At 36.9% G+C, this 44676-nt stretch carries 46 protein-coding genes, 1 other RNA gene, 1 pseudogene and 1 other annotated feature (1 of these 49 cut by a window edge); of the genes and pseudogenes, 21 read left to right on the top strand and 27 right to left on the bottom strand.

Translation table 11 applies throughout. The features are described 5' to 3' along the window. Positions 1 to 158 precede the first annotated feature (158 nt). A complete protein-coding gene (locus C9J35_RS14050) occupies positions 159 to 497 on the bottom strand; it encodes a zinc ribbon domain-containing protein YjdM (RefSeq protein ID WP_107925016.1) in 339 nt (112 codons plus the stop codon). 246 nt (positions 498 to 743) lie between these two features. Here C9J35_RS14050 and ssrS point away from each other — a divergent pair. Next, positions 744 to 936, top strand: a non-coding RNA gene (gene ssrS, locus C9J35_RS14045) — 6S RNA. Positions 937 to 1103: 167 nt separating this feature from the next. On the opposite strand, the gene C9J35_RS14040 is transcribed toward ssrS, so the two are convergent. Further along, positions 1104 to 1535: a DUF1259 domain-containing protein gene (locus tag C9J35_RS14040; protein WP_238602062.1), complete on the bottom strand. Its 432-nt coding sequence runs from the start codon at positions 1533 to 1535 to the stop codon at positions 1104 to 1106. 324 nt (positions 1536 to 1859) lie between these two features. Here C9J35_RS14040 and C9J35_RS14035 point away from each other — a divergent pair, with 324 nt between their 5' ends. The 3 genes from C9J35_RS14035 (at position 1860) to C9J35_RS14025 (ending at position 4782) form a co-directional block, all read left to right on the top strand. Further along, positions 1860 to 2492 carry an exosporium glycoprotein BclB-related protein gene (locus C9J35_RS14035; RefSeq protein ID WP_235616318.1) on the top strand — a complete coding sequence of 211 codons (633 nt, stop codon included), beginning with the start codon at positions 1860 to 1862 and terminating at the stop codon, positions 2490 to 2492. 320 nt (positions 2493 to 2812) lie between these two features. Further along, a complete protein-coding gene (locus tag C9J35_RS14030; RefSeq protein ID WP_235616317.1) occupies positions 2813 to 4009 on the top strand; it encodes a Ger(x)C family spore germination protein in 1197 nt (398 codons plus the stop codon). 317 nt (positions 4010 to 4326) lie between these two features. Beyond that, entirely contained in the window at positions 4327 to 4782 is a 456-nt protein-coding gene (locus C9J35_RS14025) for a hypothetical protein (protein ID WP_107925012.1), read from the top strand. A 133-nt stretch (positions 4783 to 4915) separates the two neighbouring features. On the opposite strand, the gene ytxJ is transcribed toward C9J35_RS14025, so the two are convergent. The 7 genes from ytxJ to C9J35_RS13990 all read right to left on the bottom strand — a co-directional run bounded on the left by ytxJ (position 4916) and on the right by C9J35_RS13990 (position 10724). Further along, positions 4916 to 5245 (bottom strand): bacillithiol system redox-active protein YtxJ, encoded by a 330-nt coding sequence (gene ytxJ / locus C9J35_RS14020; protein WP_054767946.1) that lies wholly within the window; start codon positions 5243 to 5245, stop codon positions 4916 to 4918. Between the two features lie 111 nt (positions 5246 to 5356). Further along, complete coding sequence (locus tag C9J35_RS14015) at positions 5357 to 5770, bottom strand: VOC family protein (RefSeq protein WP_054767945.1); 414 nt, start codon at positions 5768 to 5770, stop codon at positions 5357 to 5359. A gap of 151 nt (positions 5771 to 5921) precedes the next feature. Beyond that, positions 5922 to 6431, bottom strand: coding sequence for a nucleoside/nucleotide kinase family protein (locus C9J35_RS14010; protein ID WP_235616316.1), 510 nt, complete (start codon positions 6429 to 6431; stop codon positions 5922 to 5924). A 180-nt stretch (positions 6432 to 6611) separates the two neighbouring features. Further along, positions 6612 to 7862 carry an MFS transporter gene (locus C9J35_RS14005; RefSeq protein ID WP_107925010.1) on the bottom strand — a complete coding sequence of 417 codons (1251 nt, stop codon included), beginning with the start codon at positions 7860 to 7862 and terminating at the stop codon, positions 6612 to 6614. Between the two features lie 72 nt (positions 7863 to 7934). After that, positions 7935 to 8184 (bottom strand) — a binding site (T-box leader). Positions 8185 to 8375: 191 nt separating this feature from the next. Beyond that, the gene (locus tag C9J35_RS14000; RefSeq protein ID WP_201262072.1) at positions 8376 to 9017 is read right to left on the bottom strand and encodes a 3-oxoacid CoA-transferase subunit B; all 642 of its coding nucleotides are present in this window, start codon (positions 9015 to 9017) and stop codon (positions 8376 to 8378) included. Further along, positions 9017 to 9724 (bottom strand): CoA transferase subunit A, encoded by a 708-nt coding sequence (locus C9J35_RS13995; protein WP_054767943.1) that lies wholly within the window; start codon positions 9722 to 9724, stop codon positions 9017 to 9019. The genes C9J35_RS14000 and C9J35_RS13995 overlap by 1 nt, the downstream gene beginning before the upstream one ends. A gap of 118 nt (positions 9725 to 9842) precedes the next feature. Further along, on the bottom strand, positions 9843 to 10724 hold the full coding sequence (locus tag C9J35_RS13990) for a LysR family transcriptional regulator (RefSeq protein ID WP_107925009.1): 882 nt from the start codon (positions 10722 to 10724) through the stop codon (positions 9843 to 9845). Between the two features lie 305 nt (positions 10725 to 11029). Here C9J35_RS13990 and C9J35_RS13985 point away from each other — a divergent pair, with 305 nt between their 5' ends. Continuing rightward, positions 11030 to 12343, top strand: coding sequence for a short-chain fatty acid transporter (locus C9J35_RS13985; RefSeq protein ID WP_107925007.1), 1314 nt, complete (start codon positions 11030 to 11032; stop codon positions 12341 to 12343). Between the two features lie 173 nt (positions 12344 to 12516). After that, positions 12517 to 13199, top strand: a pseudogene (locus tag C9J35_RS13980) (SDR family NAD(P)-dependent oxidoreductase); the annotation flags it as partial. 515 nt (positions 13200 to 13714) lie between these two features. Here the strand turns inward: C9J35_RS13980 and C9J35_RS13975 are convergent. Further along, positions 13715 to 14353: a LysE family translocator gene (locus C9J35_RS13975; RefSeq protein ID WP_107925006.1), complete on the bottom strand. Its 639-nt coding sequence runs from the start codon at positions 14351 to 14353 to the stop codon at positions 13715 to 13717. Positions 14354 to 14532: 179 nt separating this feature from the next. Here C9J35_RS13975 and C9J35_RS13970 point away from each other — a divergent pair, with 179 nt between their 5' ends. Then, positions 14533 to 14958, top strand: a complete 426-nt coding sequence (locus C9J35_RS13970; RefSeq protein WP_107925003.1) for an SRPBCC family protein — start codon at positions 14533 to 14535, stop codon at positions 14956 to 14958. Then, positions 14955 to 15275 (top strand): ArsR/SmtB family transcription factor, encoded by a 321-nt coding sequence (locus C9J35_RS13965; RefSeq protein WP_107925002.1) that lies wholly within the window; start codon positions 14955 to 14957, stop codon positions 15273 to 15275. The genes C9J35_RS13970 and C9J35_RS13965 overlap by 4 nt, the downstream gene beginning before the upstream one ends. A 45-nt stretch (positions 15276 to 15320) precedes the next feature. On the opposite strand, the gene C9J35_RS13960 is transcribed toward C9J35_RS13965, so the two are convergent. From C9J35_RS13960 to C9J35_RS13930, 7 genes are all read right to left on the bottom strand, one after another. Beyond that, entirely contained in the window at positions 15321 to 16100 is a 780-nt protein-coding gene (locus C9J35_RS13960; RefSeq protein ID WP_107925000.1) for a YqhG family protein, read from the bottom strand. Positions 16101 to 16119: 19 nt separating this feature from the next. Beyond that, a complete protein-coding gene (locus C9J35_RS13955) occupies positions 16120 to 17631 on the bottom strand; it encodes a DEAD/DEAH box helicase (protein ID WP_107924998.1) in 1512 nt (503 codons plus the stop codon). 466 nt (positions 17632 to 18097) lie between these two features. Beyond that, entirely contained in the window at positions 18098 to 18778 is a 681-nt protein-coding gene (locus C9J35_RS13950; protein WP_054767941.1) for a cyclase family protein, read from the bottom strand. Then, positions 18779 to 19888 carry a zinc-dependent alcohol dehydrogenase gene (locus C9J35_RS13945; RefSeq protein ID WP_107924997.1) on the bottom strand — a complete coding sequence of 370 codons (1110 nt, stop codon included), beginning with the start codon at positions 19886 to 19888 and terminating at the stop codon, positions 18779 to 18781. It abuts the gene before it with no gap. Between the two features lie 10 nt (positions 19889 to 19898). Then, positions 19899 to 20762, bottom strand: coding sequence for a 3-hydroxyacyl-CoA dehydrogenase NAD-binding domain-containing protein (locus C9J35_RS13940; RefSeq protein WP_167395972.1), 864 nt, complete (start codon positions 20760 to 20762; stop codon positions 19899 to 19901). A 16-nt stretch (positions 20763 to 20778) separates the two neighbouring features. After that, positions 20779 to 21408, bottom strand: coding sequence for a carboxymuconolactone decarboxylase family protein (locus C9J35_RS13935; RefSeq protein ID WP_107924994.1), 630 nt, complete (start codon positions 21406 to 21408; stop codon positions 20779 to 20781). Between the two features lie 231 nt (positions 21409 to 21639). Continuing rightward, entirely contained in the window at positions 21640 to 22971 is a 1332-nt protein-coding gene (locus tag C9J35_RS13930; protein ID WP_107924992.1) for a short-chain fatty acid transporter, read from the bottom strand. A gap of 109 nt (positions 22972 to 23080) precedes the next feature. On the opposite strand from C9J35_RS13930, the gene C9J35_RS13925 reads away from it, so the two are divergent. After that, positions 23081 to 23407, top strand: a complete 327-nt coding sequence (locus tag C9J35_RS13925) for a DUF3870 domain-containing protein (protein WP_107924990.1) — start codon at positions 23081 to 23083, stop codon at positions 23405 to 23407. Between the two features lie 35 nt (positions 23408 to 23442). On the opposite strand, the gene C9J35_RS13920 is transcribed toward C9J35_RS13925, so the two are convergent. The 5 genes from C9J35_RS13920 to C9J35_RS13900 form a co-directional block, all read right to left on the bottom strand. Next, on the bottom strand, positions 23443 to 24636 hold the full coding sequence (locus C9J35_RS13920) for a thiolase family protein (protein WP_107924989.1): 1194 nt from the start codon (positions 24634 to 24636) through the stop codon (positions 23443 to 23445). Positions 24637 to 24648: 12 nt separating this feature from the next. Next, positions 24649 to 25284, bottom strand: coding sequence for a 3-oxoacid CoA-transferase subunit B (locus C9J35_RS13915; RefSeq protein WP_107924988.1), 636 nt, complete (start codon positions 25282 to 25284; stop codon positions 24649 to 24651). Beyond that, positions 25277 to 25963, bottom strand: a complete 687-nt coding sequence (locus C9J35_RS13910) for a CoA transferase subunit A (protein WP_107924987.1) — start codon at positions 25961 to 25963, stop codon at positions 25277 to 25279. The genes C9J35_RS13915 and C9J35_RS13910 overlap by 8 nt, the downstream gene beginning before the upstream one ends. 13 nt (positions 25964 to 25976) lie before the next feature. Further along, on the bottom strand, positions 25977 to 26693 hold the full coding sequence (locus C9J35_RS13905) for a carboxymuconolactone decarboxylase family protein (protein WP_107924985.1): 717 nt from the start codon (positions 26691 to 26693) through the stop codon (positions 25977 to 25979). A 204-nt stretch (positions 26694 to 26897) separates the two neighbouring features. After that, complete coding sequence (locus tag C9J35_RS13900) at positions 26898 to 27731, bottom strand: alpha/beta fold hydrolase (RefSeq protein ID WP_107924983.1); 834 nt, start codon at positions 27729 to 27731, stop codon at positions 26898 to 26900. A 482-nt stretch (positions 27732 to 28213) separates the two neighbouring features. On the opposite strand from C9J35_RS13900, the gene C9J35_RS13895 reads away from it, so the two are divergent. The 4 genes from C9J35_RS13895 to C9J35_RS13880 all read left to right on the top strand — a co-directional run bounded on the left by C9J35_RS13895 (position 28214) and on the right by C9J35_RS13880 (position 31468). Beyond that, positions 28214 to 28786, top strand: a complete 573-nt coding sequence (locus tag C9J35_RS13895; protein ID WP_107924982.1) for a dienelactone hydrolase family protein — start codon at positions 28214 to 28216, stop codon at positions 28784 to 28786. A 27-nt stretch (positions 28787 to 28813) separates the two neighbouring features. Next, positions 28814 to 29770, top strand: coding sequence for a LytTR family transcriptional regulator DNA-binding domain-containing protein (locus C9J35_RS13890; protein ID WP_107924981.1), 957 nt, complete (start codon positions 28814 to 28816; stop codon positions 29768 to 29770). A 145-nt stretch (positions 29771 to 29915) separates the two neighbouring features. After that, a complete protein-coding gene (locus C9J35_RS13885) occupies positions 29916 to 30764 on the top strand; it encodes an ABC transporter ATP-binding protein (RefSeq protein WP_107924979.1) in 849 nt (282 codons plus the stop codon). Continuing rightward, positions 30761 to 31468, top strand: coding sequence for an ABC transporter permease (locus C9J35_RS13880; RefSeq protein ID WP_107924978.1), 708 nt, complete (start codon positions 30761 to 30763; stop codon positions 31466 to 31468). The genes C9J35_RS13885 and C9J35_RS13880 overlap by 4 nt, the downstream gene beginning before the upstream one ends. 14 nt (positions 31469 to 31482) lie before the next feature. Here the strand turns inward: C9J35_RS13880 and ldmS are convergent, their stop codons facing one another. After that, positions 31483 to 32640, bottom strand: coding sequence for an L-aspartate--L-methionine ligase LdmS (gene ldmS / locus C9J35_RS13875; protein ID WP_107924977.1), 1158 nt, complete (start codon positions 32638 to 32640; stop codon positions 31483 to 31485). 130 nt (positions 32641 to 32770) lie between these two features. Beyond that, on the bottom strand, positions 32771 to 33352 hold the full coding sequence (locus tag C9J35_RS13870; protein ID WP_054767933.1) for a GNAT family N-acetyltransferase: 582 nt from the start codon (positions 33350 to 33352) through the stop codon (positions 32771 to 32773). 95 nt (positions 33353 to 33447) lie between these two features. On the opposite strand from C9J35_RS13870, the gene pdxR reads away from it, so the two are divergent. From pdxR to C9J35_RS13855, 3 genes are all read left to right on the top strand, one after another. Beyond that, a complete protein-coding gene (pdxR, locus tag C9J35_RS13865) occupies positions 33448 to 34809 on the top strand; it encodes a MocR-like pyridoxine biosynthesis transcription factor PdxR (protein WP_107924975.1) in 1362 nt (453 codons plus the stop codon). Positions 34810 to 34961: 152 nt separating this feature from the next. Continuing rightward, entirely contained in the window at positions 34962 to 35771 is an 810-nt protein-coding gene (locus tag C9J35_RS13860; RefSeq protein WP_107924973.1) for an EcsC family protein, read from the top strand. Between the two features lie 120 nt (positions 35772 to 35891). Further along, positions 35892 to 37166: a hypothetical protein gene (locus tag C9J35_RS13855; RefSeq protein ID WP_107924972.1), complete on the top strand. Its 1275-nt coding sequence runs from the start codon at positions 35892 to 35894 to the stop codon at positions 37164 to 37166. A 322-nt stretch (positions 37167 to 37488) separates the two neighbouring features. Here the strand turns inward: C9J35_RS13855 and C9J35_RS24240 are convergent, their stop codons facing one another. Together C9J35_RS24240 and C9J35_RS24235 are read right to left on the bottom strand one after the other, a co-directional pair. After that, on the bottom strand, positions 37489 to 37644 hold the full coding sequence (locus tag C9J35_RS24240) for a zinc-binding dehydrogenase (protein WP_235616315.1): 156 nt from the start codon (positions 37642 to 37644) through the stop codon (positions 37489 to 37491). A gap of 76 nt (positions 37645 to 37720) precedes the next feature. Next, positions 37721 to 38044, bottom strand: a complete 324-nt coding sequence (locus C9J35_RS24235; RefSeq protein ID WP_054767930.1) for an alcohol dehydrogenase catalytic domain-containing protein — start codon at positions 38042 to 38044, stop codon at positions 37721 to 37723. A 209-nt stretch (positions 38045 to 38253) separates the two neighbouring features. Here C9J35_RS24235 and C9J35_RS13845 point away from each other — a divergent pair, with 209 nt between their 5' ends. The 5 genes from C9J35_RS13845 (at position 38254) to C9J35_RS13825 (ending at position 44177) form a co-directional block, all read left to right on the top strand. Beyond that, positions 38254 to 38754 carry a hypothetical protein gene (locus C9J35_RS13845; protein ID WP_235616314.1) on the top strand — a complete coding sequence of 167 codons (501 nt, stop codon included), beginning with the start codon at positions 38254 to 38256 and terminating at the stop codon, positions 38752 to 38754. Positions 38755 to 38934: 180 nt separating this feature from the next. Beyond that, the gene (locus C9J35_RS13840) at positions 38935 to 39927 is read left to right on the top strand and encodes a LacI family DNA-binding transcriptional regulator (RefSeq protein ID WP_107924971.1); all 993 of its coding nucleotides are present in this window, start codon (positions 38935 to 38937) and stop codon (positions 39925 to 39927) included. 233 nt (positions 39928 to 40160) lie between these two features. Next, positions 40161 to 41543, top strand: coding sequence for a hypothetical protein (locus C9J35_RS13835; protein ID WP_107924969.1), 1383 nt, complete (start codon positions 40161 to 40163; stop codon positions 41541 to 41543). Positions 41544 to 41561: 18 nt separating this feature from the next. Beyond that, entirely contained in the window at positions 41562 to 42983 is a 1422-nt protein-coding gene (locus tag C9J35_RS13830; RefSeq protein ID WP_107924968.1) for an aldehyde dehydrogenase family protein, read from the top strand. Positions 42984 to 42995: 12 nt separating this feature from the next. Continuing rightward, entirely contained in the window at positions 42996 to 44177 is a 1182-nt protein-coding gene (locus tag C9J35_RS13825) for an iron-containing alcohol dehydrogenase (protein ID WP_107924967.1), read from the top strand. Between the two features lie 395 nt (positions 44178 to 44572). Here the strand turns inward: C9J35_RS13825 and C9J35_RS13820 are convergent, their stop codons facing one another. Then, positions 44573 to 44676, bottom strand: the 3' portion of a protein-coding gene (locus C9J35_RS13820) for an NAD(P)/FAD-dependent oxidoreductase (protein ID WP_054767928.1). Its footprint extends 1081 nt past the window's final position; only the last 104 of its 1185 coding nucleotides appear in the window; its start codon lies off the right edge, out of view; its stop codon occupies positions 44573 to 44575.

Here is a 44676-nt window from a genome sequence, read left to right as displayed (position 1 = left end):
GCATCTATGCTCGAAGAGTATGTTGGATACGGCAGTAATTTACCAAATATTAAAAATGAAAGAGAAAGAAAAATGACAAAAGCCATCGAGAGTGAACTTCTCGATGGCTTTTGTCTACAGTCTGAAGAGTCGGTTTCCCGACTCTGTTCTAACGGTTGTTATAATTTTTTCACGAATTCTGATTTTAATTTCATTGCGCCGAAGCCATCAATTTTGCAATCGATATTATGATCTCCTTCAACAAGACGAATACTTTTTACTTTTGTACCAATTTTTAATGTCGACGAACTGCCCTTCACTTTTAAGTCCTTAATGACTGTTACTGAATCGCCATCTGCTAATAGATTGCCATTGGCATCCTTCACAATGAATGCATCTGACTCCTGCTCTGTTGAATTAGTATTCCACTCATGCGCACACTCCGGGCACACAAAGTTTGATCCATCCTCATATGTATATTGTGAATTGCATTTCGGACAATTTGGATAAGCTGTCATTTCCGCTTCCTCCCTTTTCTTTTTTGCTAGGTAAATCCTATATATGCTCCTATCTTTACATACTTAGTACTTTTACGCAAAGGTCGTTCGTATTTTTTGTTCGTATTTGTGAAATATATATGAAGCAAATCAAGTAATCACTACGTTTTACATTCAAATTTCCTATCATTTCTAGTGCTCACCCATTGACTTTTTTGTAAAAACCATCTTACTTGCAAGATCGTTTATCATGACGTATTATATCCTTAAAGGCTGCATTGTTCGTATAATATTAAGTTTTAACCTTTAAGCTGTAAAAGGGAGTTTTATTATTGGAGTTGGAATGACGGGCCTCACACCAAGGTGCATGAGGATAAGCAGGAAAACTTCTGCGAACACCCACTTTGAGGAGTGGTGGTTTAAAACTTTCTATAAGACATACGGCATACGCGGCTTTTTATACTAACTATTTACATCAAGGTTTATATAGCACCTTAACCAAATTGGTTAAGGTGCTTTTTTCATCCCTAAACAGGCTATAGGATTAAATTGGAGGTAAACTTGTTTGCAATGAATGCTAAATACTAAAAGACCACTAGCACGAGTGGTCTTGTTTATCTCTATTTCCTATCTTTGCTTGCCTTTTTTAAATAAACCTGCTGCGACTGCAGCCTCAAAACTGTTTCTAGCAAATTGAACTGGATTTCCGACATTCTCCCAGTGCATGTACATTAATCGAGGATTATCAAAAAGCCAATGGTTATGCACTGCTGTAACAATAAGTCCTCTCTTGCGAAGTTCCGTCATAAATGGATTAATTTCTTCCTGAAGTACTACAGATTCACCGAGGTTTAGTGTATTAGCCCCAATCCCTTCAAAAGAAAGGGCAAACGGAAGTGCGAGCGGAGATCGAGTAGTCCGTCCAAGAATGGTAGCTTTAATATCACGAAGACGCTGTACAACACAAACCGGTGTTGAAGTAATAACTTCCCCACCGATGATATTAGCAAGTTCTTGACATTTTTTCGAATCTACACAACCACAGAAGTTTTCTGGCAGAATGCGATCAAGGGAATGATTATCACGTTCCAATCTATTCACCTCCTTTAATTTTCCTACTAACCAATATATTCTCAAGTGTTTGATAATACTGGGAACTTGTAACATTGGAACCTTTTAATCAAAATTATTTTCTATCCATACCTATTGCCTTCCAACCATTCCAATTAATTTTCTATATTAGATTTTATTTATGTACGACTATCACACTCTTTGGCTTTAAACCGGCTTTGAACTACATCACATGAATGATAAATTATCGAGTTAATTGCCCTTCTCACTAACTTTTTTCTACATATCCTAAAAATGAAAGGAGGGAAAATTGTGTGCGTAAATAAAGATAGTTGTAATTGTTTATCAACACAAAGAGAATGCAATCATTTAGGACCTTTTGTGGCTATAGATATAAACTGTATAAACACACCTATTGACGACGGTGATGGTACTAATGACAATGGTTCAATAATCCCGTTTTCCTCTGGCATTACTACATCAGTAGTTGGTATTGCTGAAGGCGCTACATTGGTAGCAAGCCTTATAGGATTCGGTAGTGCTATTAACGGTATCACTTTATTAGGCGATAATACGATAGACTTAACTGGGATTCTAAGCGAAGCCTTTTCAGTTCCACGCAATGGTAATATTACTGGGATTTCCGCGACATTTAATTCATTTATAGACCTTAATCTAACTGGTACTCATACGATTACGGCTCAAATTTATCGTGCTCCTGCCGGAACTAACATCTACTCCCCGACAAATGCACGTGTTGATTTAGCACCACCGATTACAGGACCGTTTCCAGCGATAACTTTTGGAACAGGAGATATCGAGCCTGTACCTGTATCAGTAGGCGATCGTTTATTGATGGTATTTTATATTTCAACAACAATAAATCCTCCAGCTCTCAACTTCTCAATTTCAGGTAGTGCGAGTGCAGGTATTACTATTGTATAAATTTTTTTCTCAATCTTGTCGTTATAATCTAACGATAAATAAGCGTTTGATTTAAATAGATATGATTGAGCCATACGCTAATTTATTGTTTTCCATTATCACGTGCATTAAGCCAGTTATAGAACGGTACTGGTCGCTCAATTCGTAAAATGAAGTCACTCACCTTGTAGTAAACCCCAAAAGCTGGTTAAAGTTCGAACTCTTGGGGTTCACTCACACTACACCTGAGTGGCTTTTTTATATGTTACTTGATTAGTGCCTCTTTAATTTGCTTATCCTTGTAAGTGAAATGGTATAACGTACCCGAAGTTAAGTTGGAGGTGGCGGAGATAAAAAAGTCTTCAACATTTTTATTACTACTTTTCATCAGCCTAATATTAAGTGGTTGCTGGAGCAAAAAAGAATTAAATGAACTTGCTATTGTAGTAGCTGCTGGTGTGGATAAAATAGATGATGAATACGAAGTTTCTGTGCAAGTAGTTGCTCCTGGTGAAATATCTTCAAATAAACCCTCTAGTGGACGATCACCGGTTGTAACATACCATGCTAAAGGGAAATCTGTATTTGAAGCAATACGGAGACTGACAACAGTTACACCTAGAAAAGCTTATTTTGCACATCTTCAAGTTGTTGTCATCGGAGAGAAATTAGCTACAGAGGGTATCGATCAGACAGTAGATTTATTAGCAAGAGATCCTGAAACTAGAAATGATTTTGATGTCATCGTATCTTACCAGTCCTCTGCAAAAGAGGTATTAAATGTTTTAACACCCATAGAAAAAATACCTGCCAATAAAATGATAAATTCATTAGGTGGAACAGAAAAAGCTTGGGGATCCACAGTGTCAGTCAATATAGAAGACTTAGTAACTATCCTTGGCAATAAAGAAAAAAGCGCCGTGCTCTCTGTCATTGAAATACAGGGAGATACACAATTAGGTATGGATAAAGTCAATGTAGAAAGAATTAAAACGCCTACGTTATTGAAGTATGCGGGTTTAGCCATATTCAAACAAGATAAATTAATAGGATTATTAACAGAAGAAGAAAGTAGAAGCTTTAATTTTTTGAATGATAATATAAAAAGTACTGTTGAAGTTATTTCTTGTCCTAAAGAAGGTAAGTTAACCACAGAAATCACAAAATCAACCACTAAAATTAAAGGAAAATTTAAAAATAATACACCTAAAATTAATGTTCAAATTGATATAGATCAAAATGTGGGCGAAGTTGAATGTGCTATAGATTTAACCGAAAACAAATCTATTGCGTACATTAATAAAAAAACTGCAGAATTAATAAAGGTTCAAATTGAAGAAGCGCTTATGACCATTCAAAAAAATTATCAAGCCGATATTGTAGGGTTTGGGGAAGTGCTTCACCGTGAAGATTACAAAGCATGGAAAAACATTAAAGATGATTGGTCATCGATATTTCCCGAGTTAGAGATAAAAGTTGAAGTCAATGTAAATACTAGTGGATTGGGTACTATGACAAACTTGAAATTAAAGGAGTAATTACAGTCATGAAAGAAAAACACCAGTATTCATTTAAATTGTAATACCTACTCTTTCCCATGTATTCATTTGCTTCAAGAGTCCTGAATAGTTACTGTTGTTGTTTTATCGAGCGCAAATATGCACATTCCTAACAGCACAATCTTTTAAGTGGTCTATCATTAAAACTTTCTTTCCAGCGATGAAGATGTTTCTTTATTTATAACAACGCTACATTTTCCGTTTTTTATAATACTTTGTAATGAGGAATTATAGCTCCTCTTGTATAATTCATACGCAATTTGAACATATATGGAGTAACAAGGGAGGTAATTAACATGAAAAAACTATTGTACATCTTGCTGCTATTCACACTTTTATTATCAGCTTGTGGAAAAGATGCCGAACCAAAGAAAGTAGCAGTCGACAAAGACACATCAGTTAAGGATATAGTTGGCGCAATCGTAAAAAATAAATACACTGTCGAAGAAGACAAAGGTATCGTCACAATTTCGATACAAGATACCGATGTACGTGAAGGTTTAAAAAGTCAAATGTTAAAGGATTCCACAAGAATATTTGCAGAAATTTCAAAATTAAAAAGTGTAAAAACCCCGACAATTATCTGGTCTGCCCCGTTAGCTGAGCCTAATGGTCAGGAAGAAATGGCGGAGGTATTAAGTATTTATTTTAATGAACAAGATTTTAAAGAAGTAAATTGGACGACTTACGAACAATTGAATATTGAGTCAATTGCCACTCAGTATACAGAAAATGATGCCCTAGAAGATTAATAACATGCTTTTACACCCATTCTTCATGTGTGGTTAGCTCTTGCAAGTTCAACTTCATTTTTCTGCATTAAAATACCCATCTTCGCATTTTACAAAGATGGGTATTTTATATTGGACATACGTAAACACCGTGTTATTTAACATATGTATGTATGGCCTCAGTTAGCAGCGTACGCTTTATTTTATAATGGGTTGCTTGCCAAATACCTTTCTCATTCAGCAAGATTAAAAACTGTGGTGATTCATGTTTAACGCCAAGATCGTTTTCAATGAAGTTCGAGACGTCTCTTTCCAGTTGTACAATAACTAAGTATTTAGGCAAATCTGTGTTCAGTGCTTTAAATTCTTTTAATGCCGAAATACTACTTATACAAGTCATACTGAACTTTAGTAGAAGGATGGGCTGTTCTTTCGACTGCTTTAAAATTTTCCCCCAGTCTTCGTTTGTTTTAATGCGTTGCACAATGTATTACCTCCAATACAATAGCTTAAAAGATACCATTATTATATACCACCCTAGGTATTTTAGAAGCTATTAGTATTCGAGAACATAAATTTGTTCCAACTAAATTATTTATATACCTGCTGTGTTCATCAACACAAGACGCCAACCATCAGGGTCTTCAATTGTAATGCCCTTTTCCGCCCAATAGGGATTTTCTGGTTCAACTTCCGGGTATCCCATGTGCGCCAAGCGTTTGGCGATACGCTGAATAATTTCGTGCTGCGGCATATAGAGCACGAGGAGATTGTCTTTTGATGGCGCTGGGCATGGGCTACCCTCAATATGCTCCGTAAACTCCAAATGATAGCTGGCGTTTGGAAGTCCAATCATCACACCTTTATAACCTTGATGTCCAGTGAAAGAGCCTACCTTTTCTAACCCTAGCCCTTCACAATAAAACTTTTCAATCTCGTTTAATTTATCAGTCGGTCTTGCAACACGTACCTGTGCTACCTGTAATTCTGTTGACCATTGTTCACTCATATTTTTCCCCTTTTCGATCATTATAGTATTGAAATGCAAGAAGGGAGAACAGTCAAAGGTCTGAATATTATTTTGTTTCCGCCTCGCTGTCATCCTGAAATGTGGAAATCATCGAAATACTAGCGAAACATTCCGCAATCGTAGAGAGCCATTACTCACTGACATGATAAATTTTATCTGCCTGTTGTAGTGGATTTTCTTTTTTCATATAATACGCCTCTGCTTGCCAGTATCTACTTTTGTACTTATCCATTCGTGCATGTAAATCACCAATATAGGAATCACGACTTAATACTCTTTCTTCCCTTATTGTTCTCGAACATTGTAAAAACAAAGTATAATCATAAAATTTTCTCCACTCGTGTCTTTGTAGAAATATCCCTTCAATTAAAAGAATGCTGTCTGTTGCTACTACCATTTTTCTATTTGTCATTAAATTAGTTGTACGATCGTAAAAGAGTAGTAAAATCTCTGTCTTGTTACAATGAAGTTTCTTTAAGATATCCTTCTTTATTAACTCAATATTCCATTGTAAGTAGTAATATTCATACCATTCGGCAAATCCGGTATTGTAACGTTTGTTACTTTCCACTATATGGTCATCAATATGAATGACATTGACCAAACTATTACGCTTTAGCCGATCCTCAAGTTCCTGCACCACCTAATCCGTCTAATGCCACAATTAAAGCCCGATTTTTATTACAGCGTCGTTCAAATTTATTGATTATTGCATTTATCACTTCTTGCGTGCACATGAATGGCCCCACACTCCTATCAATCAATTTTACGAAGGGATTAACCGGTGTTTCTTAACGCAGCCTTATATAAACTCTCTATCCTATTGAAATGTATCTTTAAGCTCAGAAGTGTTAGCATAAAATTTATGTTTAGAACGTTGAATATTACAAATAAACAATACAGTGGCTACTAGTAACATTATCAAAGAGCCTGAAACGACAACAACTCTGATAGATAGTACTTCGGAAGCAAATCCAAAGATAGCAGTGACGATAATAATAAGAAAAGCTTCCACAAGACCATAAATACTCCCTATTCTCCCCATAACATGCACAGGAATATTATTTTGATAAAAAGTATAAAAACCTGTATTGGCAAAGGCCGTAGCAAATGACAAAATAAAGCACCCGATGGATGCTAGTAGAAATGTATATGAAAATGCGAACATTATATAACCACTTGCAGTTATCAACGAACCCAATCCAATAAGCCAAGAAGTAAATATTTTCTCAACAATTAGCATATTCGTTAATGAACCGATTAATACCCCTGCACCAGCAATGCTCACTAAAACTCCATATTGCCCTTCAGATAACGAAAGCACCTGAGTAGCAAATGCCGCCTCTAAAGAATCCGTAGCTGTCATCATGACGATCATGGCACTATATAAAAGGTAGATGGTCATGATATATGCATATTTTCTACTAAATCTTAGAACAAGCTTCCAATCTTCTTTTAATATCTTTATTGATAATTTATTTTCTGCTTTCTCAACAAATAGTCTAGATGCTTCAACATTGGGCATTGCTAACGTCATTAATGCAGATAGAAATAATGCAATAGCATTGATATAAATAGCCATGTTAGGCGTACCTATTGTAAACATTAATCCTGCTATCGCTGGACCTGTCAAAAAGGCACCTGAATCTAATAAACTGCGCAAAGCGTTAAATCGCTTTCTTTGTTCAATCGGTATTAACTTCGTAATAAAGGTCATTGATGTTGGATGATATATTGAACTGAAGATAGTAATTAAAAAAACCATACAATATATAAAACCCAAAGAAGATACAAAAGGTAATACTGTAATGAATAAAGCTTGCAACATATTCAGTACAATCATGAGATATTTCTTATTCAAACGATCAATTACACTACCTGACCAAATATTCGTACAAACTGTCGATAAAGCTCTAATAATATATAAGCCAGAAACAGCAAGAGCTGATTCCGTTATGTTCAAGACAATGAGGTTTAAAGCTATAAAATATATCCAACTACCCACACTTGACACACCAATACTACATAATAAAATAATCGGGTACCGCCAATTTTTAATATTCAATTCCATTCCTCCTTAATATTTTCATCACAATCTATTTTTCAGCAAAATAAAAAAATCTCATCCCCAAGACTTTAACGTCTTGGGGACGAGATTTTTTATCGCGGTACCACCCCTGTTTATTAATATGTCACCATATTAACCTTATCAGGTACAACAAACTATACCCTAGCTCTATAACAGGAGCTCCTGTCACACTATCCCCCCTATATTCGGGTTCCAATGCGCTACTCAGAGGCTTGCTTCAATAAAATTTCCCTTGCTCCCTTTCAGCTACCGGAGTTCTCTGTAAAGAAATAATTTTATTTACTCTTCTCTTCATTGCATATGTAACATATTAAATTTTTCATAAATCTAGTTTCAATATAATTCTTAATAATATATACGACAATATTATTAATTGTCAATAGTTGGAACTATAGAAGTTTTACGCTCCTATTCACATGTAGTAATGAACTTTTCTTTGTGGTCTTACTTACATATAAAAACCAGTTCACTTTAATAGTGACTGGTTTCAATAAATTACTCTGCTAGCTCGACTGTAAATGACGCAGAGGTTTTCGCCTTCACTTCCTCTAGTGTTACACCTTCCGTTAGTTCAATCAGCTTCATGCCCTCATCCATAAAATCAAAGACCGCTAAATCTGTTATTAATCTATGCACAACACTTTTTCCTGTCAAAGGTAACTGACATTCCTTTTTAATCTTCGATTCGCCATTTTTATTGACATGCTCCATAACGACAATCACTCTTTTTGCACCAACAACAAGATCCATGGCACCACCCATGCCTTTCACCATTTTCCCTGGAATCATCCAGTTAGCAAGATCTCCTGTTTCTGAGACTTCCATGCCGCCTAAAATAGCAAGATCAATATGACCACCACGTATCATGGCAAAGGAATCAGCACTGTCAAAAAAAGATGCACCAGGCACAACTGTAACAGTTTCCTTACCTGCATTAATCAAATCAGCATCCACCGCACCCTCTTCTGGGTATGGACCAATGCCAAGTAGACCATTTTCGGATTGTAAAAGAACATCATAATCAGCAGGGATTGCATTCGCCACAAGCGTTGGGATACCGATACCTAAATTGACGTTCATGCCATTTTCTATTTCTTGTACAGCTCTGTCTACAATTCTTTGTCTTGTATCAATCATCACGCTTCCCCCTTTTTCACAGTAAGACGCTCTATACGTTTTTCATAATTTTCGCCCAATAACACACGTTGTACAAAAACGCCCGGCGTATGAATATGGTCCGGATCTAGTTCACCAACTTCAACAATTTCTTCCACTTCCGCAATAGTAATTTTTCCTGCCATTGCAGCTAATGGATTAAAATTACGTGATGTTTTACGATAAACTAGATTTCCAAGCTTGTCTGCTTTCCAAGCTTTCACAAGGGCAAAGTCTCCGACAATGCCCTTCTCTAATATATATTCCTTGCCATCAAAAACTTTTACTTCTTTGCCTTCAGCAATCGGCGTTCCAACACCTGTAGCCGTGTAAAAACCAGGAATACCTGCTCCCCCAGCACGTATACGCTCCGCCAGTGTGCCTTGTGGCGTTAATTCAACTTCAAGTTCTCCACTTAAAAATTGCTGCTCAAAAATTTTATTTTCACCTACATAGGATGCAATCATTTTTTTTATTTGTTTATTGGCTAATAATAACCCTAATCCCCAATTATCTACACCACAGTTATTACTAACAACTGTTAAATCTTTTGTGCCCTGTTGTTCTAATGCTGAAATTGCTTTTTCAGGAATACCACATAAGCCAAATCCGCCTACAACTAATGTGTCTCCATCTTTAATATCTGCAATGGCTTCCTCGAACGAATTCCACACTTTCCCGATCCCCATCATCGAAACCCCCTAATATAGCTCGTTTATTAAGGAAAATTCTACATCAATACCATTTTATAAGTAAAGGAATTAATTTGAATACTACTTATTCCAAAAGGGCATAAATCTATTTTTCCTACTCTTCTTCCGAACGGATGGTCTTTAACAACTGCTTTAACGCATAGGATTGATATGTATTTTTCTTGGTAATAACCCCTAAACGCCAAGGCATATCAAAATTCAGCAAGGGGATAATTTTTACATTTTGGTTGGTTTGCTTAGCGGCAATCGAGTAAGGTAAAAGTGTTACGCCTAAGTTTGATGAGACAAGCTCCACTATCAAATCCCATTGAGAGCTCTTATAGCCAATAATTGGGTTAAAACCAGCTCTTTTACAGGATTTAATGACATAATCATGTAATGTAAATTCTTCTGTTAAAGTAATGAATGATTCATTTTTTAAATCTTGCAGAAGTATATAATCTTGCATTGCTAAGGGATGTTGCTCATTAATAAAAACAAAAAATTGATCCTCTACAAATGATTGAACCAAGAATTTACGCTCATCTGTTGGTAAAACGACAATACCCATATCAACTTCACCGTTGTCCACTAAAGTGCCAATCATTTTAGCTCCTCGTTCCACCAACTCTAAGTGAACTTCTGGATATTGTTTATGAAATTTCCGAGCAATCTCTGGGAAAAATAATGTGCCAATTAATGGCGGTATTCCTAATTTAATAGACCCTGTTTTAATGTTAAGCAAATCATCCAGTAATATATGTAAATCATGAACAGATCGCATTATTTTCAGTCCTTGTTTATAGACGATGTTCCCTGCATCGGTTAAATCAACATTTCGAGTTGATCGGTTTAATAATTCTACATGAAGTGTGTCTTCTAACTTTTTAATACTTTTGCTTAAAGATGGCTGTGACACGAAAGATTCACTTGCCGCTTTGGTAAAACTTCCATGTTCAACAACACCCATAAATGCTTTTAAATCTCTTAACTCCATCTAAAAACCCCTTATTTATTCTAATTTGTTATAAAAATATTTTTAAAAGTCTTATTTAGTAATAAATTCTCTGCTATTTTTTTAATCCTTCTTCTAAAACTGATATAAGGTAAATACAATAGCGATAAGGTTTTCTATATCTAAAATAATATTTAATTATGTAATTTCTGTGAACGCAACTTAAAACGGCAATTCTATTTAAAGTTTCATTTACTGTCCTTCGCTCCATTTTTCTCTTTATTTACATATTTCTCTATGTAATATTATGAATAAGGGATGGTAGAGAAAGAAAGGGGATTTTTTAAATGAAAACATTAACTAAAATTTCGAATACTATAATGGAAAAATATTTGCCTGACCCATACATATTTGTCACTATACTCACGGTGCTAGTCTTATTATTAGGAGTCACATTAACAGACTCTTCCCCACTTGATATGGTCACATACTGGGGAGATGGTTTTTGGGGACTGTTATCCTTTACGATGCAAATGGTGATTGTTCTAGCCGCTGGACACATTTTAGCAAATAGTCCGGTATTTAAAAAAGTGTTATCCACACTTGCAAGCAACATAAAAACGCCAAGTATGGCGATTATTGTTGTTACATTTGTTTCACTAATCGCTTGCTGGATTAACTGGGGATTTGGTCTGGTTATTGGAGCGCTTTTCGCAAAAGAAATTGCACGTCATGTACAAAAAGTAGATTACCGCTTACTCATCGCTAGTGCCTATTCGGGATTTGTTATTTGGCATGGTGGTTTAGCGGGCTCAGTGCCACTTTCCATTGCGACAGAAGGCCACACTTTTGCAGATATTATGGGTGTTATTCCAACAAAAGTTACATTATTTTCAACATATAACTTGTTTATTGTTATCGTTATTATTTTAACATTGCCCTTCTTTAACAGATGGATGATGCCTAAGGAAAAAGATGTAGTAGAAGTCGACCCTTCTTTATTAGCGGAAGAGAAAATTGCACTTCCCCCAGTAGAAAATAACTTTGCAAGTCGTTCTGAGCGCAGTTACATTTTAACAATTTTAATTGGAGCTATTGGGCTCGGGTATTTAATGCATCATTTTATAACGAAAGGTTTTGTATTAGATTTAAATGTCGTAAATACCATTTTCATTGTGCTAGGTATTATCTTCCATGGTACACCACAACGTTTTCTTGCTGCTGCACAAGATGCAATTAAAACAACAACAGGAATTGTTTTCCAATTTCCGTTTTATGCAGGTATCATGGGGATGATGACCGCTTCTGGTTTAGCAGCTGTATTTTCTGGATGGTTTGTTAACATTTCAAATGAGCATACTTTCTATTTATTCACATTTTTCTCCGCGGGACTTGTAAATTTCTTTGTGCCATCAGGCGGTGGTCAATGGGCTGTGCAAGCTCCGATTATGTTAGATGCAGCGACTAAATTAGGTGCAGATTATGCCAAAACTGCTATGGCTATCGCTTGGGGTGATGCTTGGACAAATATGATTCAACCATTTTGGGCTTTGCCAGCACTAGCGATTGCTGGTTTAAAAGCAAAAGACATCATGGGCTTCTGCTTATTCATCCTTTTCTATACAGGCATTATCATTAGCATTGGCTTCCTGTTTTTCTAACAAACATAGTCCTTTTTAACTTCACGGGAACTCTCCGTGAAGTTTTTTTGCGAGATTTAAGCAATTAGTGTATATTAATTCAATTGCAAATAGTTTAATGTTAAACTATTTACCGTGAAGAAATAAGAGAGCCATCAATACACTCGGTTTATCGTTTATTTTAGGGGGATTTAAACTTTAATATCGATGGCGCAAAAACACAAGCTCAAGCTTTAGTAAGCGAAGTATCAGCAGTATTCCTAGATGCTGGGGATGCAAAATCGATTGAAGCAGCTGTCGAATTTACTGTGGAACAATACGGTTCACTAACTGTTGGTTTAACCAATCTACGTAAAGATTTAGATGTTGTAAATATAGACCTAGATGAATTTGACCGTCTAGTAAATGTAAACTTAAAATCAGTATTGTTAGGGAGTCGATTCGCTATTCCTCATATGCAAAATGCCGGTGGTGGTTCAATTGTAAATACGGTTTCTATGGCAGCATTTGCAAGTGATCAAACGCGTACAGCTTATGGTGCTACAAAAGCTGGTGTTGCAAATATGACGAAAAACATTGCCACGCAATATGGTAAAGATAAATTCGTTGTAATGCGGTAGCACCGGGACTGATTTTAACATCCACTGCAAAAAATAATATGCCGCAAGATATGTTAGCTATTTATTCGAAATTTAACGCATTGCCGTACCACGGAGAAGCTGATGATATCGGGCATGCTGCCGTTTACTTAGCCTCTCATGAATCCAAGTTCATGACTGGTCAAATACTGCAAATTGAAGGTGGTCATTACATTACAAATCCAACCATTGCAGATACAAATATTTGGATTGCGAGTCAACAACATAAAGGTAGCTAAAACTCTGAAAAGACACTGCCTATAAAATAACCATATGGAAGCTCGTGTTTAATGGGCCTTTAGACTGACGACAAAAGGTGTTCGGAATGATCACATACAAAGAATACCTTTTGAAATTTTATTAGAAATATTGGTTACAAATAGCCCCTATTAACGATCGTAGTACTCTAAGGGGTTAGGTGGCTCCTTCAAATAATCGATAGATAAAATTAAAATCAAGACCCGTTTCCAATGTGCATAAAAAATTCTTTAGGCACCATTTGGTCAATTGTCAGTATGTTAATTGATGTCGTTTAATCTATCTAATTTTTGACACCCTGGCCATCATCTTAATCATTTTAGACGTACACTAGTTGATTGGAGCGCAGGCGGCGACTTCTGCGGGAATAGCATGAGTTGAAGGACCCGCAGGAGTGTAACGACGAGGAGATTGAAGCCATGCCCGCGAAAAGTGTCCGCCGTAGTGGAAATTAACGGGTTCTTTTAGAGTTTGACTACAATTTGAAAGCCCATGTTTAATGGGCCTTTTCTAAGGCAAGCTTAATGCCAAATCCAATTAAAATTGTACCTGTTAGTCCCTCAATAACTGTTTTAGTTGTGGGCTTCTTCATAAATGCACTAATTCTATCTAGCAAGTATACATAGAACACAAACCAGAGGGCTGTTATAGCAGTATAAATAAGCCCCATGAATAGAAATGGCACAAACGTGGCGCTTGAGACATCTACGAACTGCGGTAAAAACGTTAAGAAAAAAACTGCAACTTTAGGATTCATAATATTTGTCAAAAACCCTTGCTTAAAGCAAGATTGATGTGCGTATTTATGATCTACTTGCGTCTCATCTTGTAACACAGGAGGCAGCGAGCGTATTGTTTTTAATGTCCATAATGTCTTCACACCCAAATAACATAAATATACCGCACCTACGTATTTTAAAACTGCAAATACATATGCTGACTTTACAATAATTGCTGAAAGGCCAATCACTGCAGCAAACGTATGAATTAGTAAACCACAGCATGAGCCAAGTATCGTCTGTATACCTCCCTTTTTACTAACTGTAAGCGTATTTTTTGTCGCAATGGCTGTATCTGGACCAGGTAAAATAATCAGCAACACACACATTAGTAGAAAAACGGATACGTTTACCACTTTTAACCCCTCCTAAATATCTGAAAATTATAAAAATATTCTACCATATGTACAGACATACCAAAAGACACTTAGAGATAAAAAAATATCTTAAACTGTTCTGATTGACATGCAACCATAAGGTATTATAAAATCATAACACCTTATGGTTATATTTTTAAAAATAAAGGAGACTTAGTATGTCAGAAAAAATACAAAATATCATTAAAACAGTTACACTAAATGCATCTATTGATAAGGTCTGGGACTCTGTCACAGATGCCGAAAAACTTGGTACTTGGTTTATGCCAAATGATTTTCAACCTATTGTTGGACATGAATTTACGTTACAATCCCCCTTCGGACCTTCTCCATGTAAGGTTGAACAAGTGGACGCACCATATTTCGTGCGGTTCACTTGGGATACGGATGGATGGTTTGTAACATTTGAACTTGAACAAGTTGGTGAACAAACGACATTTACCTTAACACATGGTGGCTGGAAAGAGGCGTCTCATATTATTCCGAAAGCTCAAATGTCAGCACAAGCTGTGCGTGAAAAAATGGACGGTGGCTGGACAATGATTATCGATAAAAGATTAAAAGAGGTTGTTGAAACAAAATGACACAGCTTGCTGAAAAGTATGATGTTTTTCAAGCAATTGCTGATCCTACGAGACGTCATGTTCTACAGCTTCTTGCAGCGAGTGACAAACCAATCACTCATATTTCTGAGCATTTTGCCATTAGCCGAACTGCTGTCGTTAAACATTTAAAAATATTAGAGCAAGCCGAGCTAGTATCTGCCAAAAAAAAGGGTAGAGAAAAGATTTATACATTACATGTAGAGCGTTTGAAAGAGATTGAAGATTGGTTACAGTATTTTGATCTATTTTGGGATAATAAACTGGCTCAATTACAAAACTTTGTTGAAAAAGAGTAAATAAAAATAAGAGCTGTTCAAAAAGTCATTCGAACAGCTCTTTATTCAACGCATATAAAATAATCCACCATTAATAATTTCAATTTTAATTTTTGCATCGTATTGTTCTTGTAAAGCTTTCTTTTCAATCTCATAGCATTCTGGCTTTTGTTCTACATCTTCATAAAAAAAATCTAATACGCGCTGATCTCGTTGCCACCTTTTTTTCGCTTGCACCGCCCAATCATGGTTATCCTGTTCGATAATCGCTTCGATTGTTGCATCTAATCTTTTAAGTGCACGGATGGGTTTAATAATATATTGCACATGGAAAACGTTCTCAGATTGAATAGCATCAAACTCAACTTTACTCAATACCTCATGAAAATCCTCTAAGATCATACCTGTCATTAAATTTAAGCCAAAGGAATACAGCATCTCTTTTGTTCGGTCGCAACAATATGAAACCTTATAATTCACACCAAGCCAGGGTGTAAGCATGATCTGTTCTCTCGATGCTTCAACTTTCTCAAACATTTGAACAAATGTCCCAAGCTCTCTCGTTGCTTGAAATAGCTGATTGAGCCTTGGTGAACCGAAATTTACTATCTCTCCGCGAACATTACTAGCTAGTGCCGTATGATCTGTAATAAATGTTACTTGTGCTGGATTTGGATCGCCATTCGTAGCTTCTACATATTGCCAATAGAAGGGACGATTCATAATTCTTTTATCAATATCAATGGTTAATTGTACTGTGAGATAACAGGCGTCCTCCCCTAAAATATTGCAATCATTTTCCATGAAAAATTGTTTTAAATAACTGTGAACCTGCTGTGGAAACATGGCACTCCCCCCTCACATGTCAAACGGATTTTTTGAAATTTGTTAAGATAGCATCTAAGTCTCCGACTACCTTCTCAAATACATCAATTTTCGTATGGAGCAATGCCAAAATATCTTTTTCAATTGTGTTTTCTATAGCCAAATTATAAATATGAACATCGTGTTCTTGTCCTAACCGATGCACACGACCAATACGTTGCTCAAGCTTCATTGGATTCCAAGGCAAATCGTAGTTAATGACATGGTGGCAGAATTGCAGGTTAATACCTTCTCCTCCTGCTTCAGTTGCTATAAGCACCTGCGCTTTTTCCTTAAAAAGATGCTTCATATAATCACGCTTGTTTTTATTGTACTTACCATTAAAAAGAACGCTCGTAATGCCTTTTGAATGTAAGTACCACTGCAAGTAGATTTGAGTTGCCCGATACTCCGTAAAAATAATGACTTTATCATCCGCTTGCTTAATAATTTCTAGTGTCTTTTCAGCTTTGGCGTTCACTTCTAAAGCCATTAATTTGGCAAGTATCCCTTCAATCTCTTTGGTTTCCTTACTGTCTTCGAGCATTTTTGATAAAGTTAAAGCCGTCGCTTCTTTGCTACTGCACATTTCCTTTTGCAAGGTAATTAATGAAAATGAGCCGCTAGAAAGCGTTCCAAGTAGATCATAGATTTCTTTTTCCTCAGTGGTAAATTGTATGGGGATGATTTGAACGTGACGTTTTGTCCACTCGACGCCCGTGTCTTCTCTTCTATTTCGCACCATCACCTGATTTACTAATTCTTTCAAATAATCGTCATGCTCTAAATCATGCTTGCTAGCTGAAAATGCCGATTGGAATGTTTCATAATTTCCGAGATGACCTGGTTTGAGTAAAGAAATTAAATAATATAATTCAAATACATCATTTTGAATGGGTGTGGCGGTTAATAATAAACAAAACTTTTTCTTTAAGCCTTGTACAAATTCGTAAATCAATGTTTTATGATTTTTAAGTTTATGGGCTTCATCAATAATAATCATGTCATAATTCTGTGCATAAATTAGCTCTTTATGTGGGCTCTTTTTTGCCGTATCCATGCTCATTATCACGATATCATAGCGATCAATGGGACAATTTTTTTTATACGCTATTGCTGGAATATGAAATTTTTGATTCAATTCTTCAATCCATTGATTAATAAGAGAAGCCGGTGCTAAAATCAACGCTTTTTTTACGAGTCCACGAATCAGATATTCCTTTAGGATTAGGCCCGCTTCAATGGTTTTACCAAGCCCCACTTCATCAGCAAGTATCGCTTTTCCGTTCATGCGTTCAATAACCGTTTCAGCCGCTTCTAGTTGATGGGTGAGCGGCGTTAAATTGGGTAAATATTTCGTCGCTTGTAAACCCGTGAATTCGGGAATTAAATTCATTTTTACAATATCATAGCTCATCTTGTACAATGTCCAGCTATCCCATTTCTCAAGATTATCTAATCTACTTATAAAACCTTCTTCCCATTCGGACGACCTTTCTACTATCATGATCATCACCTCATGCATTTATTTCTTAGTTAGGTTGTCCAAAAAAGTAAAAGCTATGTTAGATTTCGCTCTTGTAAAAATATACATATTTTAAGTGACATTCAAATGATTCCTTGCTGTTCAAATCATTTAATCTTCGAATTAATGTTGAGGTATTGTACTTTATTCTATTCGATTAAAATTTAAAAAATGTAGGTGCGTTAGCTAGTTATTCTAAGCTAGGTTTCTTTTTTCGATACCCTCCAAGTAAGAGTGCTATAGCATCTGGAAGTGGTTATATGGCTACATTCAGTGGGACACTTTCTGCATGGGTTGAGTAAATTCTAAGCTCACCCGGTTGGTGAGCTTTTTAGTAATTACCATAGCTTTGAACTACGAGAAAAGAGAAGGCTTTTATGCCCTCCCCTCCTATTATCGAATAACTTACAAATTTAGAATTGAATAAAAGTATATTTCACATTGAATTTACAGCTTATTTGACATAGGCGACAGCTCTTACTGGAGATGCAGTTGAGTTTTTCAATTTAAGTGGCAGTGCCATAAAAGTAAAACGGTCATTTAAAGGTAATTGTTCAAGATTAACTAGATTTTCTACTATATAAATAGGGACACTTAACAGCTTTAAATGCACCTCACGTTTCATATTGTCATGGACATCAATATTCGCTAAATCTAGACCAATACATTTTACTTGCTTCTCGAATAACCAATCACCTGCACAAGTCGCAAAAGCATGCTCTAAGAAAAAGTCTCCTTGTCCCCACTTTGCAGTTCGTGTTCGTACTAACACAATATCATCTCGTTGTATAGTTATCCCTTGTCTATGCTCAGCCTGTGAAAGCATCACTGCTGTAACAGGTTCGAACGGATCTTTGAAAGAGGAAACATCAAGTAAGACAGCCTCTCCATAAGTTTTTGTTAAATCCATTTCAGCCGTAGATTCCCCACCTCTGATAAAGTGAAGAGGTGCGTCAATATGTGTCCCACTATGATCAGACATACGTAAAAAGCGAGATTCAAACCCTTCACATGGTGCTATATATCGATGACCGGAGTTATCAAAAGTAGATTCTTCTTGTATAACGATTGGTGGATGCGATGTATAGGAAACTAAGCCATCATAAATTTCTAATGTTAAATCAATAATTTTCATTTATATTCCCTCCTTAAAATGAATCACAACTTTTCCATTTACTTTGTTTAGCGCACTTTCAAATCCATCAAGACTATCTTTAAATGAAACCGTATGTGCGACTAACTTATTGAATGGATACTTTGAATCCGTAGCCATCTGTAAAACTGCTTCATAATTTGCTTGTGTAATACCGTAACTGCCTTTAATCATTATTTCGCCACGTACAATTTGATCCATTGGCACAGAAAACTCAGCAGAATTAATGCCGACTAATACAAGCTGGCCACCACGTTTAAGTAAACGAATAGCTTCTTTCGGAATGGCTGGATGACCCGAGCAGTCAATGATGGCATCATAGCCTGAAAACTTATCGTGAATTAGTTCCTCCGTAGCAACAAACGTTGCTTGTACACCGATTTCTTTTGCTAACTGCAAACGACTTTGATCTTGCGGCACTCCAAGCATATGTGTTCGTTCATTACCCGCGCCCACTAATATTGCTGCTACCCCTAATCCTATAGGTCCAGGCCCAACTACTAAAATGGACTTTTTCTTGTAATCGGTTACTTTTAAAACTGCGGTATAACTAACTGCTAAGGCTTCTGAAATAGCTGCCACTTCATCACATACAGTGTCATCAATGACAATAATATTATTAATATCTGCTACCATATATTGTCCCATACCGCCAGCCTCGCGGAATCCATATCGAAGAGCTTCAGTTGGTGTTTTTATAAATTTATAGTCGTTGAAATCACAGCAATTCGTTTCGCCTCGTTGACAATAATCACAAACACCACAGCTTTTATAGGGGTTTATTACCACTCTCTTATTTAAAAGTGTTTTATCGCCAGCCGCCCCCATTGCTATAACAGTTCCCGTAACTTCATGACCGAGGACAAGTGGGTAAGTGACCCAATCATAGCCACCATGTCCATCATACATATGCAAATCACTCCCACAAATACCAACAGCACTTACCTTTAGTAAGCATTCATTACGATCTAACTCCGGGACAGTATAGGTTTTAAACTGAACATCCTTTTTCTTTGTTGAACACTTTACTAATGCTTGATATTTCATCGCCATATCTACTCCTGCTCTAATTTCATAATTGTCGTCATTCATAGAAGCACCTCTACTGAACCAACTTAATAATATCTAGTAGTGTCTTTTCTTTTTGTGCCAAATATTGTTGCTTATCGATGGATGACCAGTCGTAAAATCCCTGATTGGATTTCATGCCATATTGTTTTGCGTCTATTTTTGCATGATGGATTTCAAGTGGTTTCGTGCCATTCTCTAAAGTTGGGTATACATAGTCTGCAATGGCATAATGCGTATCTAAACCATTTATATCTCGTTGCTCAAGTGGTCCTGTATTGGCTAACCGTACGCCTAGGCTCATTTTAGCAATAAAGTCTAACTCTTCAGCCGTTACAATCCCCTTCTCAACCAAAGACATCGCTTCTCTAGCAAGTGCACTTTGTAATCTATTTGCTACAAAGCCCTCAATTTCCCGTTTCAATAAGATAGGCTTTTTACACATACTCTGTAAAAATAGCATAGTAGCATTTGCTCGTTCCTGTGATGTATAAGCGCTAGGAACTACTTCTATTAAAGGGGTAATATGTGCGGGCGAAAAGAAATGTGTCCCGATTAAGCGTTCTTTATAGATCATTTTTTCTGCAATATCGCTAATTAGATAACTCGAAGTATTGGTACAAAATGTAATTTCTTTTCCGTAGTATGAATCTAGCTGTTCAAATAAAGTTTGTTTGACTTGTAAATTTTCAACAATAGCTTCAAAAACAAATGTTAAACCTTCAATACGCTCTAGTTTCGATAAAAAGGTGATTTTCTGTAAATCTGATTGTTGCTGTAATTGCTGTAATCTTTCTATATTTGGCTCATATAAATACACAGTCACATTATATTGCAGGAAATATTTTGCGATAGCAGAGCCCATAAAGCCTCCGCCTATTATCAGTATTTTTTGCATTGTTGGGTCTCCCTCTTTAAGCTTTATCTTGCTCATCATTCCAAATTACTTGTATACCTACCGCATAAATACATAGCGCTTTGACCTCTTCTAAAACGGCGGCACTCCCACCTAACGAAAGCGCATTTGCTTTATGAATCAGAATGCCTTTTTCATAGGCCTCACAAACATTAATGGCATACAATAATAATTCCTTCAATAATCGGGAAACTACGTCATCACGTAAAGAAGTCATGCGTAGATTGCTATACTTTAATAAAACATCTGGAGCGTAATCTACTAAATATTGAATCCATTTAGGTAATACATCAAACTCTTCTTGATAGTAGTCAATACATTCCTGCTGTGAGGAAAAAGTAGCTACCTCTCCCCCTTCTTCAACAATCTGGATGTCTCCTGAAAGTTGCTTTGCATATGAAATCGCTTCTATCCCAGATAACCAAGTTGGAATACCTCTCGAAATAATGGCTGATGCAATCAGCTCTGCAACTTCTGCGACAGTATTGCCCGCTTCAACTGCTTGCTTTACGAAATAAAGCATTTGTTTTTCCTCACGTCGTGCTGCAAATAAACCTACAAGTAACAATGTTTTTTCTCTTTTTGTTAAAATACCTTCTGTTAGGAGTGCTTGATACATCCTCGACATTTATAAATCCCCCTCATATAATAAAGGCTGATTAAACATTACATTTAGATTTTTGATGCAAAAAATCCGCTCTCTTCCCGCGGACGAACCACAGGCCTCGCAAGTGCTAAAGCATATGCGGAGGCTAGCTTGGCTCGCTTTTCCACAGAAGTTTAGCGAATTTTTTGCTGAAATCCTATAATACTATTACTCGTCAAATTGGCGCCTATAGCCTTTTGGAACAGTCTACTACTAAAGTAAATAAGACCAAGCTAACGTTGCCAAGATGTAAATAATCCCCACGAAGAACATAATCATCACAAGGAAGCCCATAATATCTTTTAACTTTAAACGAGAAAGTGCCAGCGCTGGTAAAATCCAAAATGGTTGTACTAAATCGTTCCAGGCATTTCCTAACATTACGGACATTGATGTTTCAGATAAAGATGCGCCTAACTCTTTTGCTGCATCAATCATGAATGGCCCTTGTACTGCCCAGTGTCCTCCAGCTGAAGGTGCAAAGAAATTAATAAAGAATGAACTTATTAATCCCCAAAACGGTAGCGTATGCTCGTTGGATAAGTCAACGAATACTTTCGCAATGGTGTCCACTAAACCCGAAGCAGCCATAATGGCCATAATACCCGCGTAAAATGGAAATTGCAGCACAATCCCTGAAATTGTTTTAATCCCATCTGCTAAATGCTCAGCATAACGAGCAGGCGTCCCTAGTAAAATAATTCCTATGAATAAAATGATAAAATTTAAAATATTTAAGTTTAATGAATTACCGTTTGTGAAATATATAACAATATAAATCAGCCCTAACGCACCAATCGTGTACGCTAAAATGCGACTATTATTCAATTTATTTGCTATCGTATTATCGACTAATAGATTTAATTTTACTTTTGGTTGATCTGCATATAATGCTGGATCAATCTCCACAACGTTTTTTGGATCTTTTGGATGCAACATTGCATTAAATAAAGGCAATGTAATTAACAGCACAACTGTTGTGATAATCATAGGTAAGCTAAAAATTGTTTCTGATAATGTAACTAAGCCCATTGCATCTTCCAAGAAGTGACCTGGAGTTGAAATTAAAATAGGGATAGAAGCCGATAGACCTAGTCCATAGAAAGTAAATCCAGAATAAGCGGCTGCGATAATCAGCGGGTAATGAACCCCCTTAACTTTTAAAGCTAGTTTTTTTGCAATAATCCCCCCAATTACTAAACCAAATCCCCAGTTTAAGTAGCTACCGATCCCCCCAACAAGCGTTGCAACGATAATTGCCGTTTTTGGCGTATGCACCATACTTGCAATTTTGTTTAACAATTTATCTGTTATAGGTGCTGTAGCTAGTACATATCCCATTGCAAGAATAACAGCCATTTGTGTAGTAAATGCTAATAAATCCCAAAATCCTCCACCCCAAGCAGTTGTTAAATCCACAAAGCTAATATCCTCAATTAATAGAGCCAGTACAAACGTTAATAATGTAAGTCCAATTGCAAATACAAATGGATCTGGTAAATACTTCTTCATGATATCTGTGAAAAAATTTGTCAATTTTTCCATACTAATTCCCCCTTGATGTGTTGAACTAATTAATTTTTGGAAGTACCTCTTTATTGCGTAAAACATGATAGAATTAACTTACAATCTATACATGTTGGAGGTCATTTCCTTGCAAAAATTAACTAGTATTTTAGTGACCGCTTATGCAAAAGCACCCCAGGGCACGTCCATGTACGAGATGTACAAGCATGCCGGTATTGTGTTAGAAATTGATCAAGAAACCCATAAAATTATTGATGCAGAATTTACTTTCATTACTAATCTTGCACAAGATTTCTTTAAACGTATGTTGATTGGCTTTGATATTACAGCCAATATTGATGAATTAATTGCTCGTGTAGATGAGCACTATTATGCACCCTCAAGTGGTTCAGTCGTAGTAGCTCTAAAATCTGCACAAAAGAGATACCTTGAAAAAATTCAAAAAGATAGCTAAGTAGCTTCACCGAGTCATGTACTCGGTGTTATTTTTTATGCTTGGCAGTTTTCAACGATTGTTGAAACACCAAGCCCCCCTGCGATGCATAATGTTACTAAGCCATAACGCTTACCTGTTCGTTCAAGCTCATGAATAAGTTTCGTCATTAAAATAGCACCTGTTGCCCCAATGGGATGTCCCATAGCAATTGCACCGCCATTTGGATTCACTCGATTTATATCTAACCCAAGTTCATTGATTACTGCGATAGATTGTGCAGCAAAAGCTTCATTTAACTCAATGATATCTATATCTTGAATCGATAAGTTTGCCTGCTTTAATGCTTTTAATGTAGCTGGAACTGGGCCGATTCCCATAATAGATGGATCTACACCTGCGGCTGCTTGAGCAAGTATTTTAACCTTGGGCTTGTAACCTAGTTCTAGCGCTTTTTCGTTCGACATTATTAATAATGCTGCTGCACCATCATTACGCCCACTACTATTGCCTGCCGTTACTGACCCACCTTTACGAAATACAGGCTTTAGCGTACTTAACTTCTCTTGACTCGTTAAAAATGGATGCTCATCTTTTTCAAAAATTTCTACTGATTTTCGTTTTTTCACTTCATAAGGTACAATTTGTTTGTCAAAATAACCTGCTTGTATGGCCTGTGCTGTACGTTCTTGACTACGATGTGCAAATGCATCTTGCTCTTCTCGAGAAATCGAGTATTTTTCGGCTAAATTTTCTGCTGTTTCACCCATCGTTGTAATACCATAAACTTCAAACGGTTGAGAGCCTGGTTGACTTTCTGTATTCGGATCTAACATGACAGCATTACCAACACCATAACCATAGCGAGCATTTCGTAAGTAATATGGCGCTGTACTCATGGATTCTGTTCCTCCTGCAATAATAATATCGCTGTAGCCAAGAGCAATTTGCTGTGCCGCGTTATTAATGGATTGCAGGCCAGAGCCACATTGGCGATGTACAGTATAACCTGGAACGCTAATTGGTAATTCAGCACGTAAAGAGGCAAGCCGCGCAACATTGGATTGATCGGCACTCTGTTTTGCTTGTCCCAAAATCACTTCCTCAATTAGAGAGGGGTCTAGCTGTGTCCGATTTAAGAGTTCACGAATAACTATTGAACCAAGAATATCTGCTGTCTCATTGATTAATGAACCACCTAACTTACCTATAGCTGTCCGAATGCCTTCTACAATAACTACTTCTTTCATGCTACTTCCCTCCTATTTCAGTGCATTGACAAAACTTGCTTCGGTGCTTGCCTCTACTTGTTGTAATGTAACTTCAGGCATTAATTCAACCAAATGTAACTGTCCATCTACATAGTTAAAAACAGCCATTTCAGTAATAATCGTATCAACGCTACGTGTTGACGTGATTGGATAAGTGCAATTCTTTAAAATCTTACTTTTCCCATCTTTTGATGTATGTGTCATTGTGACAATCACCTTTTGTGCTCCGATTAGTAAATCCATCGCACCACCAACACCAATAATATTTTTCCCTGGTACTGCCCAGTTGGCGATGCGTGCTTGCTCATCTACCTGTAGTACGCCTAAAATGGCTACATCCACATGCCCTCCTCGAATCATGCCAAATGACTCTGCACTATTAAAAAAGGATGATCCAATCGCTTCTCCAACTGGCATTTTTCCGGCATTCACTACATTCGGATCAATATCCTCCTCATCCACACCTACCACACCGAGCATGCCATTCTCTGTATGAAAGTGAACATTGTCATTTTCTACATACTTTGCAACAAGTGTAGGAATACCAATCCCTAAATTAATAATTTGTCCATCTGCAACTTCCTTAGCAGCTCTTTTTGCTATTAGCTCCTGAATAGGATTAGCCATGTTCCACGACACCTTCCTTCGTTAAAATCTTTTGCGCTACAATCATTCGATCAATGAATAAATGCGGGGTAATGATTTCATCACTGCTTAGTTCGCCCGCTTCTACAATTTCATCTACCTCAACAACGACTGTCTTTGCCGCAGTTGCCATAATCGGATTAAAATTCCGTGCGGTTTTGTAATATACTAAATTCCCAAGCCTGTCTGCCTTATGTGCACGAATAATTGCAACATCCGCCTTTAACGCTTCCTCAAATACATATTCTTCACCATTGATTACTTTGGTTTCTTTGCCTTTCGCCAGATCCGTTCCAACTGACGTCTTTGTATAATAACCACCAATTCCTGCACCACCAGCTCGAATCGACTCCGCTAATGTACCTTGGGGTAATAAATCAATTTCTAGTTCTCCACGTTGAAATGCTTCACCAACATCTCGATTCCCAGTGAAGTAAGAGCCAATTGCCTTTTTTACTTTCTTTTGCTCCAGCAGTTTACCAAGGCCCTTTCCTTTTTCCCCTAAATTATTACTAATAATTGTTAAATCGTTTACATCTAACTCCACTAAGGCATCGATTAAAGTGAGCGGACCACCTACTAAACCAAATCCACCAACCATAATCGTTTGGCCGCTTTCTACACAAGATAAAGCCTGTTCTACGGATTCATAAATTTTCATTGTATTCACTCCATTACTTTTGGATAAGCGCATCACTAATTTCAAACCACGAAGGAATGCCAGCTGTTAATAGGCAAATATAGCCAAGCTCTGCCAATTCTGCTTCCTCTACACCTATTTCACGTGATTGTCGCGCCCAATAATCTGTTTCCGCATTTTTCAATACGGTTGTGTAAATTCCTGTCATTAAGATATATTTCATCTGTGTTGATACAACATTGCCATTAAGTAATGCATCCTTTAAAGCGTTTTCATCTCCCGCAACAAAGAAACTCAATAATTGCTCAAAATACGTCTTACTTTTATCTTTCGAAGCAAACGTACTGTAGTAGCGCACAATATCACTTGCTGAGGCTTCATGCGAAATTTTGTCTGCATTCTTGTTCGTTAGCTCTAAAGCATAGTCAAATGACTGCAAGCCGATTTGTAATGCTTTTTCCCCACCATAGTTATAAGCTACAAGTAAGTACTCGATTAATTCTTCGAGTGTGGCGCCACCATCAATGGCACCTTTCGTGTGATACACCATACTACGAGCATAATGTCTTGCAGCGTTCATCCCGACTAACAAAATGTCCTTTTCCTTCACAGATAGAACACCCTGCGCCATTGCTGCTCCACGAAGTGCTGTATAATGGTCTAACATCGCTGGATTATAATCGTGCATTTTTTGTACCCATCCAGGTACAACATCATAAACTTTTTTGAAATACTCTAATCCTGTTGTCATCTATTAACTCCCCTTTTTGGAAATTTTGAATAAAAAAAGGCCACACTTCCCCAAAAGTACGGTATTTGCCGTACGTTCAGAGAAATGTAGCCAACAGTCAAGCAGGGAAAGTAGAAAAAGGTCTTTTTTCTAAAGCTGCTCGATAGGCATTAATAATTGTTATTTAATTATTCGCATAAAATTTAAAAAACTGCAACTCTTTTTTTATAAACTCTCTAAAAAACGCAGTATTACTGGGTTAACATCTTTTCTCTCTTCAAAAACCAATGTGTAATGATTACTATTAGATGTGAATTTCCAAATGTTTTTTGCATATTTGAGCGTTTCTGCATAAGATTCAGCCAAAAATAATGCAGGCATTGCTCCAATACTACCCGTCGAATGAATTAAAAGTATGGGGCATGCCACATTTTCAAAAACTTTTACAGGGTTGTAATCATAAAAACTTTGGAAATCTAAACGAATTTTATCTTCGTTAGACTTATTCTCCCAATGTCCATCTTTTTCTGCAATCTCATAATGGCCAACACTCGCTAAATGATCTGTCCATTCCACACCTAGGCGACCATAAATTGCTTTTATTTCCTCAACATATGCGTCTGCTGTGTCATACGGCTTGCTAATTCGCCCCAGTGAGGGCTCAACTATTTGACGTTGATGATCTGTACAAGTAGCAGCTCCATCAAGCAAAATGACCCCTTTTACATCTTGTCGTTTACTAGCAACATTTGCCATTATAAATGCACCCATTGAATAACCCATTAATATCGGGCGTTCAATGTTTAGTGCATCAAGCAAAGCTAATATATCTTGTGTATGTAACTCAATACCTGTATCCGCAGGTGCTGGTGCACTATTACCACGTCCTTTTAAATCAATCGAAATAAAACGATACTCGCCTTTTAAAAGTTCAGCATAATAATGCATTTGCATATGGTTCCCGGTTAAACCATGTACAGCTATAATTGTACCTTTCTCACCTGGATAGTCTGCAAAGTATAATGCACTACCATTCACATCAATTGATTGGTATTCCATTTCCATCATCCTCCTCGTAAAATTCATACGGCGTTTAGAAGTCCATTTGTAAGAGTACACTCTCACTCATCACCTTGCCGAGAAAAGCCTTTCGGCATAGCAAAACATTCACCGAATGAAGATAAAGATATTTTTACATTGTTTTTTCGAAAAAGTCAAAAAATTTTTCTCAAAGTAATTTATGATTTACGTGTTTCTTTAAAAGGTATTTATATACTTTAATCGACCATTATATTATTTTGATATAGTTAAAGATATGTATTAATTACTATTTATGCATTTAATAACCTACTAAAAAATCGCCACCTCGCTAATTTCCAACCTTTAAAAATGAAATGGTCTCTTCTATATTTTACATAGAAATAATTTATTGACTTCTATTAGTAAGAAGAAAAGTCCACCATAAATTTACTTTTAAAGGATAAAATATACGGTGCGATTACTTTTTGTTACACTATTTGAAAAAGAAAAAAGGAGTCTCAATGAATAGAAAAAATAGCAAAGTATTTATTTTACACGAAATTTATGGCGTAAATAATTTTATTCGACAACAGGCCCTTGCATTTATGGATAAGCATACGGAAGTTGAATGTATCCATCTTTACTCAGATAAGAAAAGTTTCTCATACGCCCAAGAAAAAGAAGCTTATCTGTATTTCACAAATGAAATTGGCTTCGACGCTCCTTTAGAGATACTTGTCAAAAAACTAAGAGTTGCCCTCCAACAATATGAAAAAGTTATTGTAATCGGTTTTAGTGTAGGCGCAACAATTGCTTGGCGACTTTCTACACTGCCGTTGTATCGCGTTGTATGTATTTACGGCTCCCGTATTCGGCAATTTCTTGACCTACAACCAAAGTGTCCGACACTGATTCTTTTACCTAGTCAGGAAGAAAGTTTCAATATTCAAGACTTGAGACATGCACTGAACCACAAACAATTTGTACAAACTATTCAATTTCCAGGTAAACATGGATTTATGGATCGTCATAACACATCATTTCATCACGAAAGTGCTATGCAGGCACAGACGTATATAAAAAATTTTTTTTAAATCTATTATCTGGTGGAGGCTATCGCTTTGAATCAACAACTACTTTTAGAAATCGACCCTTATACTGAATCAGGAAATGTCATTTATCCAAGCTTTCAACTTCCTTTGCATGCCGGAGCTATTATAGGCATCTATACAGATGTGACGAAAATTAATACGTTAATGCAATGGTTTTCAAGACAACAAAAGACATATACGCATGTACGTGAGAACGCATTATACGAACGACTTACTGTTGGTGAGTATATACATTTTTCTATCAAGCTATTTACTGCACCTCAGTACAATAAAGAAGATATATTAAAGCTGTTTTCATTATCTGAACAAAAAAATAATAAGATTCATACGCTCCAACATGGCGAAAAACAACGTTTAAAATTGCTGTATACATATCTAAGTTCAGCACCCACTCAAATTATTGAGGAGCCCTTTCAAAACTTAGATGAATATTCAAAGCAAAATGTTCTTAAGCTTTTGATAGCCCTTCAAAAGCAAGAAAAAACCATTGTTTTACTTTCAAACAATTTGGAAGAGCTTATTATTTCGAGTACCGAAATATATAGGTTAGATGCATTTGGTTTACATGCACTTGATGTAAAGGAAGATGAAATTGAAAAAGTTCCTACACATATCGAAAGTGCACCTATAAGACTTGATAAAATCCCTACTAAAAAAAATGACAAAATCATTTTATTTAATCCGCCAGAAATAGACTACATTGAGAGTGTGGAAGGTGTTGTTTGTGTTTATGTTGCGAATGAAGCCTATCCATGTACATTATCTCTTAATGATCTAGAACAAAAATTGACACCATTCGGCTTTTTTAGAAGTCATCGTTCTTATATCGTTAACCTACAAAAAGTACGTGAGATAATCACTTGGACCCGTAATAGCTACAGCCTTGCTTTAAATAGTAACGAAAAAACGGTTGTACCTCTGTCGAAAAATAAACTAGCAGACTTAAAAGAAATACTCGGAATATAGGAGATTTCCCAGGAAATAAACGACTCCTGTCACATTGCTATTTCTCCACTGAAGGGCATTTTTCTGCCTTTCACCTGTGATTGAATGTCTTATTTAACTGTATCCTTTAAAGTGAAGACATCAACAACACATAGGAGGTTTGAACATGGGGACAGTAATTGATGTTCAGCATTTGAAAAAAACATTTAATAAAGAAGTAGCCTTACAGGATGTTTCATTCTCAATTCAAAAAGGAGAAATTTTTGGGTTCCTTGGTCCAAGTGGTTCGGGAAAAACAACCACCATTAAAATTTTGACAGCACAAACTGAAAGTAGTGCAGGAAATGTTTTTTTATTTGGTCGCCCTGCTAATGCAATGAAACAAAGTCATAACAGAAAACGATTTGGTATTTTAACAGATAACAGCGGGCTTTATACGAGACTTTCAATTGAAGAAAACTTATTACTATATAGTAATTTATATCAACTCCCTCGTTCGGCTGTAAAAGAAGCATTAGATTTTGTCAATTTGTATTCTGAACGAAAAAAGAAAATCAGTCAGCTATCTAAAGGAATGATCCAGCGTGTTACGCTTGCCCGTGCGATTATGCATAAACCAGAGTTATTATTTTTAGATGAACCAACTTCAGCACTAGATCCTGTGAATACTCAACATATTTATAATGGTTTACGAAAATTAAACGCAATGGGTACTACAATCTTTTTAACAACTCATGATATGGGTGAGGCTGAGATACTTTGTGATCGTGTAGCCTTTTTACATCAAGGAAAAATTCGTGCTATTGGTTCACCAAAACAATTAAAAAAAGAATTTGGGGATGATTCTATTACAGTAGAATTACAAAATGGTGAGCGTACGACGATCCAAAATGGCGCACAAGATGCACAGAAATTATATTCTTGGATGAAATCGGAAGAAGTTGTGCGCATTTATACAAACGAGCCAACATTAGGTGATATTTTTATGCAGATAACAGGGAGTGATTTAGTATGAATATTTCAATGACACGTATTCAAGCGATTTTTATGAAGGATTACAAGGAATTTTCGCGTAATTATGCAGTATCGACAATGGTATTATTACCACTTATTCTCGCCTTTGTTTACAATAAAAGCGGAGTAAATAGTATAAATTCTTATTTTTTACCAATAAATTCAGCGTTTGCTGTTGTGACTGCTTATGTACAATGTTGCTTAATTGCTGAAGAGAAAGAGAAAAATACGCTAAGAAGTTTAATGCTCTCTCCTGCCTCACTTGCAGATATTTTAATAGGAAAAAGCTTATTTGTCTTTATCATTTCACTTTTTGTCGTAGCATTGACTATTTTCCTTCTTGGTTATAATCCTGCTAACATTGGCATTTTAACAATTGCTCTAGTACTTTCTACAGTTTTTTATATAGCTTTAGGAACATTATGTGGATTATTTGCAAAAACAATTATGGAAGCATCCATTATCGTGTTACCTGTTATGTTTATTTTCTCATTCGGACCGCTTGCTTTATCGTTATCTGCTGCCTATCCAATCTTAGAAGTTGCCGAGTGGCTACCAAGTTCTCAACTGGTCATTCTAGCAGAAGCATTGGAAAGTAACTTTGCAACAATGGATGTCCTAATTCCAATGGCTACAATCGTAATATGGTCACTTTTAACTTGGGTTCTCACTGGATTTATCTATAAAAAAAGAATGGTCGATTAATGACCATTCTTTTTCTACGATAATAGGAATTGTTGTTCAAGTTGCTCTATTTCTTTTAGCGTATCTGCGTACCAAATACCAACGAATCTTGATTCAACTAGCTTGGCAAAAAAATCGCCATCATAATAAGATAACGGAAACAAAATACCCTGTTTGACTAAGTTCTCTATTTTTTGAAAGAATGCTTCATTTTCTTTAACATCTTTTGCAGCATAAGAAGTGAATTTATTGACCGGCTTACCAAGAGCCTCATGGAACATCAGCATGGAAGTAGAGCCATTTTGCCGAAAATTCAAATCAATGGCTTGCACATCCCCAGCCTCTGTTACAATCAAATCAAAGCCCGCTACACCAACAAAGCCCTCTGCAACACCCTGTTCCATAATATGACAGCCTACTTCAATCACTTTTTCTGGTACTTCATCCACAATGACATTTCCTTCATAAATGCCATTATCATCTGTCATTTGTTGAGAAGCTCCTAAATATTGAATACCGAGCGCCTCTGAATAGGCAAACTGACAGCTATAATTATCCTTTGCCTGTAATAGCTCTTCAATAATAATACTGTCTGTACCTGTCATACGAAATTGCCGTAACCCCTCTGTTAGTTCTTCTTTATTTTGACAAATTATTACCCCATATCCACCGGAAGTCGGAGAATCATCTCCAGGTTTAAGCACGACAGGAGGCTGCCAATTTTTTATAGCATCTGAAAGTTTGTAAAGTTCTACATTTAAACGACTCGGCACAAATTTGCTATCAATTAAATGGTCAATGTATGCCTTTGTATTTAACTCATTAAACTTTTCAGCATCCATCCAATAACAATCGCGGGTCATATGCTCAGTTTCATGCAAATATTGACAGACAATTGTCTTCCCTTCATCACACCAAGATTGGATTTGGGCTAAGTATTCTTCTTGTGTTTCATAAGTATAAGGTTGCTCCACCCAAGGTAGACCTGCCAAATCATGCAGTTTTTGTGCTTTTTCACTCTGTGTTGCTCGATGGACTAATACTGGAATATCGGCAATGGCCACTTCCCTTGAGGTCAATGCATCTAGTTTATGGGGATCATCCATCATCCACGGATTATCACTATACGGTGTACGTGGTGTATAAACAGCATCATCACCATAAATTTGTCGTAATGTTAATTTTGGTTTCATGTAGATTACCTCTCTTTCAAGCTTTTAAATAGTTTTCAAATAATCTACCCCTAAATTTTAATACTCACACTTTAATTGACAAAAAATAGTTTTATTTTTTAGTTTTTCACCATCTACAATTATTTTTCAGCTAATATTTTTTTATTAAATTTTCCAATTGCCTCTTCACGACAGGCCATTGTTCTAATATGATGCTATACATCACTGTATGACGAGGTGTACCATCTTTGCGTATCATATGATTGCGCAAGACCCCCTCTTTTATTGCTCCAATACGTTCTATCGCCTTTTGAGAGCGTATATTTTCTTGATCTGTCTTTATTTGTACACGCTGTAACCCAAGCACTTCAAAGCAATATTGTAATAATAAATACTTGCAGTTTGTATTGATAGCTGTGCGCCAAAATGCGGGTGTAATCCATGTATGTCCAATCTCGAGTCGTTTGTGATTGTCGTCAATATCCATAAAACGCGTTGAACCTATAATTTCCCCCGAGATTTTATCCACAATAGCATATGGGAATTCTTTTTGCTGCGACTTTGCAAATAAAGCTTTGTTCACAAAGTTATGCACATCACTTTCCTGTTCAATGTTTGTGGATAAATATGGCCAAATCTCTGGATAACTACCAGCAGCTAACATCTCTGAAACATCTTCTTTTGTTATTGGCCTTAATAATACAATGTCATTTTCTAATGCTGTAAAGTGCAATTTTCACCACTCCTTTTTCATCTATTTAACTTCAATTTTGATATGATGAATATAACCAATTTCATAAATCAACACCATACCAGGAGGTTATTAAAATGGAACTTTCTATACTATTCTCTGGAAACTCCCCAAAATATGTGCAAATTTACGAGGAGATTAAACAAGCAATACTCATGAAAAAACTATCCGCTCATGAACAGTTACCTTCCAAACGCATGCTTGCCAACACGCTTAATGTCAGTGTTCATACTATTAAAGAAGCCTATGAGCAGTTACTTGCAGAAGGGTATATTTATAGTAAAGAGCGTTCAGGCTACTTTATTGCTTCCTTTCAATTTGAGTGGCTACAACTACCGCAAAAAGATAAGCAAGCTCCCATTCAGCCCTTAACGAATACGATTAAATTTGATTTTCACAACGGACATGTAGACAAAGATGCCTTTCCATTTTCAACATGGCATAAGTTGATGAAAAAACACTTCAATGCACATAATTTATCAACCAGTCCCTGGCAAGGTGAAGCTACTTTACGTCAGGAAATTGCTCACTATGTTGAACGTTCAAGAGGCGTTATGTGTGATGCATCACAAGTGTTTGTCTACAGTGGTACACAAACACAGCTACAAGCGCTTTGTCACTTTTTTGGTCAACTAACACAAGTTGGATTAGAGGAACCTGGGTTTAAAAGGGTACATGCTACTTTGCTTCAATGTGGTCTACCGATTCATGCTATTCCTGTTGATAACTCAGGTATTACGGTACCGCAAACAGAAGTCCACATGTTATACACAACACCGGCACACCAATTTCCACTCGGTATGGTGATGTCAATGGAAAGACGTGCTCAGCTCTTACAATGGGCGACATCGAATGAGGCATTTATAATAGAAGATGATTATGATTCAGAATTTCGCTATAAAGGTCTACCAATCCCCTCACTTGCGAAACTGGATCAGCTACAGCGAGTCATTTATTTTGGCACATTCTCAAAAATTCTTATTTCTTCATTGCGCATTAGTTATATGATTTTACCGCAATCACTTGTCGAAGCATTCACTGTCTTCAATCAAGAGCAAAAATCTACTGTCTCTAAGGTGGATCAGCTCATACTTGCTGATTTCATCGAACAAGGATTATTTGAAAAACACCTTGCTAAAATGCGCACCATTTATCGCAAAAAGCAGCTAGCTTTACTAGCTGCCATTAGCACGCATTTCTCCGACGACTTTCCAGTAATCGGAGAAAAATCAGGTCTACACATTATTTTAAAGTTACCGCAATGGCTATCTGAAGATGAAGGGCTTCGACGTGCACAGGTAGCTGGCATTAACGTATATCCCTGTTCTACCTCCTTTTTACACCCTTCTAAAAATAACATGATTATTATTGGTTATGGCGGTTTAAGCATAGCGCAAATTGAAGAAGGAATTGCTTTACTGGCTACAGTATGGCAATAATTTATGTCCGTAAAATTACGTAATTTAATGTAAACCCCACAAACAATGTTGAGAAAACGAAACCTTTTGAATTATTTATCGTATTCTATTTAAAGTGAGCTTCATTTAATGGGGAATGTAGGATAAATGCACAGATAAGGGGAATCGCTGCAATGGAGAATAAAGAAGAATTAGAAATACAATTACAGACCATACAAGCATGGGAGAAGGATCAAAACGGTTTATGGTTTTGGGAGAAGCTAGGACGGATACCTTTTAAGCTATTAGATAAAATGACACCGGCTTTCATTCAAAATAAAATAGCTGTATTGGTTGATGAATTAGGAAGCTATATTCAATCAGGTGGAAAATATTTAATCAATGAACAAGCCATGCTTAAGCGCATACGCAATGCCTCATCTTATAAAAATATTATTACCATTTCTGATGTTGGTAACATCCCCTTGGAAGATATGATTATTCTGAGTGACAAGCTTCAAAGCGAGCGCGCCAAGCTTGCAACAATACAAGGTGCCTCTACCGGCATCGGTGGCATCTTTACGATGGCAATCGATATTCCCATGATTTTAGGCATGTCGTTAAAAACACTGCAAGAGATTGCCATTATTCATGGATATGATCCAAACGATAAATTGGAGCGCATTTTCATTGTCAAATGTCTACAATTCTCTTCTGCCGATATTGTTGGAAAAGAAGCGATATTAGAAGAGCTCTCTACTATGCACAAAGATAAAAATGTATCTGAAAATATGATTTCACAGCTCCAAGGTTGGCAGGAAGTATTTTTTACGTATCGTGACCAAATGGGTTGGAAAAAGTTATTTCAAATGATTCCCATTGCGGGCATACTCTTCGGCGCAATTGCTAATAAAGGAATGATCCAAGATGTTGCTGAGGCAGGTACTATGCTATATCGAAAAAGACGAATCTATGAAAAATTAAATGAACTAGATAATCTTTAAAACAATTTGACAAGTAATCTTTGCATAAGTTATCCAACACGAAAAATAGATAGCCATAAACAGGAAAAAGTATAAGACCGTAATCTAGATAAATATTAAATACTATCGAGGAGTGATTGTATGGCAACACAAGCTACCCTAACTGAAGCTACCCGATTTTTTAATGAACATTTTCCCGAAGGCAGTGCCTATGATTCAAGATACTCTCAAGTTTCTACTATCCGTTCTGGCAGCAATGGACAAGATGTGAATCTACGCTTTCAAAGATTGGGCAACCAATTACAATTCTTGGCAAGTTTACATGACAAATTACCATCTTCGTCTTCCATTAAAGAAAGCGTTAAAACGGCGATTCTTGCAACATTTACTTCCATAGAAGAATTAAAAAATAGTGCTGGTCAATCATTACTGTTAAGCAATGCAAATTTAGGTGGTTCCCCTGCTGGCGGCATTGTTTTAGCCGGCTTAGTCATAACTCGTACAGGTGTTTATCATGATTTAGATCAAACAAATCGAAATCGAATAGCATTCGCTACAGATTCTTTGGCAAATCAAATTGCCTCTTGGATGGATAGTTCCTCTAATCCAAGTTACAACGCTTTAGAGGATTCAATTAGTTGCTGGAGAAATCAAAGATTCGCCAACTTTGCTGTGAATGGCCCTATTCTTCACGTAGGGGGACTTGGGTTATATTTAGATCTGATAGCGACGTACAGTTCAGCCTCTCAATTCCCAAAATATCAAACACTCTATAAATATGGAACTTATGTTATGGATAAGTGGGCAACTTTAGATGCTTCGCAAACAAAAGCTTCACTTGCAATTGGTGGCTTACTTACAATAAATTCTGGCCGTAAGTTCTTCCCTTCATCAGGGTATAATGCATATGTAGGCATGGGGTTAGCTTGGCTAGCCCACGGAATGATGTATACAGGTAACCTTGGTATTATTCCAGACGCTCGTTTAATCTGTGATGCCAAAAAAATAAACAATTTTTATCAAGATGTTTTTCATGCTCAATCTAACATGAAGGCTTATGAAATCAGCGAACCCGCAGATTTCACTGGTGAAAAATTAAAAGAAGATACCATACTTGCAGTTGTAGAATTAGGCTATAGTAGAACTGAAATTGATCAATTACTTACTAGCCATCTCGATAGTTCAACGGGTTATTTATACACACTTGCCTGGAACGGTGATGCTGCTTTTTTAACAGCCCTAGACAAGGCTGTTCGAACTGCAGGTGAAACTGTATTTTTAGACTCGGAAGCGACTGACGGCTCTTCCATCATTATTGCTTATTCTCGCACAGGTGAAGCAGCAGCACATCGAGCGATGGCTGGATTTGCTGGTATGCTTCAACGCGAAATCCTAACAGTATCTGATGGTATATGAATCCGTTGATTTCCGCTACGATGAATGCTTTTTTTAGGGCATAGCTTGCGTAACGATTAAACGTATATTTGCATGCGAAAGAAAAGCACGTAGAGGATTCTTACTTTTTCTGCCAAATTAGAAGAAGCTAACTAATTAAACATGGCAAAGTTCAAAAATAACTGGAAATAGTTGCTCATAGAGTCCTACTGTCGTTTCTAGGAACTATTTGGAACGAATATAAATTTCAAAAGGTATTCGCAATGTGATCATTGCGAATACTTTTTGTCAACAATCTGCGATAACTTCGGTACTCCGTATCATACATAAAAAGTGGAACTTCCTATATTTTAATTAGGATTTTCCCTGCATATTGGCGGCTTCCCATTAGTTCATGGGCTTTCTGCATGTCCTCTAATGCAAAAATGTTAGCAATAGGTACTTGGAAATGTGCATCACTTACTAAAGAAAAAATATCCTGTGCAACGTGTTGCAGCATTTCTGGCCTTAATGAGCGAGTCGTCCCTAAGCTAAAGCCTTTGACATTGCGACAGCTATTATGTAAATCAGTTGTTTTAATGTGGCCCGCTGTACCATACTATTTCCAAATTGTATTGGGCATACGCTCCGTTTTTCGGAAATGCGAAAACACAATCTCCCTTTTTAAACTTACTACTATCATCAAAAACTTCTTCTATCTCACTAGCAACATCTAAACCAAGAACCATCGGGAAATTTGCCTTAGCTTTATTCCCTGTTCGATTTTTAATATCGGCAAAATTGACACTTGTGTACATTGTACGAATTAACACTTCCCCTATTGAAATAGCAGGCTTTGGACATTCAACATACGTTAAAACAGACGCTGGGCCAAACTCATTAATAATCACAGCCTTCATAATCTCACTCCTCCCTGATATAGTTAAAGTATAAGATCGTAACAAAAAAAAGGGATACATTTACATATTGATATAGTGGGGGAATTCCAGTGAAAATATAGCCTAAAAAAGATGTATATAAGGGCCAAACTTACAACTATTTTGAATTAGGTAATGATAAAATCTGTTTCATGTTTTCTGGTACGGGTTACACGTATGATAAACCTCTTATGTATTATTCCACGACATTCATGCTGGAACTTGGGTATGATGTAGTGCAAATCTGTTATTCTTTTGAACAGCAACAATTTGAACAAGAGCCAACAGCCATTTCAGAAATGGTCTATAGTGCCACAAATCCTATTGTGACTTACATGTTAGACAGCAAACCATATCAAGAGGTTGTGTACATAGGTAAATCGTTAGGGACTCTACCAATTATAGATTTTTATATGCAACAGCATACATCTTTTCCTTCTCGCTATGTCCTATTTACACCACTTCTGTCATTCGAACATACCCAACATAATTTGCAGGACAAGCATGCCTTTTTGGCAATTGGTACAGCAGATCCACATTTCTCACAAGAAAAATTGGACCAGCTGAATTGTCATCATCTTGCAATTGTAGAAAGCGCTAATCATTCTCTAGAATTAGTAAATGATACGCTAACTTCCATTACGCTTTGTCAGACACTGTTAAAAGAATTACAATTATTTATTCAAAAATAATACAGCACAACGTACATCAACAACAGCAAAAATCTACTGCACCCTCTTCATCGCTGTTGGTGTTGGCTTTAAGTAGTACTATTCACTGCTAAAATACTTATACTTCTCTCAACTAGTCACCCTGTGAAATTAGCTGTATATTAGATGTATACATAGTCATTATATGAAGGAGGAATTTTTTTGGTATCATCGAAAGATGTAGCAAAATATGCAGGTGTATCACAAACAACCGTTTCTCGTGTGTTAAACACGCCTGAGTTAGTGAAAAAACCAACGCTCGATAAAGTAATGAAAGCCATTCAAGAGCTGAATTATTTCCCTAATGCACATGCGCGTTCACTTGTTCAAAATAAAACGGGTACCATTGTCCTTCTATCTGGGCCATTGCACAATCCATTTTTCGTCGACACAACTACTGCGATTGTAAATTTTGCGAATGATATGGGCTATCGTGTGAATGTACAGTTTGTCAATGATAAAAAACTTTCTGAAGCCTATGCTACAGCAATTGAACATAAGGTAGACGGTATAATTTTATCCTGCATATTAATTGACGATCCATTTTTTGAGCAATTGAAGCGAATGAATATTCCATTTATTACTTATAACCGGAAGCATAGAAATAACGAACATTTTGTAGAGATTGACAATTTTGAAGCAGGCTATTTAGCGGCAAAACATGTCATCGACTTAGGGCATAAGCGAATTGCTTGGGTAGGTGGACCATTAACTGTTAGTACTTTTAACAATCGTTATCTTGGTTTTTTACAAGGCTTGCGGGATGCTGCTATCGACATAGCAGCATCATATATTTTTAATACAGATACCTCAAAGCTAGATATTTCTCATGCTTTTCAAACGTTAATGGCATATCCGCACCCCCCTACTGCCATTTGTACAGGTGCTGATTCACTTGCACTAAATCTATTAGATGATGCGATGCGGGACAATATTGACGTTCCTAACGATCTGAGCATTATTGGAATAGATAACGTGGACTTGAGTCAACATGGAGCTATTCAGCTAACGACAGTGGGGAGTATTTCAGAGCAAAACTTAGGATTTATGGCCATTGAGAAATTAATTGAAATAATTGAAAATAAAAAAAATAGTTGCGTAAAAATTACGGAATCTGTTAAAGTGTTTGAAAGAAGCACTACTCGAAAAATATAAAAACAAACTTTCAAAAAGGTTTGTTTTATATTTTATGGTTAAATGAATACGTAACCATACCCTTTTTTTTAATACTTTTATGGTTACGTATTCATATATTTATATACCCGTAGTAGGGCATCGTTATTTTTTTCTTCAAAATGGTTACGTATTCATCGTAAGGGGGCATGTATCATTTTATAGCGTTCATTTAGTAAAGGGGTTATTTTCACATTTAGGAGGAGAAATGTTTTATGAAATGGAAAAATCGTAAGTACGGCGAAGAGTCGCCTTATATTCCAGCGGGTCCTTTTAAAATCCGCTTACCTTTTATTCACTATCGTTTTGAATGGCCAGATTATGTACAAGGTTTGTTAATGTGCGCAGTTGATTTGTCTGCAATTCCATTGTTAACAACTTTACTCGGTATGCCGTTTGAGGTAGCTTTAGCAATTATAGTATTAAATGGTTTGTTTTATTTAACGCATCATTTATTAGGTGATCCAGCAGTGCCAGGGTGGATTACACCAGCAATTCCACTAATCACATTGTATTGTCAGCAGTTCCCTGAAGGTCCTGAACGTGTTCATGCGCTCATAGCCTTTCAGATGACACTCGGTTTGTTATCCATCTTCTTAGGTGCTACTGGATTAGCCCAACGAGTAGTACGACTAATCCCACCAGCAATGAAATCAGGCATTATTCTCGGTGCTGGACTTGCCGCTGTTATTTCTGTATTCCAAGTTGGTGGTCGTTTTGAAACATTTCCGTGGACAATCTCTATAGCCATCGGAATAGGATTTTACTTATTATTTTCTAAACATTTCGCGGTTTTCCATAAACGAAACGCATTGTGGGCAACTATTGCCAAACTAGGAATTTTCCCTGTTATTCTGATTGCAGTAATCATTGCTCCCCTATTCGGAGAGGCACCTTGGCCGACTATTCAATTTGGGTTTTCAGCACCCGATTTCATAACACTTTGGAATGACTACACCGTATTCGGTTTAGGCTTACCTCCTTTGATGATGTTTGTTACAGGACTACCTACTGTATTAGCAACTTATATCGTACTATTTGGTGATGTTTTACAAAATAAGGTATTGGTAGAGGATGGTGCAGCAGCTCGACCAGATGAAAAGCTTGAGTATAGTCCAAGTCGAGCACATTTAATCTTTGGTATCCGTAATTCATTTATGAGTATCTTAGGTCCTGATGTGACGATGTGTGGACCAACCTGGTCAGCTATGCAAGTTGTTATGATTGAGCGCTACAAAAAAGGGCGTAAGGCAATGGATTCCTTCTTCGGTGGTATCGGTTCCTTCCGATGGGGTACAAATACAGGCTTGCTACTATTGCCGATTGTCAGTCTAGTTGAACCAATTTTAGGTGTAGCACTAGCATTAACCCTATTAATTCAAGGTTATGTCAGTGTAAAAGTTGGGATTTTAGAGGCTCGAAGTCAAACTGACTTAGGGATTGCGGGTATTATTGCAGCTGTACTTTGCATTAAAGGTGCAGCATGGGCATTCGCTGTTGGTATTATTTTATGTTTATTAATTTATGGTAAAGACTTCTTTAAAGGTGAAGTCGACAAAACATTTACAAAAGACCAATTGACTCAAGATAAAGCTTAATGATGAAAGGATGATTAGATGAAAAAACAATATTATGTAAATGGTGAATGGAAAACTGCAAATCATTTCGCAGCGCTTCACTCCCCTTATTCTAAAGAGGTTATTGCCGAAATTTCTCAAGCTACACGTGAAGATGTGGAAGAAGCAATTCAGTGTGCCTACCATGCAAATTCAGCTATGGCAGCATTAACAGCTTACGAGCGTGCAGCTATACTTGAACATATCACACAGCTCTTTACTGAAAATCGCGTGAAAGCTGCTGAAATAATTGCCCTTGAAGCAGCTAAACCTTTGAAATATGCATTAGGGGAAATCGATCGCACAATTGAAACCTACAAATTTGCTGCTGAAGAAGCTAAACGGCTTACGGGTGAAATGATTCCAATGGATGCAGCCAAAGGTGGCGCTGGGCGTTTTGCCTATACGATTGAACAGCCTTTAGGTGTTATTGGTGCTATTACTCCCTTTAATTTCCCACAAAATTTAGTGGCACATAAGGTTGGTCCTGCCATTGCAGCTGGTAACACGATTGTCTTAAAACCTGCTTCTCAAACGCCACTTTCTGCACTATTTTTAGCTGAAATAATTGATCAAACTGCCCTACCGAAAGGGGCTTTTAATGTCGTAACAGGTAGCGGTAAAACTGTTGGCGATGCACTTGTAGATAGTAACAAAGTTAAAATGATTACATTCACAGGTAGTCCGGCTGTTGGTATTGGCATTCGTGAAAAAGCAGGCCTGAAAAAGGTCGCCCTAGAATTAGGCTCCAATGCAGGTCTTATTATAGATCACAATGTAGACTTAGATAAGATCGTGCCGAAGTGCGTTATGGGGGCTTTTTCAAATCAAGGTCAAGTTTGTATTTCATTGCAGCGCGTTTATGTACTGGATGAATTATATGAGGCATTTACTGAAAAATTCATAGCTGCAACAACACAATTAATGATTGGTAATCCTCTTGAAGACACAACAGATATTTCTGCAATGATTCATCCTGATGAGCAGGTTCGTGCGATGAACTGGGTACAAGAGGCAACCCAAAACGGAGCACAACTTTTAACTGGTGGCACTGTAGAAAATGGTGTGTTTTTGCCTACAATTTTAACGAATGTAGCCTCTACATTAAAAGTTTCATGCCAAGAAGTATTCGCGCCTATCGTTATCATCAATCGTATTTCTTCTATTGATGAAGGCATAGCAGCCATTAATGACTCGAACTACGGCTTACAAGCGGGTATTTTTACAAAGGATATTCAAACAGCCTTTACTGCTTCCAAAAAGCTTGAAGTTGGTGGTGTTATCATTAATGACATTCCCACATACCGTGTCGATCAAATGCCCTATGGTGGTGTTAAGGAAAGTGGTACAGGTAAGGAAGGTTTAAAATACGCAATACATGAAATGACAGAAACAAAATTGGTCGTTTGGAATCAACAATAAGGAGTGCTGATTATGTCTGAAAAAATTACATTTGCCCCTATTAGCTATACGGGCTGGGGTTCGTTATCTCACCTATTAGATGAAGTAAAACGTTTGAAAGCCAGTAAAATACTAGTAGTAACTGATCCTTTCCTTAAGGATATCGGTCTTACTAATCAAGTTACAGAGCCGTTAGAGGCTGAAGGTTACGCCATTGAAATTTATACAGAAGTTGTTCCTGAACCACCTTTAGCAATAGGTGAAAAATTAGTGGCTCATACACGTGACAATGCTTTTGATTTAGTTATTGGTGTAGGCGGTGGTAGTGCGCTGGATTTAGCAAAATTAGCTGGTGTACTTGCTTCACATGAAGGCAATGTCGCACATTATTTAAATTTAACAGGCACAAAACAAATCACAGAAAAAGGAATTCCTACTATATTAATTCCGACAACTTCAGGTACAGGCTCAGAAATTACGAATATCTCTGTCCTTTCTCTTGAAACAACAAAGGATGTGGTGACACACGACAACTTACTAGCCGATGTGGCCATTGTCGACCCTGCCCTGACAATTTCTCTACCACCAAAAATCACTGCCGCTACTGGAGTTGATGCTTTAACCCATGCAGTAGAATCCTATATTTCTAAAAATGCTAGTCCTGTTTCAGATGCTTTGGCATTACAAGCTATTCGCCTAATTAGTAACTCGATACGTACAGCAGTTGCCAATGGACAAGATAAACAAGCACGAACTGATATGAGTTACGGTAGTTATCTTGCAGGTATTGCCTTCTTTAACGCTGGCGTGGCTGGCGTTCATGCACTTGCTTACCCTTTAGGTGGCCAATTCCACATAGCCCATGGTGATTCGAATGCCGTATTACTTCCTTATGTAATGGGCTATATTCGCCAAAGTTGTGAGAAACGAATGAAAGACATTTATGATGCAATGGGCTTTAGTTCCATAAACCTTTCTCAAGAAGAAGCATCCTATAAATGTGTTTTAGAATTAAAACGCTTAGTTGAAGATGTGGGTATCCCCTCTTCTTTAAAAGGCTTTAACATTCCAGAAGATGCTTTACAAAGTCTCACAAATGATGGCATTGAACAACGTCGTATTTTAGCACGAAGCCCAATGCCTCTATTAAAAGAGGATATTTATACGATTTATAAAGCTGCTTACGACGGCGTAATTGTGGAACCTTCGAAATAGGTGCCTAATAGAGGGGCCGTCAAGTCCGGCTACAATCTGAAAATATGAATCTGCTCGAGTTCTGCGCGTAAGCAGGAAGTCTTCTCGACGCTCAGCGTCTAGCAAGATGCTTGCTTTGCCTAGCGCGGAAATCCGGCAGATTCACTTTTATTTTCAAGTCCGGAAAAAGCTATTCGCTTTCCGCGCGCGAGCCAGCTAACCTCCTCCTTTGCTCGTTTCGTGTGGGGCCTAAACCTGCTCGCGTTCTTCTGCAGGAGTCTTGCAATGGAAAGCGTCCGTCGTCGCGGAAATCAACGGATTCTTATAGACTCCTCAATTTTAAAAGCAATTTTGATTTTATCTTCAATCTAAAAAGCTCTCCCCAATATGGGGAGAGCTTTTTTCGATATTGAATTTTAGTATGCTAAACCAAATAAAGCTTTGATGTGTGTAAGATAGCGAATGTTAGACGCTTCTTTCATAAGTGTAGCAGGAAGTCCTTTAAGTTGAGTGTTGCTAG

Origin of the sequence: Lysinibacillus parviboronicapiens (assembly GCF_003049575.1) — a bacterium.
GTDB lineage: Bacteria > Bacillota > Bacilli > Bacillales_A > Planococcaceae > Lysinibacillus > Lysinibacillus parviboronicapiens.
This window is presented reverse-complemented; position numbering and strand designations above follow the sequence as displayed.

Excerpts from the sequence above, each read along its gene's own strand:
- C9J35_RS13950 (WP_054767941.1), bottom strand. The coding sequence starts at position 18,778 with ATGAAAATTATTGATTTAACATTAGAAATTTATGATGGCTTAGTTTCC.
- C9J35_RS14025 (WP_107925012.1), top strand. The coding sequence starts at position 4,327 with ATGAAAAAACTATTGTACATCTTGCTGCTATTCACACTTTTATTATCA.
- C9J35_RS13830 (WP_107924968.1), top strand. The coding sequence starts at position 41,562 with ATGAAAAAACAATATTATGTAAATGGTGAATGGAAAACTGCAAATCAT.
- C9J35_RS13920 (WP_107924989.1), bottom strand. The coding sequence starts at position 24,636 with ATGAAAGAAGTAGTTATTGTAGAAGGCATTCGGACAGCTATAGGTAAG.
- C9J35_RS13860 (WP_107924973.1), top strand. The coding sequence starts at position 34,962 with ATGGAGAATAAAGAAGAATTAGAAATACAATTACAGACCATACAAGCA.
- C9J35_RS13915 (WP_107924988.1), bottom strand. The coding sequence starts at position 25,284 with ATGGCTAATCCTATTCAGGAGCTAATAGCAAAAAGAGCTGCTAAGGAA.
- C9J35_RS13985 (WP_107925007.1), top strand. The coding sequence starts at position 11,030 with ATGAAAACATTAACTAAAATTTCGAATACTATAATGGAAAAATATTTG.
- C9J35_RS13965 (WP_107925002.1), top strand. The coding sequence starts at position 14,955 with ATGACACAGCTTGCTGAAAAGTATGATGTTTTTCAAGCAATTGCTGAT.
- pdxR (WP_107924975.1), top strand. The coding sequence starts at position 33,448 with ATGGAACTTTCTATACTATTCTCTGGAAACTCCCCAAAATATGTGCAA.
- C9J35_RS13930 (WP_107924992.1), bottom strand. The coding sequence starts at position 22,971 with ATGGAAAAATTGACAAATTTTTTCACAGATATCATGAAGAAGTATTTA.
- C9J35_RS14005 (WP_107925010.1), bottom strand. The coding sequence starts at position 7,862 with ATGGAATTGAATATTAAAAATTGGCGGTACCCGATTATTTTATTATGT.
- C9J35_RS14050 (WP_107925016.1), bottom strand. The coding sequence starts at position 497 with ATGACAGCTTATCCAAATTGTCCGAAATGCAATTCACAATATACATAT.
- C9J35_RS13900 (WP_107924983.1), bottom strand. The coding sequence starts at position 27,731 with ATGGAATACCAATCAATTGATGTGAATGGTAGTGCATTATACTTTGCA.
- C9J35_RS13845 (WP_235616314.1), top strand. The coding sequence starts at position 38,254 with ATGTATTATTCCACGACATTCATGCTGGAACTTGGGTATGATGTAGTG.
- C9J35_RS24240 (WP_235616315.1), bottom strand. The coding sequence starts at position 37,644 with ATGCTGCAACACGTTGCACAGGATATTTTTTCTTTAGTAAGTGATGCA.
- C9J35_RS14000 (WP_201262072.1), bottom strand. The coding sequence starts at position 9,017 with ATGATTGATACAAGACAAAGAATTGTAGACAGAGCTGTACAAGAAATA.
- C9J35_RS14015 (WP_054767945.1), bottom strand. The coding sequence starts at position 5,770 with ATGAGTGAACAATGGTCAACAGAATTACAGGTAGCACAGGTACGTGTT.
- C9J35_RS13960 (WP_107925000.1), bottom strand. The coding sequence starts at position 16,100 with ATGTTTCCACAGCAGGTTCACAGTTATTTAAAACAATTTTTCATGGAA.
- C9J35_RS13945 (WP_107924997.1), bottom strand. The coding sequence starts at position 19,888 with ATGAATGACGACAATTATGAAATTAGAGCAGGAGTAGATATGGCGATG.
- C9J35_RS13955 (WP_107924998.1), bottom strand. The coding sequence starts at position 17,631 with ATGATCATGATAGTAGAAAGGTCGTCCGAATGGGAAGAAGGTTTTATA.
- C9J35_RS13880 (WP_107924978.1), top strand. The coding sequence starts at position 30,761 with ATGAATATTTCAATGACACGTATTCAAGCGATTTTTATGAAGGATTAC.
- C9J35_RS13990 (WP_107925009.1), bottom strand. The coding sequence starts at position 10,724 with ATGGAGTTAAGAGATTTAAAAGCATTTATGGGTGTTGTTGAACATGGA.
- C9J35_RS13970 (WP_107925003.1), top strand. The coding sequence starts at position 14,533 with ATGTCAGAAAAAATACAAAATATCATTAAAACAGTTACACTAAATGCA.
- C9J35_RS24235 (WP_054767930.1), bottom strand. The coding sequence starts at position 38,044 with ATGAAGGCTGTGATTATTAATGAGTTTGGCCCAGCGTCTGTTTTAACG.
- C9J35_RS13885 (WP_107924979.1), top strand. The coding sequence starts at position 29,916 with ATGGGGACAGTAATTGATGTTCAGCATTTGAAAAAAACATTTAATAAA.
- C9J35_RS13935 (WP_107924994.1), bottom strand. The coding sequence starts at position 21,408 with ATGTCGAGGATGTATCAAGCACTCCTAACAGAAGGTATTTTAACAAAA.
- C9J35_RS13855 (WP_107924972.1), top strand. The coding sequence starts at position 35,892 with ATGGCAACACAAGCTACCCTAACTGAAGCTACCCGATTTTTTAATGAA.
- C9J35_RS13910 (WP_107924987.1), bottom strand. The coding sequence starts at position 25,963 with ATGAAAATTTATGAATCCGTAGAACAGGCTTTATCTTGTGTAGAAAGC.
- C9J35_RS13940 (WP_167395972.1), bottom strand. The coding sequence starts at position 20,762 with ATGCAAAAAATACTGATAATAGGCGGAGGCTTTATGGGCTCTGCTATC.
- C9J35_RS13995 (WP_054767943.1), bottom strand. The coding sequence starts at position 9,724 with ATGGGGATCGGGAAAGTGTGGAATTCGTTCGAGGAAGCCATTGCAGAT.
- C9J35_RS13825 (WP_107924967.1), top strand. The coding sequence starts at position 42,996 with ATGTCTGAAAAAATTACATTTGCCCCTATTAGCTATACGGGCTGGGGT.
- C9J35_RS13905 (WP_107924985.1), bottom strand. The coding sequence starts at position 26,693 with ATGACAACAGGATTAGAGTATTTCAAAAAAGTTTATGATGTTGTACCT.
- ldmS (WP_107924977.1), bottom strand. The coding sequence starts at position 32,640 with ATGAAACCAAAATTAACATTACGACAAATTTATGGTGATGATGCTGTT.
- C9J35_RS13835 (WP_107924969.1), top strand. The coding sequence starts at position 40,161 with ATGAAATGGAAAAATCGTAAGTACGGCGAAGAGTCGCCTTATATTCCA.
- C9J35_RS13895 (WP_107924982.1), top strand. The coding sequence starts at position 28,214 with ATGAATAGAAAAAATAGCAAAGTATTTATTTTACACGAAATTTATGGC.